Raw genomic sequence first — 56,567 nt, forward strand, 5'->3', positions numbered from 1 at the left:
GTGCGGCGGCGGGGCCGGTGCGGCGGCGGGGCCGGTGCGGCGGCGGGGCCGGTGCGGCGGCGGGGCGGGACCGGTGCGGCGCCGGGGCGGCTCAGCGCGCGGCGTAGCGGACCTCCCCGAGCGGCCAGTCCTCGGCGAGCCAGGCGGAGACGGTCCGGTGGAGCACGGCGTCCAGCTCGGCCCGGTCGGCGCGGACCCAGGAGCTGACCCTCGCGACGGCGGGGTCCTCCCGGTCCGGGTGGATGTAGACGCAGCCGACGACGGCGTCCCCGGGGGTCTCCAGGACGGTGTAGGTGAAGCCGGAGCGCCGCTCGAAGTCGGCGGCGTGCCGGCGCAGGTCGGCGAGGTTCTGCTCCGGCGTCATGCCCTCGGCGGGCGGCCAGCTGCCGGTCCAGCCCGGGGTGGCGTGGATGTGCTCGATGCTCGACGACCAGGCCGCGAGATCGGAGGCGTTGTGCTGCTCCCCGAGGGGCTCCAGGCGGAACCCCTCGGCGGTGAGCGTGCGGGGGACGGCGAAGTCGGCGGGTACGAGGTCGGTCATGGGGATCAATCTAGGGTCCGTCTTCAAACTCCCGTCGTCCGCCCGGCAGGCAGGCGGGAGTTTGAAGACGGACCTTGGGGGGCGTGGCCCCGCCGCCTCACCCGGTGTCAGCCGGCCGGCCGGTCGGCGGCGGCGAGGTACACCGTCCGGCCGCGGACCACCGTGCGCAGGCAGACGGGGAGGGGGCGGCCCGGGGTGAGGTCGGGCAGGCCGGGGGTGCCGGAGCGCGGGTCGGTGGACCAGCCGGCCACCCGGGAGTCGGGAGCCTGGACGACCAGGTCGTCGGCGGCCCAGACCGCGTAGCTGGCGATCGCGCCGGGGACGAGGACGCCGTCCTGGTCGCGGCCGAGCGCGCGCCAGCCGCCGCGGGTGTGGGCGGTGAAGGCGGCCCGGACGGAGATCCGGTGGTCCGGCGTCCGGTGGAAGGCGGCGGCCCGGACGGTGCCCCAGGGGTCGAGCGGGGTGACCGGGGCGTCCGAGCCGAAGGCGAGCGGCACGCCGGCCCGCAGCAGGGCGGCGAAGGGGTTGAGGGCGGCGGCCCGCTCGGCGCCCAGGCGCTGGACGTACATGCCGTCCGGGCCGCCCCAGGCGGCGTCGAACGCGGGCTGGACGGAGGCCGTGAGGCCCAGCTCGGCGAAGGCGGCGATCGACTTGTCGTCCAGCGCCTCGGCGTGCTCCACCCGGTGGCGCAGCGCCCGGACCCGGTCGGCGCCGACCCGCTCCCCCGCCGCCCGGACGCCGTCCAGCACCGCGGCGATCGCGGCGTCGCCGATGGCGTGGAAGCCGGCCTGGAGCCCGGCCTCGGTGCAGGCGGCCACGTGGTCGGCGACCTGCCCGGCGCTCAGGTAGGAGGTGCCGGTGTGGTCGGCGTCGGCGTAGGAGGCGTGCAGGCAGGCGGTGTGCGAGCCGAGCGCGCCGTCGACGAAGAGGTCTCCGCCGGCGCCCGCCGCGCCCAGCCGCCGGGCGGTCTCGACTCCTCCCAACTCGCCCCAGTAACCGAAGACTTCGGGGCCCTCACCCTCGGCGGCGAGGGCGAGCAGGGCGGTCAGGTCGGCCTCGGAGGAGATCTCCGGGCCGGCGCACTCGTGCAGCGAGCCGATGCCGAGCTCGGCGGCCCGGGCCAGGGTGGCGCGCTGGGCGCGGCGGCGCTGCCCGGGGGTGAGACGGGCCAGTGCGGTCTGCCGGACGGCGTGGTGGGCGTCCCGGGTGAGCGGGCCGTCGGCGTCGTGGCCGGGTCGCCCGGCGAGGCCGGGGGTGAGGGCGCGCAGCGCGGAGGTGGCGAGCGCGGAGTGCACGTCGGTGCGGGACAGGTAGACGGCGGCGCCCCCGGCCGCCGCGTCCAGCTCGGCGAGGGTCGGCGGGCGGCCCTCGGGCCAGCCGGTCTCGTCCCAGCCGTGACCGAGGAGCACGCCGCCGGGCTCGTCGGCGGCCTCCGTGGCGGAGGCGACGAAGGCCGCGACGGCAGCCAGGGCGGCGGCGAGCGAGGGGCTGCCGGTGAGGTCGAGTCCGGTGAGCGCCAGCCCGGTGGAGGTGGCGTGCACGTGCGCGTCGACGAACGCGGGGGTGACCAGCGCGCCGTCCAGCTCGACGATCTCGTCGGCGATGTCGGCGTACGCCCCGGCGGCGCCGTCGCTGCCGACCCAGGCGACGTGTTCGCCCTCGACGAGCATCGCGGTCGCGAAGGGGTCGGCAGGGCTGTAGACGGCGCCGCCGCGCAGCAGGACGGTCCGTGGGCCCCTCCTGCCCGAGGGCGGGCAAGGAGGGCAGGTGCGTTCGGTCATGGGCTTTAGTCTGCACCCCTCCGGGCCTGCTCAGAGCTTCGGGGGCCGCGCCTCGTACGGGGTGGAGAGCACGACGGTGGTGCGGGTGGAGACGCCGGCCGCGCTGCGGATCCGGGCCAGCAGGTCCTCCAGGTCGCCGGGGGCTCCGACGCGGACCTTGAGGATGTAGTTCTCGTCCCCGGCGACGCTGTGGCAGGCCTCGATCTCGGGCAGCCCGGCGAGCCGCTCGGGGGTGTCGTCCGGGGCGCTCGGGTCGAAGGGCTTGACCGAGATGAACGCGGTCAGCGCCAGGTCGACGGAGTCCGGGTCGATGATCGCGGTGTAGCCGCGGATCACCCCGCGCTGCTCCAGGCGCCGCACCCGCTGGTGCACCGCCGAGGTGGACAGGCCGGTCGCCTTGCCCAGGTCCGTGTAGCTCATCCGGCCGTCCTCCAGGAGCAGCTGAACGATGCGTTGGTCGAGATCCTCCACAAGGCGCAAACCTACCCCTTCGGGGGCGCGGGCAGGTGCCACGGCGGGAGCGCGGGGTGGCACGGGCGGTGGTGCGGGGTGCCGGGCGGGCACATGCCGGGCGAATGTGGCGAAGGACACACCCGGTGCATCACAGTGCGCCGACCCGCAGGGTTATGAGTCCGCGTCGCAGGGAAGTGCTGGTTGTGGCCCCGGGCGACCACGCCGGGCCCGATCCGAGGGGGATCACCATGCGTGCAACCGACCCGCGTTCGCCGGGCGCCGACGACACCCACGATATGACCGACCGCGACGGTCTCGCGGTCCCGAACGGCCTCGCGCCGGGGGTGGACCCGGGAGAGGCCGACACCTGGGAGATCTTCCGGGTGCACTGCCCCGAGTGCCGCCGCCCGATCGCCCTCGTGGGCGACGAGGAGCGGCTGCCGCAGCACGCGGTGCTGCCGACCGCGTGGCACCCCTTCTCCCCCGCGCTCTGCCCGGGCTCGGGCGCGCCGACGGACGACCTGGCCGAGGTGGAGCCCTCCGAGGACGCCGAGGCGGACGGCCTGGAGGCGCTGCTGGCGCTGCCGGCCGAACTCGACTGGCGCACCCAGCCGTTCTCGCACGCGGTGGCGCACCGCCCGGTCCGGGTGACGGCCGTCGCCCCGCTGATCCCGCAGCAGCGCCGCCGGCTCGCCCGGCACTGACGGCGCGCGGCTCCCCCGGCCCGCAGGGTTCCCACCACTCCCGCAAACCGTGGCGCCCGACGGGTGCCTGACCGCCCGTCAGACGGCGGTCGGTCCCGGCGGGACATGCCTCCGGGCGTCACTCCGCACCCTGGAGTGACGCCCGGAGGCGGTTCGGGGGGCCGCCGAGGAGCGGCCCGGGAGGCGTCAGCCCTGGGTCAGGTGGCGGCCGATCACCAGTCGCTGGATCTGGTTGGTGCCCTCGACGATCTGCAGCACCTTGGCCTCGCGCATGTAGCGCTCGGCCGGGAAGTCCTGGGTGTAGCCGTAGCCGCCGAGCACCTGCACCGCGTCGGTGGTCACCCGCATCACCGTGTCGGTGCAGAACAGCTTGGCCATCGCCGCCTCCTTGGAGAACGGCAGGCCGGCGTCGCGCAGCCGCGCGGCGGACAGGTAGAGCGCGCGCCCGGCCTCGATCTGGGTGGCCATGTCGGCGAGCATGAAGGACAGGCCCTGGAACTCGGCGATCGGCCGGCCGAACTGGCGGCGGGTGCGCGCGTAGTCGACCGCGAGGTCGAGCGCGGCCTGGGCGACGCCGACGGCGCAGGCGGCGATGCCGAGGCGGCCGGAGTCCAGCGCGGCGAGCGCGATCTGGAAGCCCTGGCCCTCGGCGCCGATCAGCCGCTCACGGGCCACCCGCGCGCCGTCGAAGTGCAGCTGGGCCGTCGGCGAGGACTTCATGCCCATCTTCTGCTCCGGCGGGGCCGCCGAGAGACCGGGAACGGTGCCGGGGACCAGCAGGCAGCTGATGCCGCGCGGGCCCGGCTCGCCGGTGCGCACCAGGGCGCTGTAGAAGTCGGCCTGCCCGCCGTGGGTGATCCACGCCTTGGTGCCGCTGACCACGTAGTCCTCGCCGTCCAGGTCGGCGCGGGTGCGCAGCGCGGCGGCGTCGGAGCCGGACTGCGGCTCGGAGAGGCAGTAGGCGCCGAGCTGCTCGCCGGAGAGCATTCCGGGCAGCCAGGCGGCGCGCTGCTCCTCGGTGCCGAAGGTCGCCAGGGCGTGGCAGGAGAGCGTGTGCACGCTGACGCCGAGGCCGACGGCCAGCCAGCCGGACGCCAGCTCCTCCAGGACCTGGAGGTACACCTCGTAGGGCTGGTCGCCGCCGCCGTACTTCTCGTCGTACGGGAGGGAGAGCAGGCCGGCCTCACCGAGGGTGCGGAACACGTCACGCGGGAAGTGCCCGGCGGCCTCGTCCTCCGCCGCGCGCGGCTGGAGCTCGCGCTGGACCAGGTCCCGGGTGAGGCTCAGCAGCTCACGGGCCTCCTCGGTGGGCAGCTGGCGGTCCACGGCTTTCGCAGGGGAGGGGGTCATGGCGGCTGGTCGCCTCCTCGTTCGGGCGACGGGCTCTGCTGTGGCGGGCCCGACGCGGGTGTGGCAGGTCGGCCCGACCGGTACCGGATTACGGTGAACGGCCGTTCACATGCGTGGCGAAGTGAGTATGCCCGATCCCGGCGCCGCCGTCACGACCAGCGGAACATCACTGTCCGTATCGGCGCACGGGCCGCCGTAGGGTGGCCGATGTGGCTGCTTCCGAATCCTTCGAAACCCGTCCCGGCACCCGGCCGGGAACGCCCGCGGCAGGCCTGAACGCCCCGGCGGCGGACCTGGGCGCGCTCGCGGCCGAGCTGCGCGGGCTGGCGCCGTCCTGCGGGCCGGTGCGGCTGGTCGCGGTGGACGGGCACGCGGGCTCCGGCAAGACCACCTTCGCGGGCCGGCTCGCCACCGCACTCGGGGGCGCGCCGGTGGTGCACCTGGACGACCTCGCCACCCACGCCGAGCCGTTCGGCTGGGCGGGACGACTGCGCACGCAGGTACTGGAGCCGCTGGCGGCCGGGCGGGACGCCGCGTACGAGGTGTACGACTGGACGCTGCGCCGGTTCGCCTCGACGGCGGCGGTGCCGCTCGCGCCGGTGGTCCTGGTGGAGGGGGTCGGCGCCGGGCGGCGTGCGGTGCGGCCGTGGCTGGCCCGGCTGGTGTGGATGGAGCTGTCGGCCGAGGACGCCCGGCGGCGCGGCGAGGAGCGGGACGGGCCGGCACTGGCGGAGTTCTGGGAGGGCTGGGCGCAGGCCGAATCGGCACATTTCGCCGACGACCCGAGCCGCCCGCACGCCGGGACGACGGTCGACGGGGTGACCGGGCGGATCTCGCCCGGTCACCCTCGGTGAACCTTCAACAGGCCCTTGACCTGCGGTATCGCCAGAACATAGGTTCTCCTCAGTTGCCGCGGTCACCGAGCGTGCAACTCCCAGACGCGGCACTCCCGACTTGTTCCCCCGTGAGCCGGGGGTGCCGCCCCCCTTCCGGCCCGGACCCCGCTCCGAGCCTCCCCGGCCTCCGGGCCGACCCCGCACCGGGCGCCGGCCCGACACCGTCCCGACCGCAGGTCCGAACACCGTCCCGGCTGCCGGTTCGAGCCCGTCCGACCCGTGCGGGCGCCCAACGGCCGCGCCCCCGGTCGCATTTGACTGCGCGCGGCACCCTTCCGGATCAGCGCCACGCCGGTACGATTCCAGGCAGGCGCATATGCGCCCCGGGGCATCGACCACCGGCCGGCACTCCGCACACGACCCGCCGGCCGAGCCCCGAGGCACACCGCGGGGGGCGTGAGTGACGACGGTGGACAGTTCCGACGGCAACAACGCGGGCGGCCCGGCTCCGAACCGGCTCGCCGACCGTGCCTGGCTGCGCGCAATGGACGCCTACACGGCGGGTGCGTACGCCCGCGCGGAGGAGGAGTTCCGTGCGGCCGTCCGGCTCGACCCGGGGATGGCCGACGCCTGGCTCGGCCTGCACGCCCTGCGCAGCGACACCTCCGGGGCGCTGCTCGCGATGTACCGCCACCAGAAACGGTTCGGCGAACAGCGCCGGCTCCACCGCCGCCCGCTCAGCTCCTGGTACTGGCTGGGCTGGTGGGTCCAGCCCGTGCTGGAGGACGCCCGGGACCTGGCCCTGGCCCACGCCTCGCACTGGCTGGACGGCCGCCATCTCGCCGAGCTGGACCAGGCGTTGGCGCACTGCCCGACCCCCGCCGAAGACCCGTCCGCGCGGTTCCTGCACGCCTGCCGCTCCTACCTGCTCAAGGACTGGGAGCAGTTGATCCGGGACACCGACCGGCTGCTGGACGACCCGCTGCTGGGCATCGAGGCCGGCCTCTTCGCCGGCATGGCACGGGTCCGGCTGGACATGTGCGCGCAGGCCCAGGCACCGCTGGCCGCCTCGCTCGCCCGCTGCCGCTCCGAGCAGCCGCAGCGCAAGGAACTGCGGTACTGGCTGGCCCGGGCGTACGAGGGGGCCGGGCGCAGCGCCGCCGCGCTCCCGCTCTACCGCGCGGTCCACCGGGCCGACCCGGCGTTCATGGACACCGCGGCCCGGCTGGCGGCGATCGCGGCCGAGGACGAACTGGTCGACGGGCTGCTCGACGCCGTCGGCGGGGCCGGCGGCCACGGCCCGGGAGCGGCCGTGCTCGATGAAGAGGACTTCGACGCGGCGGAGTTCGAATCGGCGGAGTTCGAGTCGGCGGAGCTGCCATCGGCGGGGTTCGAGTCGGCGGAGCTGGACGGGCCCGGGGCGGACGCGGCGGGGGCGGACGCGGCGGGGTTCGCCGCCCCCGGGTACGGCCCGGGGACGTTCGACGCGGAGGCCTTCCCCGGGGAGGCCTTCCCCGCCGAGGAGCTCCCGGGCGGGGCCGTGCCCCCCGCCGCCCCCTCCCCTGCCGACGCGCCGGCCGGGGCCGCGGGGGCCGGGGCCCCGCCGGCGGCCGCGGGAGAGCGCACCGGCTCGGCCGTCCCGCCCGTCGTCCCCGCCCCCGCCCCGACCGCCGGGGCCGCTCCGGCGCCCGCCCTGGGCGAGGCGCTCCCCCGGCTCGCGAGCCCCTCGGCGCCCGCCGAACCGGTGGGCAGTGAAAGGGAGCTGGACGAGGCTCTGGCCGAACTCGCCAGGATGGTCGGCCTGGAGCCGGTGAAGCGGCAGGTCCGGGCGCTCTCCGCGCAGCTGCGGATGTCCCGGCTGCGGGCGGCGCAGGGCCTGCCGGTCCAGCCGCCCAAACGGCACTTCGTCTTCTCCGGCCCCTCCGGCACCGGCAAGACCACCGTGGCACGCATCCTCGGCCGGGTCTTCCACGCCCTCGGCCTGCTCTCCGGCGACCACCTGGTCGAGGCCCAGAGAGCCGACCTGGTGGGCGAGTTCCTCGGCCAGACGGCGGTCAAGGCGAACGAGCTGATCGACTCCGCGCTGGACGGCGTGCTCTTCATCGACGAGGCGTACAGCCTCTCCAACTCCGGCTACAGCAAGGGTGACGCGTACGGGGACGAGGCGCTCCAGGTGCTGCTGAAGCGGGCCGAGGACAACCGGGACCGGCTGGTGGTGATCCTGGCCGGCTACCCGGAGGGGATGAACCGGCTGCTCGCCACCAACCCCGGTCTCAACTCCCGCTTCACCACCCGGGTCGACTTCCCCAGCTACCGCCCCGGCGAGCTGACCGCGATCGGCGCGGCGCTCGCCGACCGGGACGGCGACGGCTGGGACGAGGACGCCGCCGAGGAACTGGCCAGCATCTGCACCCACGTGGTGCGCGAGGGCTGGATCGACGACCTCGGCAACGGCCGGTTCATCCGCACCCTGTACGAGAAGTCCTGCGCCTACCGGGACCTGCGGCTCTCGCTGCTGCGCGAGCCGCCGGGCCGCGAGGACCTGGCGACGCTGCGGCTGCCGGACCTCGTACAGGCCTACGGCGAGCTGATCGACGGCCGGGGCTGACCGGGCGCCGGGGGCGGCCGGGCCGCACCGGCCCTTTCCGGCCGGTCCCGGCCCCTGGCCCCTGGCCCCCGGCCGCCGGTCCGGCCCGGGTCAACCCCGTCAGCCCGGTCAGCCGGTCCGGCCCCGGAGGAACACGTCCTCCCGCTCCCGGTCCAGGCCGACCACCGGACGGTCCGGGCGCTGCGGGGCCGTGCCGCCGATGGACTGCAGCCAGGCCCAGGTGTCCGCCACCGTCTCCGCCACCGGCCGGCAGCGCAGCCCGGCGGCCACCGCCTTGGACACGTCGGAGCCGTGCATGGTGTCGTGCAGCTCGCCCGGCGGGATCCAGACCGGCAGGTCGCTCCACGGTTCGATGCCGGCCGCCAGGATCGGGCCCGCCTCGGTCCAGCGCAGCTCGGCGTCCGAGCCGGTGGCCCGGACGCAGGCCTCCAGCAGCCCGCCCATGGTGGCGTGCCCGGACGGGCTGACCAGGTCGTACGCGCCGCCGAGCCCGGCCGCCAGGGCGTCGAGCGTCCAGACCGCGAGGTCGCGGCCGTCGATGTACTGCAGCGCGAGGTCGCGCGGGCCGGGGGCGAGCACCGGGCCGCCGCGGGCGATCCGGCCCAGCCACCAGGGCAGCCGGCCGATGTTCTCGTACGGGCCGAGGATCAGCCCGGCGCGGACGAGCAGGGCCCGGTCGCCGAGGGCGTCCAGCAGGGCCAGCTCGGCCCCGCGCTTGGCCTGCGCGTACGGCACCTCCCCGGCGTCCGGCGAGCCCTCGACGACGGCCGCGCCCTCGTCCGCCCCGGCCGGACTCGGGTACGCGTACACCGACCGGCTGGACACGTACGCGTAGCGGCCGGTCCGGCCGGCCAGCAGGCGGGCGCTGTCACGCACCGCCGAGGGTGCGCCGGACCACGTGTCCACGACCGCGTCCCACTCCCCCTCGGCCAGCGCGGCCAGGCCGCCCTCGGCCCTGCGGTCCCCGTGCAGGGCGCGCACGCCCTCCGGCGGCGCGTGCGTCCCCCGGTGGAAGACCGTCACCTCCCAGCCCCGGGCCAGCGCCTCCTCGGCGACGGCGCGGCCGACGAACTCCGTTCCACCCAGCAGTAGAAGCCTCATGCCGACCACCCTGCACGAGGACGGCCGGCAGGGGAACGGACGCACGCCCAGAGCGGAATCGCCCGTAGCGCAACGGAATCGGGAACCGTCAGGCGGCGGAGCGGTGGTCCGGGTCGTGCACCTCGCCGACCAGCTCCTCCACCACGTCCTCCAGCGTCACCACGCCGAGCGTGCGGCCGTCCTGGTCGAGCACGGCGGCCAGGTGGCAGGTGGCCCTGCGCATCGCGCCGAGCGCGTCGTCCAGCGGGAGCGTGCCGCGCAGCACGGTGATCGGCCGCCAGAGGCGGGCCGGGACCGGCGCCGACTGGTCGTCGACGTCCAGGATGTCCTTGAGGTGCAGGTAGCCGAGGTAGCCGTGGTCGGCCGGGTCGCCGTCGGTGACCGGGAAGCGCGAGAAGCCGGTGCGCAGCGCCAGCTCCTCGACCTGCGCGGCGGTGACCTTGGTGTCCACGGTGACCAGCTGTTCGGGCTTGAGCAGGACGTCGGTGACCGGCCGGCGCCCCATCTCCAGGGCGTCCTCCAGGCGCTCCTGACGGCCCTCGTCGATCAGGCCGGCGTCCCGGGAGTCGACCAGCAGGTACATCAGCTGCTCGGTGGTGAAGACCGACTCCACCTCGTCCCTGGCCTCGACCTTGAACAGCTTCAGCACGCCGTTGGCGAAGGCGTTCAGGAAGCGGATCACCGGCGCGAGCCAGCGCGCGAGCCGGTCCAGCGGCGGGCCCAGCCAGAGCGCGGCCTTCTCCGGGCCGGCCAGCGCCATGTTCTTCGGCACCATCTCGCCCATCACCATGTGCAGGAAGACCACGACGGCCAGCGAGATGCCGTAGGACAGCGGGTGCATCAGGCCGGACGGGATGCCCATCGCGTGGAACGGGCCCTCCAGCAGGTGGGCGATGGTCGGCTCGGCGAGGGCGCCGAGGCCCAGCGAGCAGACCGTGATGCCGAGCTGGGCGGCGGCGAGCATCGCGGAGACGTTGGAGAGCGCGTGCAGCACGGTGCGGGCGCGCCGGTTGCCGGCCTCGGCCAGCGGTTCGATCTGGCTGCGGCGGACCGAGATGACGGCGAACTCGGCGCCGACGAAGAACGCGTTTCCGAACAGCAGCAGGAGGGCGACGGCCAGTTGGAGCGCGGTCATCGGGTCCCGTCCTCGTCGTCGCCGAAGCGGTGGTCGCCGGCGGTGCGTTCGACCCGCACCCGGCTCGTGCGGTGGCGGTCCACGGCCTCGACGGTGAACCGCCAGCCGGGCAGCTCGGCCTGCTCGCCCGGGGCGGGCAGCCGGCCGAGCAGGCCGGAGACCAGGCCGGCCAGCGTCTCGTACGGGCCGTCCGGCGCGTGCAGGCCGATGGCCTCCAGCTGGTCGGTCCGGGCCCGGCCGTCGGCGGCCCAGACGGGGAGCCCGTCGACCGGCGGCAGCGGGACCAGCTCGGGGGTGTCGGCCGGGTCGTGCTCGTCCTGCACCTCGCCGACGATCTCCTCGACGATGTCCTCGACGGTGACCACGCCGGCGGTGCCGCCGTACTCGTCCACCACGATGGCCATCGGCTGGAGCCGGCGCAGCTGGTCGAGCAGCCGCTCGGCCGGGAGCGTCTCGGGCACCAGCAGCGGCGGCACGGCCAGCTCGCCGACCCGCACCAGGCCGCGCCTGGCGGGCGGGACGGCGAGGGCGTCCTTGAGCGTGACGGTGCCGGTGACCTCGTCGAGGCTGCCGGTGTAGACCGGGAAGCGGGAGAGGCCGGTGGCCCGGGTGAGGTTGAGCACGTCGGCGGCGCTGGCGTCGCGCTGGAGGGCCGCGACGTCCACCCGCGGGGTCATCACGGACTCGGCGGTCAGCTCGCCCAGGCCGAGGGTGCGCACGAAGAGGGTCGCCGACTCCTCGTCTATCGCACCGGCCTTGGCCGAGTGCCGGGCCAGCGAGACCAGCTCGGCCGGGGTGCGGGCGTGGCCCAGCTCCTCCTGCGGTTCGATCCCGAAGGCGCGGACGGTGCGGTCCGCGGAGCCGTTCAGGAAGCTGATCAGCGGGCGGCAGACCCGGGAGAAGGCCATGTGCGGGGCGGCCACGGCGCGGGCCACCTGGAGCGGCCGGGAGATCGCCCAGTTCTTCGGGACCAGCTCGCCGATCACCATCTGCACCACGGTGGCCAGCCCCATGCCGATCACCACGGCGGCGGCGCGGGCCGCCCCGTCGGACAGACCGATGCCGGTGAACACGGGCTTCAGCAGGACGGAGAGCGCCGGCTCGGCGAGCATGCCGACCACCAGCGAAGTGACGGTGATGCCCAGCTGGGCGCCGGAGAGCTGGAAGGAGAGGTGGCGCTGGGCCTTGGCGATCCGGGCGGCCTGCGCGTCGCCGGCCTCGGCGGCGCGCTCGACGGCCCCGCGCTCGACGGTCACGAAGGCGAACTCGGCGGCCACGAAGAGGCCGTTGGCGAGGATGAGCAGGAGTGCCGCGAACAACAGCAGCCAGGCGGTGATCACAGTGCCGCCTGCCTTCCGGGGGTCGGAAGTGGGGCGGCGCAGGTACTACCGGACGGATCGTCCATGGACGGGGGGAGTCACTCCTCTGGTCGTTGCGAGCAGGGCCAGGGGACCGTCGGCGGTGCGCTTTGCCCTGCTTTTACCAGCGTAGACGATACCCGTACGGCTGCCGGATACGCGTTCGAAGCGGCCGCCCCGGCCCCTGGACCCCTGTGACTCCGGTGACCTCTGTGGCTCCGGTGGCTCTGGTGTCCCCTGTGGCTCCGGTGTCCCGGTTCCGTGGCGGGCCGGCTCGGGCGCCGGTGGCCTGCGCCGGTCAGCGGCCGTGGTGCTCGACCAGGTCGCGCAGCGCGCGGGCGTCCGCGATCGCCTGCGCCTTGCCCATACCGGACTGGATGCCGACCGCCGCGAGCGAGGTGCCGTCGGCGAGGTCGAGCGTCGCCCAGGGGTCGCCCTGGCGGAAGTTGACCCGGACGATCTCGGCCCAGGCCAGCCGGCGGCGGCGGACGAAGTTCACCACGGTGATGCCCTCCGCGTCGGCGCTCACCCGGGGGCGGGCCAGCATCAGGCCCGCGCCGGCGAAGAAGACGCCGCTGAGCACCATCATGATCCGGTCGTTGAGCTGCCAGTTCGCCGGGAGCGCGACCGCGATCACGGCGAACAGGACGACCAGCAGCGTGCAGACCGGCAGCAGCACGGCGCGGGTGCGGCGCGGCGCCCAGGTGACGGGGAACTCGGCGGGGGTGGACACGTGCGGTCTCCGGGGGGGCGTTCTGGGGAAGTCCAGCGGACGGGGCGGGGTCGCCGGCCGGCGTCCCCGCCCCATTGAACCGGTGCTTAACTCCGCGCCGGCGACCGCCTCCGGGGCCGGAGGCGGCGGACGGTCAGAGGCGGCAGGCGTGGATGTTGGTGACCAGGATGGCGCGGGCGCCGATGCCCCACAGGTCGTCCATGATCCGCTGGGCCTCCTTGCGGAGCACCATCGAACGGACCGCCACCCAGCCCTCGGTGTGCAGCGGCGAGACGGTCGGCGACTCCAGGCCCGGGGTCAGCGCGACGGCCGCGCTGACGTTCTCGGCGCGGATGTCGTAGTCCATCAGCACGTAGCGGCGGGCGACCAGCACGCCCTGCAGGCGGCGCAGGAACTGGTCGACGGCCGGGTCCTCGCCCGCGCCCTTGGGGCGGATCACCACGGCGTCGGAGACCAGGATCGGCTCGCCGAACACCTCCAGGCCGGCGTTGCGCAGGCTGGTGCCGGTCTCCACCACGTCGGCGATCACGTCGGCGACGCCCAGCTGCACCGCGGTCTCCACCGCGCCGTCCAGCTTGGTCACGGTGGCCTTCACCCCGTGGTCGGCGAGGTGCTGCTCGACCAGGCCGGTGTAGGAGGTGGCGATCCGCAGACCCTCCAGGCCCTGCACGTCCTTGACGTCCACGCCCTCCGGGCGGGCGAAACGGAAGGTGGAGCCGCCGAAGCCGAGCGCCAGCACCTCCTCCGCGTTGGAGTGCGAGTCCAGCAGCAGGTCGCGGCCGGTGATGCCGACGTCCAGGCGGCCGGAGCCGACGTACACCGCGATGTCGCGCGGACGCAGGAAGAAGAACTCGACCTGGTTGTCCGGGTCGACGAGGACGAGCTCCTTGGGGTCCTTGCGCTGGCGGTAACCGGCCTCATGGAGCATCTCCGCCGCGGGACCCGAGAGCGAACCCTTGTTGGGGAGGGCGATGCGCAGCATGGAGGTCGGTTCCTTACCTGTTTTGGTGGGGTGGTGCGGGTTCTCTGGACCGGTGACTGGAGGTACGTGCAGACGTCTGACTAGAGGTACTTGTAGACGTCGTCGAGCGTCAGCCCGCGGGCGACCATCATCACCTGAAGGTGGTAGAGGAGCTGGGAGATCTCCTCCGCGGTCTGCTCGTCCGACTGGAACTCGGCGGCCATCCAGACCTCGGCGGCCTCCTCGACGACCTTCTTGCCGATCGCATGGACGCCCTGCTGGACGAGCTGCGCGGTACGGGAGGACGAGGGGTCGCCGGTGGCGGCCTTCTGCTGGAGCTCGGTGAAGAGCTCCTCGAATGTCTTCGAAGCCATGATGGACTCACCTTACGGCGTGCGGGCTTACGGGCGGTAAACGATCCCGGACCGTGGACAGTCCGGTGGACGTCCACGGTCCGGGAGCCGCACGCGGGTTCGGCGGCGGAGCGTACGGGCCGGGTCAGAGGGCGCGCAGGGCGGCGGCGGTGGCCACCGCCGCGGTGACGGCCTCGTGCCCCTTGTCCTCCGCCGAGCCCGGCAGGCCCGCACGGTCCAGCGCCTGCTGCTCGTTGTCGCAGGTCAGGACGCCGAAGCCGACCGGCACCCCGGTGTCCACGCTGACCTGGGTGAGGCCGGCGGTGGCGGCCTGGCAGACGTAGTCGAAGTGCGGGGTGCCACCGCGGATGACCACGCCGAGGGCGACCACGGCGTCGTAGCCGCGGTCGGCGAGCCGCTTGGCGGCGACCGGCAGCTCGAAGGTGCCGGGGACGCGCAGCACCGTCGGCTCGGCGATGCCGAGCTCCTTGAGCGCGCGGTGCGCGCCGTCCAGGAGGCCGTTCATCACCTGGTCGTGCCACTGGGCGGCGATCACGGCGACCTTGAGGTCGGCGGCGTTGTCGATGGTCAGCTCGGGGGCGCCGTGGCCGCTCATGTGCTGGTCCTCTTTCGGTGTCTGCGGATCCGCGGGAATCCGCGGGGGTCTGCCGGGTCGGTCGGGAGGTCGTGCTGGTCGTGCGGGTGGTGCTGGTCGTGCGGGTGGTGCTGGTCGTGCTGGTGGTGCGGTTGGTACGGGATCCGGTTCAGGAGCCGAGGCCGGGCAGGTCGTGGCCCATCCGGTCGCGCTTGGTGCGCAGGTAGCGCAGGTTGTGCTCGCCCGCCGGGGTCTCGACCGGCTCGCGGCCCTTGACCTTGAGGCCGTGCTCGGTAAGCGCGGCCAGCTTCTCCGGGTTGTTGGTGAGCAGGGTGAGCGAGCGCACCCCGAGGTCGCAGAGCATCTGCGCGCCGATGCTGTAGTCGCGGGCGTCGGCGGGCAGGCCGAGGTCCAGGTTGGCGTCGACGGTGTCGCGGCCCTGCTCCTGGAGCTCGTAGGCGCGCAGCTTGTGGGCCAGGCCGATGCCCCGGCCCTCGTGGCCGCGCAGGTAGAGGACGACGCCGCGGCCCGCCGCGGCGACCTTCTGGAGCGACGCCTGGAGCTGCGGGCCGCAGTCGCAGCGCAGCGAGCCGAACACGTCGCCGGTCAGGCACTCGGAGTGGACGCGCACCAGCACGTCCTCGCCGTCCGGCAGCCGGCCTTCGGCGTCCAGGCCGCCCGCGACGAGCGCGAGGTGCTCGACGCCGTCGATCGTGCCCTGGTAGCCGACCGCAGTGAACTCCCCGTACGCGGTGGGCAGCGCGGTGACGGCGGCCCGGTCCACGTGAAGCTCGGTGCGGCGGCGGTAGGCGATCAGGTCCTCGATCGAGATGATCGCCAGGCCGTGCTCACGGGCGAAGGCGACCAGCTCGGGCAGCCGGGCCATGGTGCCGTCGTCGTTGACCACCTCGGCGATCGCGCCGGCCGGCGGCAGCCCGGCCAGGCGGGCCAGGTCGACGGCGGCCTCGGTGTGGCCGGGGCGGACCAGCACGCCGCCCTCGACGGCCCGCAGCGGGAAGACGTGCCCGGGGCGGGTGAGGTCGGCCGGCTCGGTGCCGGGAGAGGAGAGCAGCCTGACGGTGCGGGCGCGGTCGGCGGCCGAGATTCCGGTGTCCACCCCTTCGCGGGCGTCGACTGAGACGGCGTAGGCGGTGCCCTTGCGGTCCTCGTTGACCTGGGTCATCGGGGGCAGCTTGAGCCGGTCCAGCTCGTCGCCGGTCATCGGCGCGCAGATCACGCCGGAGCTGTAGCGGATGGTGAACGCCATCAGTTCGGGGGTGGCCGCGGAGGCGGCGAAGACGATGTCGCCCTCGTTCTCGCGGTCCTCGTCGTCGACCACGATCACGGCGCGGCCGAGCGCGATGTCGGCGACCGCCCGCTCGACGGGGTCGAGCACGAGGTCGTCGGTGCCGGGGTCGGTGCTCATGCGGAGGCTCCCTGAAGGACGGTGGCGGAGGTGGGGCGGGGCGCACGGGTGCTCAGCCACCAGGAACGCAGGCCGAGCAGCACCAGGACGAAGTAGATCGAGTAGGTCAGGCCGGAGAACGAGTAGCCGCTGTTGAAGGCCAGCGGGACGCCGACGACGTCGACGGCGATCCAGGCGAACCAGAACTCCACCCAGCCGCGGGCCTGGGCGACCATCGCCGCCAGCGTGCCCACGAAGATGTAGGCGTCCGACCAGGGGCTCCAGGAGAGGCTGGGGTTGGCCAGGAAGAGCCAGGCCAGTGCCCCCGTGCCGACGGCGGTGCTGGCCACCAGCGCGGCTCGCTCCGGCCAGGTCGCGAACCGGACGGCGATCTCACCGGTGCCGCGGCGGCCGCGCTGCCACTGCGTCCAGCCCCAGGCGGCCGTGGCGACGACGATCAGCTGCTTGCCGATCAGGCCGGGCACGTGGCCGTTCAGGTAGGCCGTGATCAGCACGACGCCGGAGAGCAGCTGGACCGGCCAGCTCCACACCGAGCGGCGCCAGCCCAGCGCGAGGGCGGACAGTCCGAGCAGGTTGCCGAACATGTCGGCCCACTTCACGTGCTCACCGAAGACGGTGAACGCTTCTCCGCTCAGCCAGTTCACTTGGACTCTCCGGTCGTCTCTGCCGCGGTGATCGGGGGGAGGGTGATCGGGGGGAGGGTGCGGGCTTCGAGCAGGCGCTCCACGTACTTGGCGAGGACGTCGACCTCCAGGTTGACGCTCTCACCGACGGCCTTGGCACCGAGCGTGGTCAGCGCGAGGGTGGCGGGGATGAGGCTCACGGTGAAGCTGTCCCGGGCCGCCTCCACCACGGTCAGGCTGACGCCGTCCACGGTGATCGAGCCCTTCTCCACCAGGTAGCGGGAGATGGTGCCGGGCAGCGAGAAGCGCAGCACCTCCCAGCGGAGGTTGCCGTCCGCGTCGAGCTCGCCGGGCTCGCGGCCCAACAGGGAGCCGGTCGCGTCGACATGCCCCTGCACGAGGTGTCCGCCCAGTCGGGCACCGAGCGCCATCGCCCGCTCCAGGTTGACCCGGGACCCGGGCTTCAACTCGCCCAGGCTGGAACGGTGCAGCGTCTCGGCCATCACGTCGGCACTGAACTCGCCCGTCTCGGCGGCCAGTTGCTCGGGGGTGTCGACAACGGTCAGGCAGACGCCGTTGACCGCGATGGAGTCGCCGTGATGCGCGCCCTGACAGACCACCGGGCCGCGCAGGCGGATTCGCGAGGAGTCGCCGATCTCCTCGATCGACACGACCTCGCCGAGCTCTTCGATGATGCCGGTGAACACCCGGGTTCTCCTCGCGCTTGGGGCGCGGACTCCGGGGCGGCATGGGAGGGGACACGGACGGGCACGGGTGCACGGACCCCGGGGCACGACCCGTCGCCGGGGTGCCGCAGAACCGCCGGGAGAGAGCTCTCCCGTCGTACACCTACCCGAGGCCCACCAGGGGACCACGGGCACTGCTCTTCATCCGTCGCGCACGCCTCCCATCCGGACTTTAACCGTCGGTCCAGGAATTTCACCTGGTCAACCGGCCGCTGGCTGCGGACGGGTCGCGGACTGTAACCGCCGGTTCGGATTTTCACCGACCCCGGAGTGCGCTGAACGTCACTGCTACTACTGACGTCATTGTGCCATGATCCCCGCGAAGCGAGGGAGAGGCCTCCGCTGTGTCCTGTTTCACGTGCGGGGCGGGAATGCGCCGGGGTGCGCGGATCACGTGATCCGGCCTCCCGGCGCGGGGCTTCACGGGCCGGCGGGCGCACTCCACGGGTGTCGCCGCTCCCTGGAGGGCACGCTCGATGGGTGCCACGGTCGATGGGTGTCACGCTCCATGGATGCCAGGGTCCATGGATGCCACGGTCGATGGGTACCAACGCTCCACCGGCGTCAACGCTCCAGCAGTGTCACCTCCGCCCGGTGGCGGCGCTGCTGTTCGGCGTCCCAGTCCCCGGTGCAGTAGACGGAGAGCCGGCCGATCGCGCCGTCCCGGACGTCGGCGCGCAGCAACTCGCGGCAGTACCAGCGCTCGCCGTCCTGCTCCCAGCTCTCCTCGACCTCCAGCACGAACCCGGCGGCGGTCCGGTCGAGACGATGGCGCGGGACGGTGCCGGGCACCGGATGGCCGCCCTTGCGCAGGGCGACCAGGCCGTCCACGCCGCGCGACTGGAGCCGCCAGCACGGGAGGGTGAGGTCGCAGAACACCTCGGGGTGGAAGAGGCCCGCGGGCGGGGTGCCGGTCTCCAGGAAGGTGATCAGGAGGGCGGAAAGGCGGTCGCTGACGGCGGGTGCGGGCGCCGTCGTCGTGATGGTCATGGTGCTGCCCTCCCGGTCAGGCGCCGACGGGGGCGCTGCCGGCCTCGGCCGCCTTGACGGCTTCCAGGTTGTGGCCCACCACGGCCATCGTGCGCTCCAACGCCTCGGTCGGGCTGAACTCGATCAGCTCCGTCCCGGCGAAGATCAGCGGCAGGTGGCCGGGCGCACCGTAGTAGGCGTCGCCGGCCTGGTAGACCTCGTCGTGGTCGGCGTAGCGGAAGACCACCTTCCCGGCCACCACGACGCCCCAGTGCGGGCTCTGGCAGCGGTCCTGCGGGAGTCCGGCGAAGAGCGGGCCCGGGTCCATGTCGGCTTTGTGGGTCTCGAACCCCACGGTGTATCCGCCGAGTTCGGCGTAGCGGCCCTCGATGACCGGCTCGTCCAGTTCGAGCGCGGCCTCGGCCTTGGAGATGCGGGGCATGACGTCCTCCTCGGGTGCGTTCCCGGCTGTCTGCCGTGTCCGGTGAGAAGGGCGTGAGGAACGGCCGCACGATGTGAGGCCTGCCGGGGCACGGACCCGCGGGGCGCGGCGGCGCGGGCGCGGCGGGGGACGGTCAGCGGATCGCTAGGGCCGCCTGTCGTCGAGCTTCCAGTGGACGGGCTGCTCCGGCTCGTACACGCAGAGTGTGCCGGTGCGCACGGCGTTGGCGAGGTGGCGGCCGAGGGCGGGGTGGGCGTGCGAGATGCGGTCGATGGCCGTGCGGATCCGGGCGGTGACGGCGGTCCGGGCCCGTTCGGCGGCCGAGCCCGTCCGGCGCACCCGCCCGCCCAGGCCGTAGGCGGCGGAGAGCTGGCCGACCAGCGCGTCCCGCTCGACGGCGATCCGGGCGGAGCGCTCGGCGTCACCGGCGGCGTCGGCCTCGGTGGACTCCTCGTCCAGCTCGACCAGCCGCCGGCGGTAGGCGGCGCGGGCGGTGGCGTCGATCAACTCGCCTGTGTCGGACGGTTGGTGGAGCCCTTCCGGATCGGACGGCCGCGCCACGCCGCCGGCCGGGGCCGAGGTCGCCAGGTCGAGGGCGGGGACGGGCCTGCCCGGCCGGGCCAGCAGCGCGGCCAGGTCGCGCAGGCCCTTGCTGTCGGGGAGCCGGACCTCCTCCCCCGCATATCTGAGCCGCCAGAACTCTCCCTGGAAGATGAACAGTTGACCGTCCTCCGCGGGCCGCCCGGTACCGTCGGCCTCCTGGGCGATCCGGTCGGCCAGTCCGGGTGCGCCGAGCGCCCGGGCGGTGGTGAGCGCCCGGGCGAAGTGCTCGCGGGCGGCGGCGGACTCGCCGAGAACGGTGGCGAGCAGACCGAGGTGGCGGTGCACCGGGCCGCGGACGGCGGCCGCGATCCCCTCGACCGCGAGCAGCTCGCGGTAGGGGTACAGGGAGTCGTAGAGCCCGCGGGCGAGGAGTCTCAGTTCCGCGTCGGCGGCCGTCACACCGACGAGTGCGAGCGCCTCCGCGACCTGGGCCATCATCGGCAGCCACTCGCTGTCCACCGGTGCGGACGCCAACAGTGGTGCCACGGAGGCGAGTCGACGTCTCGCGTCGGTGCGGTCGCCGAGCTGGGCGGCGATCAGCGCCCGGGTGACCCGGGGCCAGACGCCCGGCAGGCTGTCCAGCGGGGGCGGTCCGGCGAGCAGCCGGTTCAGTTCGTCGGTCTCGCCCGACTCCGCGCAGAGGCACCAGCGTTGGGTGGCGGCGAGGAGGGCGGCATTGGCGCTGCCGGCCCGCTCGCCGAGCTCCGCCACCTCCGCGAGGGCGGCGCGACAGTCCGCGTGCCGGCCCTCCAACAGGGCCCGCATGCCCCGCCAGAGCGGCACGTACCAGGCGTAGAGCGGTCGGTGCAGCGCCCGGGCACCCGCCTCGTACGCCTGGATCTCGGCGTACGCCTCGGCCGACTCGCCGCGCTCCAGCAACGCCACCAGGCGCAGCCGCCGGCCGAGCAGTTCCAACTCCCGGTCCGGCTCCGGCAACCCCCGCGCGAGCGTCACGATCTCCCCCGCCCAGGCGCGCCGCTCGCCGCAGTACGCGGGGCCGGAGCGTGCGTCGCAGAGCGCGGACAGCGCGTACGCCAGCACGGCGTCGTCCCCGCTCCCCCGCGCCGTCCGGACCGCCTCCTCGGCCAGGGCGAGGCGGTCCGTTTCCGGTTCGACCAGCGCCCCGGCGACCGACAGCCGCGCGGTCACGGCGGCGAGGAGGGCGAGGTGCGGGGTCGGGGGTGGGGGTTGGGGTGGGGGTGGGGGTGGGGGTGAGGTCGGGCTTGGAGCCGGAGGCGAACTCGGGGTCGGAGGTGGGGCGCCGGGCCGGGTGGGCGGCGCGGCGAGGAGGCGGGTGCGGGCCTCGGCGAGCAGGTCGATCTGCGGACGGTCGAGGAGGTCCACCTCGAAGCCCGCCGGACCGGAGCCCAGGCCGAGGGCCGCACGGGCCAGGAGGTCGGGGCGGCCTGCACGGCGGGCGGGACCGGCGGCGGCGAGGAAGGCCTCCCGGCTCTGCTCCCGGTGGCCCGCGCCGAGGCGCGCGGTGCCCAGGCCGAGCAGGAGGGCGGCACGGCGGGCGTCGTCCGCGACGGCTGCCGTGCCGAGCGCCGTCAGCGCCCGTTCGTACCACTGGGCCGCGTCCTCGAACGCCAGCAGACCGGCCGCACGGTCCGCCGCCCGACCCGCGAACTCGGCGGCGGCGGCGGCCTGTTCCGGCCCGGCCAGGATGAGGTGGCGCGCCGCCTCGGCCGGCCCGGTGTCCCGGCCGCGGTCGACGAGGGCGGCCAGTACCGAGCCCGCGCGGCCGTGCAGGGCGGCGCGTTCGGCCGGGTCGAGGGCGTCGAGGACGGCCTCGCGCATCAGCTCGTGCCGGAACTCGCCCGCGCCCGGTTCGACCAGCGCCAGCAGCCCCTCCCCGGTCGCGGCGGCGAGCACCGAGCGGAGCGAGTCCAGTGGTACGGCGGCGAGTTCGGCCAGCACGTCCAGGCCGAAGCGGGTGCCGAGCACCGAGGCCGCGCCGAGCACCCGGGCGCACTCCCCCGGCAGCCCGTCCAGCCGCGCCGCGACCGCCGCGCGGACCGTGGCGGGCAGCGGCCCCGGCCGGCCGGACCCGTCGTGGCGCAGCAGTTCGGTGACGAAGAAGGCGTCACCGCCGGTCCGCTCCAGCAGCGCGCGGACGGCCGCCGGGTCGCTGCGCCCGCCGGCCGCGGCGGCGAGCAGCGCCCGGAGGTCGGGCTCGGCGAGCGGACCGACCGGCAGTGTCCGGCCCGCCCTCAGCAGCGCGGCCCGGGCGGCGGTGCGCCCGTGCCAGGCGGCGCCGTCGTCCCGGGCGGTGGCGAGCAGCAGGGCGGGTGTGGTGCGCAGGGCGGCGGCGAGTTCGGTCAGCAGGCGGAGGGTGGAGGCGTCGGCCTCGTGCACGTCGTCCAGGACGAGCAGCAGCGGGCGGCGCGCGGCGCCGGTGCGGAGCAGTTCGGCGAGGTCGCCGCCGAGCCGCTGCCGGGCCGCCGCCGGGTCGGCGGTGCGTGGCGGGTCGGCGGCACGTGGCAGGTCGGCGGTGCGCGGCAGGTGGGCGGTGCGTGGTCCGCCGCGCACCGGCGCACCCGTGGCGTCGGGCCCACCCGGGACGCCCGGGGCGGGCGCCGCGGCGGGGGCGGGTTCGCCGGCGACCAGGGCGCGCAGCCCGGGCGAGGCCGCGACCAGCCGGCCACAGGCGGTGACGGCGGCGGCGAGTTCGCGCACGGCCTGCGACCAGGGGCCGAGCGCGCCGGAGCCCGCGCGGACGCCGGCTCCGGGCGGGCACCAGAGCCAGAGCACCCGGCACCCCTCGGCCCGGCGCACGGCCTCCTCGGCCGCCCGGGTCTTGCCCGCACCGGCCGCGCCGGTGAGCACGGTCAGGCCGCCCCGCCCGGCGCGCGCCTCGGCGACCGCCGCCGCCAGCTCGGCCAGCAGGTCGGCGCGGCCGACGAAGGGAAGCACGGGCATCGGGCCGTCCTCTCACCCGGGGCCGGGACCGTGCGCCCGGTGGGTAGTCGGCCGGTCTCTGCCGGTCTCTGCCGGTCTCGGCCGGTCGCTCCTCGGCTTCTCCCGGCCCGGGCGGTTCTCATCCGAGCGTAGGACGCCGGGTGGCGCGGGTGCCCGGTGGCGGCCCGAGGTGCGACGGGCGCACGCTGGTGGTAGGCGGTCGGCACCGGTCGGCCGCGACCCCTGGAGGTGCGACAGCGATGGCCAAGTTCATGGACGTCCACCACGGTATGGCGGGCATCACCGAGGAACAGCTGCGGATGGCCCACCGGGCCGACCTCGCGATCGAGGGCGACGAGGGCGTCCACTTCGAGCAGGCGTGGGCCGACCCGGAGTCGGGCACCGTGTACTGCCTCTCCGAGGCGCCGTCCAAGGAGGCCGTGCAGCGCATCCACGAGCGCTCCGGGCACCCGGCGGACGAGATCCATCCGGTGCCGTTGATGGTCTGAACCCGGCGGACGCCTGAACCCCGGCGGACGTCTGCACCCCGGCGGACGTCCGAACCCGGTGGGCGTGCCGACCTCCGCGGGTCGCGCCCGGTGGTCGGCACGCACGGACCGGGCGCCGCCGGGGAGGCCGGACCCCGGCCGCGGGTCACGCCGGCCGCACGGCCGGGATCGGCGTGAAGTGGGTGACCTCGGGCGGGTGCGCCAGGTAGCGCAGCTCGCCCTCCGACCAGACCGGCCGGATCCGCCACATCGGCCCCGCGTACCCGCGCAGGGCCTCCTCGTCGCGCCACCGGCTCACCACCAGCACCCGGTGGCCGTCCTCGGTCACCGACCGCAACAGCTCGCCGCCCAGGCAGCCGTCCGTCCGCCCGAGCTGCGGGATCACCTGTGACGTCAGCATGGCGCAGAACTCTTCGACGTGCCCGGCCACGACCTGCCCGGCCCAGATCCTGACGATCACGGCCACCACCTCCCTGAGGCACTCCGCACCAGGCTGCGGGCCGATGGAACACCCACAATTATCCGCCGCGGCACCGTTCCGTCACCTGCCCCGTTCCGTCGGCACCGGACACCCCGGGCCGGTACCGGACGCCCCGGCGCAGGCGGCCGTGCCGCCCTGGGCCGGGTCCGGGCAGCCGGGTAGGGCAGCCGGGTACGGGCACCAGCCGTGAGCGGCGGCGCAGCCCCCGTTCACACCGGTCTGAGGCTTGGCCACGACGGGGCGCGGCGTACGGAGTGCGAGGCCGGCCGGATCGGCTTCCCACTCCGCGAGGCCTGCCCGAGCCCCGCCGTCCGTGCCGCCACGATGGCCTCTCCGCGGTTGCCCGCCCCCAGTTTGGTCAGCACGGCCGAGACGTAGTTGCGCACGGTCTTGTCCGAGAGGATCAGCTCCCTGGCGATCCGCCGGTTGTCGAAACCGCAGGCGATGAGACCGAGCACATCGTGCTCACGGGCGGTCAGGGCGGCCAGGGCGCAGCCGCTCGGTACATCGGCCGCCGAGGCGAGGAGCGACGGGAGCATGCCGCCGACGCCGGGGCTGAGCACCACCCCGCCGCCCCGGACGAGCCTTACGGCGTCGAGGATCATGGCGGGCTCCAGGTCCTTCAGCAGGAATCCCCGGGCGCCGGCCGACAGGGCCGCCAGCGCCAGCCCGTTCTCCTCGTTCCGGGCCGACCCGGTCGCCACCACGCCGACCGCGGGGAAGCGGCGCACCAGGGACCGGACCGCGGCGAGTCCCGATCCCCTCGGCCTGTCGAGGTCCAGGAGCACGACGTGCGGGCCCGTCTCCCCGATCTGCTCCAGGCACGCCTCGGCGTCCGCGGCCTCGCCCACGAGGTCGACCGTGCCGTCCGACAGCACCGCGCCGATGCCGATCCGGATGAGCGGGTTCGCCTCGACGAGGAACACCCGGACTGGCTCGGTCGGCGTGGGCGTCACTGGTTGTCCCCTTAGGCTCGGACGATGTCTTGACCTAGCATGACCGCGATGCGCTAGCGCGCGACTAGCGCAGGCAGCGGCGGGGGCCGGCTGGTGCCGTGGGGGGAGGACCGTTGGAGTTCCGGCTGCTCGGACCGGAGGAAGTGCTGTGCGGGGAGCAGGTCGTCCCGATATCGGCGGCCAAGCACCGGGCCGTGCTGAGCATGCTCCTCCTGCGGTCCGACCGGGTCGTCTCGACCGAGGACCTGATCGACGGACTGTGGGGGGCGGACCCCCCGAGGACCGCCAGGACCACGCTGCACAACTACATCCGCCGGCTGCGGGGGATCCTCGGGGACCGCGGAGCGGACATCCTGCACACCAGACCCGGCGGGTACTCGCTGCAGTTGGAGTCGCACCGGCTCGACGTCCACGTCTTCGAGGACCTGGTGAAGCGGGCCGAGGGCGCGCAGGCGGCGGGGGACCTGAACGGTGCCTCGGAGCTGCTGCGCCGGGCCCTGCGACTCTGGCGCGGCAGGGCGCTGGAGGGGACGGCCTCCCGCTATCTCGCGGAGGTGGAGGCACCGCGGCTCGACGAGGGGCGGCGTTCGGCGTTCGAGGGGTTGATGGATGTCGACCTCCGACTCGGCCGTCACGCGGCCCTGTTGGGCGAGATGCGGCGGGAGCTCGAACGCGAGCCGCTCAGGGAGCGGCTGCGGGCGCAGTACATGCTGGCGCTCTACCGCGCCAACCGACGAGCCGACGCGCTCGACGTCTACCGGGAGGGGCGCCGCGTCCTCGTCCGGGAGCTCGGTCTGGAACCGGGGCCGGAGCTCCGGGAGATGGACCGCGCGATCCTCGCCGACAGTCCGGACCTCGGGATGCCGGCGGTGGCCCCGTCACAGGACGGCGCCTCCGCGGAGGGCGCCGACCTCGCCCCGGTCCCCCGCCAGCTCCCGGCCGACGCACTGCACTTCACAGGCCGTCGTGACCACCTGCGGGCGCTGGAGGAGTGGGCCGACGACCAGGGCGGCGGCGCCCCGATGATCATCACGGCGATCGACGGGCGCGGGGGCGTGGGCAAGACCGCGCTTGCGGTGCGCTGGGGACACGCCGCCCGGGCGAGGTTTCCGGACGGTCAGCTCTACATGGATCTGCGGGGGTACTCGACCTGTCAGCCGGTCGCCCCCGTCGAGGCCCTCGCGACCTTCCTCTACGCCCTGGGCGTCCCCTGCGACCGTGTCCCGGGCGACCTCGACCGCGCCATGGGCCTCTACCGCACGCTGGTGGCCGGGAAGCGCATCCTCATCGTGCTCGACAACGCGCGGAGCGTGGCCCAGGTGCGCTCGCTGCTCCCCGGGACACCCGGCTCGTACGTCGTGGTGACCAGCCGGGACACGCTCGCGGGTCTGGTCGTCCGGGACAACGCCCGCCACCTCAGGGTGGATGCCCTTCCCCCGGCGGAGGCCGGGGAACTGCTGGAACGGCTCATGGGGGCGGCGCTCGTCGAGGCCGAACCGGAGGCCGCCGCGGAGCTGGCCCGGCTGTGCGGCCACCTGCCCCTGGCCCTGGGGGTCGCCGCCGTCAACGTGCGCGAAGCCGGTGGGGACCGCCCGGTGGCCCGCTACGTGGCACGGCTGCGGGCGGAGGACCGGCGGCTGTGCGCGCTCAGCGTCCCGGAGGACGAGGCCAGCGATCTGCAGGCGGTCTTCTCCGTGTCCTACGCGTCCCTGTCGCCCGACGAGCGGAAGCTGTTCCGGCGCCTCGGCCTCGTGCCCGGACCCACGACCACCACCGGTGGTGCGTCCGCCCTGCTCGGCCTGGCACCCGCCCGGACCTCGCAGTTGCTCAAGCGGCTGGTCGCCGCGCACCTGGTCGGCCAGACGGACTACGACGTGTTCCACCTCCACGACCTGCTCCGGCTCCACGCCGAGGAGTGCGTGGCGGCGGAGGAGAGCGCCGAGGAGCGGGCCGCCGCGCTCCGGCGGCTCTACGACTACTACCTGGCGGGTGTGCACGCGGGGGCCCGGCTGCTCTATCCGGAGAAGATGCGGGTGTTCACCCCCGAACACGCCGTCGACGAAGCGGTCGTGATGCACGGCCAGACCGCCGCCCGGGACTGGTTCCGGCAGGAGCACACCAACCTCGTCCTCGCCGTGCAGCAGGCCGCGGCGCTGGGCCTGCGCTCCGCCGCCTGGGAGCTCTGCGACGGCCTGCGGGGCTACTTCTGGCTGGTCCGCGCCGCCCCGGACTGGATCGCGGTCTCGGAGGCGGCGGACGCGGCGGCCCGGGCAGCCGGTGAGGTGCTCGGTTCCGCGGCCGCGCGGTTGAGCCTCGGCGACGCCCACCGCAGCCTCGGCAGGTACGAGAGCGCGGCCGGGCACTACGGTGCGGTGCTGGCGGACGCGGAGACCATCGGGTGGCGGGAGGGGAAGGCCCAGGCGCTCATCAACCTGGGCCTCGTCGACATCCTCACCGGTGCCCTGCGGGACGCCGTGGAGCGCTACAAGGAGGCACTGGCGGTCCTGCCGGCCGGTCCGGAGTGGACCATGCTCCGGCTGAGCGCGGAGGGCAACACGGGCCTGCTCTGCCAGGAGCTCGGCGACCTCCGGACGGCGGAGCGGCACCTCCGCGCCACCGTCGAGTTGAGCCGGCGCATCGACTCGCGCGGTGCCGAAGGGGTCTCCCGGGGCAATCTGGGCCAGGTCCTCGGCCTTCTGGGGCGTTCGGACGAGGCGCTCGACCGGCTCACGGACGCCCTGGCGATCCACCGGGAGGTCGGCAACCGGGGCAGCGAGGCGGAGACGCTGCGGGCGCTGGCCGACTGGCACCGGGACCGGAACGACCTTGCGGGGGCCCTGGACCTCGCCACGGCCGCCGTCTCCCTGGCAGACGAGATCGGCGAGAGCCGTCTGGCTGCGGCAGCCCTCCAGACGCTGGCCTCCGTCCGCACGCACCGCGGGGAGCCGGCCGAGGCCGCGCGGACCTACGACCGCGCACACGCGCTCGCCGAGCGGGCCGGGGCCAGGCACACGGAGGCGGCGATCCTGGTCGGCCGGGCCGAGCTGTCCCTGCTGGGTGGGCACCTCGCCGACGCCGGGACCCACGGCCGCTCCGCACTGGCCCGGGCACGCGCCGAGGGCTACCGGATCATCGAGGGCCAGGCGCTGACCGTCCTCGGCCGGGTAGACCTCGCGGAGGGGCGCCCGGACGAGGCGGCCGGGCTCGCCGCCGAGGCCGCTGCCGTCCTGGCGGAGACCGGCCACCGGCTCGGCCTGGCCGACGCGCAGGGAGTGCTCTCCCGTGCGCGTCGGCAGGCGTCCGGCGGCCGGGACCGGGGGGTCGGCGACGCCGAGCCTCCCGGACGATCTCCCGTGCCCGGATCCGGCGAGCGAGGTCGGAGGACCAGCGGGTGACCGGAGACCGGGGTCCGTCACCGGGTCCCGCCGAGGGCTCAGGGGCCGTCCACCCGGGACACCAGTCCCGCGGCGAGCAGCAGGTCGAGGGAGCGGCGGGTGGTCCTTCGGGCGGCGTCCTCGTCCAGCGGTCCTTGCACCGTGCGGCGGTAGCCCTCGGCGATCGAGGTCAGCGGCACCCCCTCGCACAGGGCGTAGACGGCCCAGGTGTGTGCGTCGAGCCAGTGGTAGCGGGCCCGGTCCGGCATCAGCACCACGAGCTGCCGCAGGGCGGGCAGCTCCCGGACCAGCGCGGGCTCGTTGCGGACGAAGACGCCGTCGGGGGACGGCGGTTCGCCGGCCCGGCCCGCTGCGGCGGCCGGTCCGGGCACCCGGACCAGTGAGCGCACCCGGGGCTCGCAGTGCTCGACGGCGTCGAGCAGCCAGTGGACGAAGCGGCGGCCCTCCGGGGTCACCTGCCCGTGGTCGGCGCAGAGGGCCTGCTCCGCGAGGTAGGTCAGGCGCTCCAGGACGGTGCCGTGGCTGCCGAGGGCGGCGGCCGGGCTCCCCGGCGTCGGCTCGTCGACGACCTCGTCGGCGGGCGGCGGTCCGAACCGGGCGACGAGCTCAGGAGCCGCCTCGCGGGCCACGGTCTGGAAGACCAACATGTGCGCGTAGAAGTGCAGCGCCACCAGCACCCTGATGAAGGTCCAGGAGGACTGCCTCCACGGGATGGGCACCTTGGCCGTGCCGTCCTCCACCAGCGCGCAGGAGCGCAGCACGTCGAACAGCTTCAGGTGCGCGCCCTCGTGCAGCAGCGTCTCGGCCGTCGTCCAGGGATCGCGGAGCCGGCCGGGGGACATCAGGATCGAGGACGGCAGCGGGTCACCGCCCGACAGCGACTGCAGCGGGCCGTCGGCGGACTCCCCGTCGCTGAACCCGACCAGCGACGCGTGTCGCAGCACGCTCGGACCGATCTGTGGGAGGAGTGACGTGAGCAGCTCGCCGCCCTGCCGCAGCGCATCGACCATCTCCGGGGTCGCGTCGAAGGGCTCGCTCTGGCTGCCCGGCTCGAAGCTGTTGCGGCACAGCTCACGGAGCCGTTCGGCGATGGCCTGCCGGGAGGCCGGGGCCCGGAGTCCGGTCCACACCCAGCCGACCCCGATCTCCGGCCAGGGACGGGCCCGGGTCAGCATGAGGCTCTCGCAGGGGCCGGCGCCGTCGGCAGGCAGCGGCCACGCCCCCTCCGCAAGATGACCGCCGAGGGCGCTTGCGGCGAACACCCCGTTCTCCAGGCAGGCCACGTCGTCCTCGAAGGCATTGCGCAGCACGGGGTCGGCCAGGGCGGGGAGCAGCCGGTCGTCCGACTCCAGCGAGAGCGCGTGCAGGACGTCGGCGTGCCGGGGGTCGCGGGTGCCCAGGAGCGACAGCCCGAGGCGGTACCTGGCGAGATTCCTGGCTTGGATGGCGGTGGAGTCTCCGAAGAGACCGTCCCGCGCGAGTACGTCCTCCGCCGTGCGAGGGGAGACCATGGCCACGGTGGTGCCTTTCTGTTCCGTTCCTGGGGTGCGGTGTGCGCCGTCGTCCGGAGCGGGGTACGGCGGTGGAGTGCGGTGTGCGCACCCGCAACAGGCGCTCGGCCGCCTCCACCGCCGTACAGCCGCTCAGGCGGACGGGGTCAGGCCGACGCGGTGACCAGCACGGGCCGGTCGACACTCGCGTACGTCGGCACCGCCGCGTACGCCGGGACCCAGGCGCGCTCTGCCGCCGAGTCGGTCATGACCCGCGGCGCCTCGTTCTCGTCGAGGGCGGGGAGCAGGAACTGCGGCAGCCGGATGGCCTGTGCTGACATGGTGCACTCCATTCTCCGCGGTGCTTCTTCTCCGCGGTGTTTCATGCGTCCCGGAGCGGTTCTCCGGAGTCCGTGGGGCGGGCGCCGACGGTGTCCGGCGGCCCGCAGGTGGGAAAAGCCGGGCGCAACGGGCCGCCCGGGCCCGGTTGTTCCGGACTCGAAGCATCGTCAGGCGCGACGTGTCCTGGTCACCAGAGGTGACTGTCCCGACGGTGTCCCGGGACAGTGGTGGTGGAGGAGGAGGACGTCGACGGGCTTGTCCGGCGCGCACCCTGGCTCTCGGCCGCATGTTCGTGAGGACGGCCAGTCCGCGTTCAAGCGCCGGGTTTCCGGCCGGATGGCCGGGAGCCTGTCCCGGACCGGGAGGCGGCGGTCACCGGCGCGATCCCCGCCCGGAGCTTCGCGGGCCGCTGGGCGGGCGGCTGGGCGGGCCGCTGGGCGGGCGGCTGAGCGAGCCGCTGGGCGGGCGGCTGAGCGAGCCGCTGAGCGGGCCTTCCGCGATGCGTCGGGAGCGCTAGATTTCCGGTATGACCACCACACCGGAGACTGTCATTCCGTCAACCGCCGGGCCGGGCCCGCAGGGCGCTCGAACCCCGGAGGGCGCGCACGGCGCCCCGGGGAGCCTGTTCGCGGCGCTCAGTACGGGCGCCGTGAAGGACGCGGCGGACCTGCGGGAGATCTACGAGCAGCCGGGCGACCACGCGCGGCGCAAGCAGGTCGACCGGATCCACGAGGTGGCGCGGCAGCTGATCGCCTGCTCGTCGCTGGTCTTCGTGGCCAGCGCGGATGCGGCCGGGCGGTGCGACGTGTCACCGCGCGGCGGGCCGGCCGGGCTGGTCTCGGTGCTGGACGATCACACGCTGGCGATTCCGGACGCCACCGGCAACAAGCGGCTGGACACCCTGCACAACATCGTCGAGACCGGGCAGGTCGGGCTGCTCTTCGTGGTGCCCGGCCGGGACACCACGCTACGGGTCAACGGACGGGCCTGCGTCTCCACCGACCCGCGGCTGCTGGAGCAGCTGACGGCGGTCGGCAAGCCGCCGCGCAGCGCGATCGTGGTGGCGGTCGAGGAGGTGTACGGGCACTGCCCGAAGGCGTTCCTGCGCGGCTCGGCCTGGAAGCCGGAGAACTGGCTCGCCAAGGACGCGCAGCCCACCTCGGCCGCCGTCACCCTCTCCCACCTGCGGGACCCGTCGCTCACCATCGAGATGATCGAGCAGAACGAGCGGGAGGCGCTGCTCTACCGCTACGAGTAACCGCGGGGCGGGCGGACGGGCGGGCGGTCCCCGGTGCTCCGCCGGGGACCGGCCTCGGTGCGTCCGCGCACGGCGGACGCCGGGTGTTGGGCGTCGGGCGTTGGGCACCGGGTGTTGGGCGTCCGCCGTCGGGCACCGGATCGGCCGGACGCTCGGGATCGTCCAGGGCGGGCCGCCGGTCGGGGTGCCGGCGTCCCCGCCTACGCGGGAGTCCTCGCCTCGGTGGCCGGGTGGCGTGCCGTCACGCCGTGCCGTCACGCCGTTCCGGACTCGCCGTCCCCCGCGATGAGCAGGCGGTAGCCGTAGTCCACGGACTCCTGGTCCAGCAGGTCCGCGTGGCGTCGCCGCCAGGCCCCCGAGGCCAGGTCCGCGCGCAGTCGCGCGATCGCCGGTTCGAGCACGGACGGCGGCAGCTGGGCGAACGTCGAGCTCGCCTGCCGGATGACGGGGTCGAGGTAGGACTCCGGGCGCCGCCAGTACGCGATCTGGAAGCCGTCGGTGAAGTCGTGCGGGACGGCGAAGGGCACCACGGTGTGCGCGCCCAGCGCCTCCACCACGGTGGACAGGGGCGTGAAGCGGGCGTGTTCGAGCTGCCGGATCTCGGGCAGGTACTCCTCGACCAGCCACAGCCCGGGCAGGTGCCCGGGATCCCAGGTGAAGACGACCTGCCGACGCGAGACGCGCCGGAGTTCGCCGAGACCACGGTGGAGGTCGGGCCAGTGGTGCACCGTCATCACCGCCATGGCGGCATCGAACGCGCCGTCCTCGAAGGGCAGTTCCTCCGCGCCGGCCAGGACCTTCCGTCGGCCGGGGTGCTGCTCCAGCATCACCCGCGAAGGGTCCACCGCGGTCACCTCCGCGCCGGCCGGCTCGTAGGACCCGGTACCCGCACCGACGTTGACGACCGTGCGCGCTCCGGCCAGGGCCTGGTGGATCAGCGCCGCCAGGCGAGGGTCGGGCCGCCGGACGTGCCGGTAGCCGATGCCGATGCGGTCGTACGTCGCCGTCTCCGTCGCCGTCGCCGGGGTCCCCCCGGGAGCAGAAGCAGTCATGCGCCGGATTCCACCAGGCCGTTCACTGGCGGGGCGAGAGATTTAGCATGGGCCGAATGTTGCTGCTCCGGCTCGATGTGGACGCCCTGGCCTCGGTCCGGTTCGCATGCTCACCCCTCCAGGAGACCGTCCAGAGCCTGCGGGCCTGGCGCAGTCCCACCCGCTACGCCCTGCACCAACCGTTCCTACGGCAATCCGCCCCGCTGCTCCGTCACCTCGACTGGCCGCTGTTGCAGGCACTCGTCGGCCCGACCCGGCTGGTCGCCGACTTCCTCACGCCGCACCCGCCGACGCCGAGCACGGACATCGACGACGAGTTCGCCGTCCTGCGCTCGACACCGGCCCGGCGCGTGACGCAGGAACTGCTCCGGGCCGCCGACGGCCGCCCCCTGCACCCGCTCCTGCAGGAGGCCCGCACCGACCCGCTCGGCCTGCTGGGGCGTGTCGCCGACGCCCTGCACACCTACTGGCTCCTGGTGATCGCGCCGCACTGGCCGCGCATGCACGCCGTGCTGCGCGCCGACGTCCTGTACCGCGCCCGCCGCCTCGCCGACGGCGGAGCGGCCTCCCTGTTCGCCGACATCGACCCGGGCCTGGCTTGGCGGCCCGGTTCCGGGACCCTGGCCGTCGACGCCTTCCCCGCCGAACACCACGACCTGCCCGCCGACGGACACGGCGTGACGTTCACGCCCTCCCTGTTCTGCGACCACGCCGTCACCGTCGTCGACCTCGCTCTGCCGCCCCGGATCTGGTACCCGGCCCGCGGCCTCGCCACGGTCTGGCACGCCGGCTCGACCGCCCCGCCGAGGGCCCTGGCCGACCTCCTCGGCCGCACCCGCGCCCGCATCCTCGACCTGCTCGCGGAACCGGCGAGTACCACCGGGCTGGCCCACCGGCTGGGCGTCAGCCCCGGCACGGTGAGCCAGCACCTCGGCGTCCTGCACCGCGCCGGGCTGGTCACCCGGGCCCGGCACGGGCACCTCGTCCTGTACCTGCGCAGCCCGCTCGGCGACCAACTGCTGACGTGAGGCCGACGGTGACGCACGGATGCCCCACCGCCCGGGCAGCCGGCCGGCGCCCGGATCCCGTGGCGGGCCGGGCGGTACCGGGGAGGCCGGTACCGGGGAGGCCGGATCACGGACAGGTCGGTCCCGGGTGGTCCGCCCTCCCCGGACCGGCCTGCCCGCGTCCGCACCCGTCGGCCCGCCGCACGCGACCGGCGGTGGGCAGTGCTCTGGCCGCATGGGTTCGCCCGGTCCTGTCGCGGCATCCGTGATCAATTTCCTGTCGGTGCCGGGCGGTAGCGTCTGTCCGCGAGTGATCGACCGAGGAGAGGGGCTGCGGGATGAGCGAGCTGGACGGAGTGCACTTGGTGGTCTACCCGGCAAGGGATCTGGGGGCGGGTATCGAAGCCTGGACCGCCGTGCTGGGCCGGGGGCCGGTGTTCCAGAACGCCGATTACGCCACCTTCGCCGATGGCGGGGTCGAGATCGGATTGTCGCGGCTGCCGTGGGTCGACCACCCGCTGGTGTTCTTCAAGGTCGACGACGTCGAGAAGGCCCACGGAGCGCTGGTTGCGTCCGGTGCGACGGCTTTGGTGCAGGACGCCGAGGGCGTGCTGCACTCCGGCGAGGGGACTCCGGCGTCCGGGATCGTCGACGTTCCCGGACGCCGGTTGGCGGTGCTTAAAGCAGCAGACGGGAACCTGGTCGGGATCGCCCAGGATGTTCCCGTGTCCTGGTGAACGCGACGCTGGGGCGGGTCAGGCTGCGACGTCAAGCGGCCGTCCGCCCCAGCGGATGCCTCCCTCGCGGCGGATGCGGGAGCGTTCGCGACGTTGGGCGGCCAGGACGTCGGGGTGGCGGGCGTTGGCGTTGCGCCGGCGCAGGTAGGCGTGCAGGACGGAGGTCTGAACGGAGTCCTCGTCATCGGGACCGAGCAGGCGGGGACGGCCCGCCCGCCCACCCACCGAGGGTCCAGACAGGCCGGGCCGAGCTCGTTGAACCGGTGGAGCACGTCGCGCACGGTGTCCTCGTCGGCCTGCACCAACTTCGCGATCACCGGGACCAGGTTCCCGCCGGCCGAGGCCGGCAGCGTCATCGCCCACCGGTACCGCACCGACCTGGTGCTGCCCCGCCGCACGATCTGCTGCAGCTTCTGCCCCTCCTGGTCGGTCGACCTGCGCACACGGACAGGCTCAGCCACCACACCCCAGCAGTCGGATCGGACGTCACCGCACATCCAACGGCTACAGCCCCTCAATCCGGCGAACCCATGTGGTCAGAGCAGTAGCCAGCGGCCGGCGATGAGCGGCCGGACGGGTGAAGCCGGGCCGGGGAGGGTTGGTGGGCGTGCCGGAGCGGCGGACGGTCGCTTGAATGGACGGATGGACTGCGTCTTCTGTGCGGTGGTGGCGGGCGAGGAACCCGCGCACCGGGTGCTGGACGACGAGGTGGCGGTGGCGTTCCTGGACCGGCGGCCGCTCTTCCCCGGCCACGTCCTGGTCGTGCCCCGCGCCCACCACCGCACGCTGGCGGACCTGCCGACGGCGGAGGTGGGGCCGTTCTTCCTCCGGGTGCAGCGGGTCGCGGCCGCAGTGGAGCGCGGGCTCGGTGCGGCGGGCAGCTTCGTCGCGGCGAACAACCGGATCAGCCAGTCGGTGCCGCACCTGCACGTCCACGTGGTGCCGCGCAATCCGAAGGACGGGCTGCGCGGCTTCTTCTGGCCGCGCGGGAAGTACCCGGACGAGGCGGGCGCAGCCGAGGTCGCCGAGCGGCTGCGGGCGGCCCTCACCCCGCCCTGAGGGCCACCTGAGCCCGAGGCGGCCCGGGCCGGCCTCGGGCTCAGACGCTCGGGCTCAGGCCGGCTCAGGGCTCAGGCCGGCCCTGGGCGCAGGCCGCCCGGCTCAGCCGACCCGGACGTTGTCGAGCACCCAGTACCAGTTGTTGCTCCCGGTGTACCGGAACCGCAGCCGCAGCCGGCTCGCACCGGCCGGCACGGCGAGCGCCAGCGTCTGCCGGCCGTTGGTCTCGGCGCTGTAGCTCTTGACGACGACCGGCGCGCCGCCGTCCCAGACCGCCAGCACCTGGGCGGTCTGGCCGCCCTCCTGCTGGTAATAGGTGGTGAACGAGACCGGGACGGTGCTCAGCCCGGCCACCGGGTACTCGGGGCTGACCAGGGTGGAGTCGTAACCACCCGTGAAGCTCTTGTCCGACCACTCGTCGGAGTCGGCGACGGCGAAGACGTTGCGGGAGCGGACGTTGAGCTCGCGGTACTGGTCGCGCTGGGTCCTGGTCCAGAACTCGTCGGTGGTGAAGGCCCAGCCGCGCCACTCGGTGACGCCGCCCGTGCCCATCGCCGAGTTGTCGACCGACCAGCCGCTCGGCGGGGTGTGGGTGAAGCCGATGGTGCCCGCGGCGATGCCGGTCTCGTCCACCGGCCCGGTGAGCTGCGGGCGCAGCGCGTCGAACGCGTCCGGGACGAGGCTGCCGATCGGGGATCCGTCGAGGTTCCAGGCCGGGTCGATCGCGAGGCCCAGGTGTGCGATGGCGGTGGGCGCGAGGTCGACCATCCGGACGTCGTGGCGGACCGAACCCGCCGGAAGCCCACCGCCGTTGGCGATCACGAAGGTCTGCCGCTCGCTCCAGGTGGAGCCGCCGTGGCCGCCCGCGTCGGTGTGGCCGTGGTCGGCGGTGACCATGATCAGCCAGTCCTCCTGCCCGTACGTGGCGCGGCCCCGGACGGCGGCGACGATCTGGCCCACCTGGGCGTCCACCCCGCGGATCGCGTCCAGGTACGCCTGGCTGGCGGCGCCACTGGCGTGGCCGGCGTGGTCCACGTTGTCGAGCTGGACGAAGACGGCGTCCGGGTTACCGTCGCGGAGCTTCGCGACCGCGCGGGAGGTGGTGCCGGTGTCGTACTCGGCGGACGGGGTGGCGACACGGGTGTCGACCTTGCCGGAGTAGACGGTGTCGGCGATCGGTGCCCAGGAGGCGACCACGTAGGTGGAGAGCGCGGGGGCCGCGGTCTCGATCCGGGTCAGGAAGTCGGGATAGGCGGCGAACGCGGGGGCGGTGAAGTTGTTGTCCTTGACGTTGTGCTTGTCGGGCCAGACGCCGGTGGCGATGGTGGACCAGCCCGGACCGGAGGCGGTGGCCGCCATCGGGTTGGCGTAGAGGCTGCTGGCGGCGGTGAGACCGCCGGCCATCAGGGCGTTGAGGTTGACGGCCCCGGCGTCCTTGATGCGGTTGAGCATGGCACCGTCCAGGCCGATGACCAGGACCTTCGGGGTGCGGGCGGCGGTTGCGGCCCCGGTGGTGGCGGCTGCGGCCACGGCCGTGCGGGCGAGCGGGCCGGCCACGAGGGCGCCGGCGGCGGCGGCGAGGAGCAGGCCGCGGCGGGGGATTCCGGTGGTCACGTCGTCTCCTGATGCTGCGTCACGAACGCGGAAAGGGGCGATGGGGAGCAGGGGGAACCGAAGGGAGCGGTGACAACGGTCGGAGCGGCGGGTGGACGGCGGTCGCCGGGGCTTCGTCCCGGGCGTGAACAGCGCCCGAATTCGGTCCAGACCCGTTATGTTTCTGTGATCGCGGGTCGCCTGCCGGTCCCGTCCGGGAGGGTGAGGGCCGGGTGACCCAGTGACCGAGGATCCGGGGAGGCGGCAGCGGGAGCGGTACCCAGCGGCGCCCGGAGGCGGTGCCGGACGCGATACCCGGAGGCGGTGCCGGACGCGTTGCCCGGAGGCGGTGCCGGAGGCGATGCCGGAAGGGCGGGTCAGTCCGCTTCGAGACGGGTGGTGAAGCTGAACCGGTCGCCGCGGTACAGCGAGCGCACCCGCTCCAGCGGCACACCGGCCGCATCCCTGGTGAGCCGGTGCAGCAGCAGCATCGGCAGGGCGGGCGGCGTTCCGATCAGCAGCGCCTCGCGCGGGGAGGCGAGCACCGTCTCGATGCGCTCGTCGGCCCCGCCGAGCTCGACGCCCGCCCTCTCCTTCAGGAAGGCGTAGAACGACGAGCCGGGGTCGAACTCCCGGTCCAGCTCCGGCACCCGGGCCACCGCCAGATAGGTGCTCTCCAGGCCGACCCGCTCGCCGTCCGCGAGCAACACCCGTTCCAGGTGCCAGACCTGCTCCCCCACCCCGATGTCCAGCTGCCCGGCCAGCAGCGGGTCGGCGGCGAACCTCTCCAGCCCGATCAGGTTGCGTCCCGGGACGCGCCCCTGACGGCGGACACCCTCGGTGTAGCTGGCCAGCGACAGCGGCTGCTCCAGCTTGGGCCCGGCCACCACCGTGCTGCGGCCGCGCCGCCGGACCCGCCCCTGGATCAGCAGGTCGCGCAGCGCCTGCCGGAGGGTCTCCCGGGCCACTTCGAAGCGGGCTGCCAGGTCGCGCTCGGTCGGCAGCACGCCGCCCTCGCCGAGCTCGTCGAGCAGCGCCTCCAACTGGCCCTTGACGGCGTAGTACTTGGGCACCCTGCCGTGCTCGGGGATGCCTGCCCGGATGGGCGCGCCGAGGCCGGGCAGAGGGGTCGCGGGCCCGGGGGTTTCGTCCATCCGGCCATCCTCGCAGACTCCGGCGGGCACCCGGTTCAGGGCCGATCCGCTGCCCCCTCGCGTCGGGCCGGGCCCCTGGCGGCACGCCCCGGACGGGACTCCCCACGGATGACCCGCGCGGTCGGCTCGCGCGGTCGGCTCGCGTGGTCGGCCCACCCGGTCGGCCCCCCGCTGTGGCGGCATCCGCCCTGGAGCCGGTCGATCGGGCCCGGTGGCGGCGCAGCCGGCCGGATCGTCCCAGCCGGTGAACGGTGCCTTCAACGGGCTGGACGATGTGGGCGGCGTGGGCAGTGTGGGCGGCATGGGCGAAACAGGTGCTGGACCTCGTTGCCGGCGGGCGGCGTGAGGGGGTGTCCGCTGCGGGCGGCGCCCACGCCGTGACCTGCGGCCACCGCTTGATCGTTCGTCGCCTTCACGGACCACAATGATCACCGGTGGCCGAACCCGCACCCCGTCGGACTGGCCGTCTTCCACAGTTCCCGTGCCCGGCCATGGAGTTGAAGCGACAGATGGACATGTCCTCCCGAGAGGTCCGCATTCCCCTCAGCGAGGTCGTCGCGGTCCTGCAGGACCTGAACGAGTTCGTGGTCTCCCTGGATCGCCTCGGATCCCGTCAGGCTTGCGGAACCGCCGACGATGGCACCGTCGGCAAGTTCGTCGCCGACTGGGATGTTGCCCGACGCCTGGCCCGCGCCCGGCACGTCATCGGGGTCGCACTCGACGCGCAACTGAACGCGGAGGAGAACGCCGAGATCGATGCGCTCTGCGAGCAGGGGCGATTCTTCGGCACGACGACCGCCGGCAGCACGCCCACGGATCCGCCCACCTCGGACGTCATCCCCAGGGTCCTCCCGCAACCGCCGGCCGAGCCGCGCCATCGAGGCTCCGGCTCCGGACAGCGGAGGTCCCGGTCGAATACAGGCGCGACGCCGAACGGACAGCCGTGGCAGCCTGCGGGCATGCCAGAACTGCGCGAACGTGCGGGCCGCCACTACGCCATCCGGTTCCACTACGCCCTGCCCGACGACGCCTGGGCCGTGGAACTGAGCGAAGCCGTACCCGCGCCGGCCGCGCCGGCCGCGTCGACCGGGATCCCGAACTCCTTGACCCACCGCCCCGGACCGGCCTTCCTGGTGGGCTTCGTCCCCGACGAGGATCCGGCACTGGAACCGACCGTCCACATCCACAGCCATGACGAGCACGTCGTTCCCTACGACATCATGCGCTGGTTCATGGAACAGGTCACCGCGCAGGTGGAACGCTGCCGGGCCGCCTACGCGCGGGAGAATCCCGGAACAGTGGAATGAGCTCGGGGCGTCGGCGTCCACTCCGAGATGACGCGGCGCCACCGGCGCACGGAGCCGGTCGGCTTCACGAGATCCGTGCCTGAACCGCCAAAACAGGACTGTTCCCGGCCCAATCCGTGGCCGCCCCTTGACAGGTATAGACCATTCCGCTTGAGTCTCGGTCAGCCCCGCACCGGCCCGTACCCCGGTCGGCGTGTCCCCCCACGACGCGCCCGCGCGGGGTCGGAGCCCCCTGGCACCACAGTCCTGTCCCACCGATGTGCGGCCCCCACCGCACAAGGGGTGATCACGTGTCAACGAAACGCCTGCTCGCGCTGCTCTCCGCCATGGTCACGGCGCTCGCGCTCGCGCTGCTGCTGCCCGCCGCCAGCGCCAGCGCCGCCGCCTGCTCCGCGCCCTGGAACACGGCCACCGCCTACACCGGCGGCGCCTCCGTCTCCTACAACGGCCACAACTGGTCCGCCAAGTGGTGGACCCAGAACGAGGCTCCCAGCACCGGCGGTACCGGTGTCTGGGCCGACCAGGGTGCCTGCGGCGGCGGCCCGACCGACCCGACGCCCACCCAGACCCCGGGCGGCTGCGTCTACCCGGACTGGACCGCCGGGCGCACGTACACCACCGGGAGCATCGTCCGCTACACCAACGGCGGGCTCTACCGGGCCACTCACGACAACCCGGGGTACGACCCGGTGATCAGCACCTGGTACTGGGAGCCGTACAGCTGCGGCCCGACGCCGACGCCGACCGGCACCCCCACCTCGACCCCGAACCCCGGCGGGTTCCCGGTCAGCCAGGCGCAGTTCAACCAGATGTTCCCGAACCGGAACTCCTTCTACACCTACCAGGGCCTGCTCGACGCGCTCGGCGCCTACCCCGGCTTCGCCAACACCGGCAGCGACACCGTCCGCCGGCAGGAGGCCGCCGCCTTCCTCGCCAACGTCAACCACGAGACCGGCGGCCTGGTCTACGTGGTCGAGCAGAACACCGCCAACTACCCGCACTACTGCGACACCTCGCAGCCCTACGGCTGCCCGGCCGGGCAGAGCGCGTACTACGGGCGCGGTCCGATCCAGCTGAGCTGGAACTTCAACTACAAGGCGGCCGGCGACGCGCTCGGCATCGACCTGCTGCACAACCCCAACCTGGTGCAGACCGACCCGGCCGTGGCCTGGAAGACCGCCCTCTGGTACTGGAACACCCAGACCGGCCCCGGCACCATGACCCCGCACAACGCCATGGTCAACGGGTACGGCTTCGGCGAGACGATCCGCAGCATCAACGGCTCCCTGGAGTGCAACGGCGGCAACCCCGCGCAGGTGCAGAGCCGGATCAACGCCTACCAGAGCTTCACCCAGATCCTCGGCACCGTCCCGGGCTCGAACCTGAGCTGCTGACGGTCCGACAGACCCCGCCCCCGCCCGACAGGGCCCCCGCCGCCCCCGCCACTCCCCCGCTACTCCCCGCCCGTTCCCGGTACTTCACGAGGAGCAGCGGGACCGTACCTCGGCCGGAGGAGCGGCGGGGGTGCAGAATCATCGTCACGGCGGACGACCGGGCAGGGGGCGGGGCCTAGGCTCGCAACCATGAACGACCTTGGCAGCCTTGTCCAGCAGACCGCCGACCGGCTCGCCGGCCAGCAGGTCGGCGCCGTGGTCGCCGGCCTGGCCGGCGGCGCGGTGGAGATCCGCGGTGCCGGGAGCACCTCCACGGGCCCGGGCGGCGGCGTGCCCGGAGCGCACACCCTGTTCGAAATCGGCTCGGCCACCAAGGTGTTCACCTCGCTCGCCCTGGCCCGTCTGGTGCTCGCCGGCTCGACCGCACTCGACGAACCACTGGCCGAGGTCCTGAAGGACGCGCTGCCGCCCGGCGTCACCGTCCCCACCCGGGGCGGCACGCCGATCACCCTGCAACACCTGGCCACCCACACCGCCGGACTGCCGCGGCTCCCCGCCGGGATGCTGCTGCCCGCCCTGCTCTCCCCGAACAAGCCGGACCCGTACCGCAACTGCACCTCCGACGCCCTGTTGTCCGGTCTCGCCCGCACCCGACTGCGCGCGGTGCCCGGCCGCAGCTTCCGCTACTCCAACCTCGGCGCCGGCCTGCTCGGCCTGGCCCTCGCCCACCAGGCCGGCACCGGGTACGAGGAACTGGTCACGCGGGAGGTCTGCGAGCCGCTCGGGCTCGCGGACACGGTGATCACCGTCGACGGCGAGCGTTCCGATCGGCTCGCCCACGGCCACACCCCGGGCCGTCGCCCCGTCCCCGGCTGGCACCTCGCCGACCTCGCGGGCGCCGGCGGGCTCCGCTCGACCGCCGCCGACCTGGCGATACTCCTCCAGGCCCAGCTGGCCTGCACCGGGGCCTCGGCCACGACCCCCGTCGAGGCGTCGGCGACGACCACGGCGCCGGGCGGGTCGCCGCTGGCGCCCGCGATAGCCCTCACCCGGGAGGTCAACCACCGCGTCAACCCCTTCGCCTGGATGCACCTCGGCTGGCTCGCCCACCGCCTCCACCCCCAGCAGGGCGGCCACCTCCAGATCTGGCACAACGGCGGGACGGGCGGGTTCCGCTCCTTCGTCGCCTTCGACCCCGAGAAGCAGGTCGGCGTCATAACCCTGGCCAACACCCGCCGGTCGGTCGACCCGGCGGGGGTCGCACTGCTGCGCACCCTGCAGAACGGCGGAGCAACGGGCAAGGGCCGCGCGTCGGGCGGGGCGGCGTAGCGGGCGGGGCGGCGTAGCGGGCGGGGCACGGAGAGCGTGCACGGAGAGCGGGGCGCAGCGAGCGGGGCAGCCGCGCGGAGAGCGGCCCGGACCACAACCTCATAACGTTGGAATTCCAAACTCACTAGATCTCTAGTAGGTTTGATTTCCCAACCCACGCGAGAGGAAGGCGGCCGCCATGCGTGACGCCGTAATCGTCGAAGCCGTCCGCACCCCCATCGGCAAGGGCAAGCCCGGAGGCGCACTCTCGGGCGTCCACCCCGTGGAGCTGCTTGCGCACACCCTCCAGGCCCTGATCGGCCGCAGCGGCGTCGACCCGGAGTTGGTCGACGACGTGATCGGCGGCTGCGTCGACCAGGTCGGCGAGCAGGCCATGAACACCACCCGGTACGCCTGGCTGGCGGCCGGCCTGCCGGAGTCCGTCCCGGCGACGACGGTCGACCGGCAGTGCGGCTCCTCCCAGCAGGCCGTCCACTTCGCCGCGCAGGGCGTGATCGCGGGCGCGTACGACGTGGTGGTGGCGTGCGGGATCGAGTCGATGAGCCGGGTCCCGATGTGGTCCAACGTGCCGCCCGGCGCGGACCCGTTCGGCGCCGCGATCGCCGCTCGCTACCCCGGCGGGCTGATCCCGCAGGGCGTCAGCGCCGAGCTGATCGCCGCCAAGTGGTCGGTCACGCGCGAGGCGATGGACGCGTTCGCCGGCGGCTCGCACGCCAAGGCCGCGCAGGCGCACTCCGCCGGCCTGTTCGAGGCGGAGCTCGTGCCGGTCGCCACGCCGACCGGGCTCGTCACCCTGGACGAGTCGGTGCGCCCGAACACCACGCCGGAGATCCTGGCCGGCCTCCGCCCGTCCTTCGCCGACCCCGGCTTCGCCGAGCGGTACCCGCAGATCGACTGGTCGGTGACGGCCGGCAACAGCAGCCCGATCAACGACGGTGCCTCCGCCGTCCTGATCACCAGCAGCGAGACGGCGGCGCGCCTGGGCCTGCGCCCGCTGGCCCGGCTGCACTCCTTCGCGGTGACCGGCTCGGACCCGCTGCTGATGCTGACCGGCGTCATACCCGCCACCGAGAAGGTGCTCCGGCGGGCCGGGCTGTCACTGCCGGACATCGACCTGTTCGAGGTCAACGAGGCGTTCGCCAGCGTCGTCCTGGCATGGCTCCAGGAGACCGGCGCCGACCCTGCGAAGGTCAACGTCAACGGCGGCGCGATCGCACTCGGCCACCCGCTCGGCGCGAGCGGCACGCGGCTGATGACGACCCTCGTGCACGCGATGCGCGAGCGCGGGGCGCGGTTCGCGCTGCAGACCATGTGCGAGGCGGGCGGCCTGGCCAACGCCACCGTCCTGGAGGCCCTGGACTGAGGCCCGGGAGGCCCGGGAGGCCCGGGAAGCCCGGGAGGCCTGGCGTCCCGACACCCGCCCGACCGCGTCGGCCCGACCGTGCCTCCCCGCCCGTGCCGCCCCCATCGTGCCTCCCCGACCGCGTCGGCCCACCCCTACTGCGACTGCGCCTCCGCGGCCGTTCCGACCGGCGCGAGCAGACGGTGGGGGCGGGCCAGCGCGCGGGAGACCGGATCCGGGTGGACGTCGGACGACGCCCCCGGCCCCGGGCGCATCGTCACCTCGCCCGGCCGCACGGCCGGGCCCCCGCAGTGCGGGCAGGAGCCGGCCAGGTCGAGGTCGGTGCCGCAGGTCGCGTGCGAGAAGATGCGCCTTGGTCCCCCGGCCGAGGCATGGCGGCCGCCCCAACGGGCCAGCGTGTAGACCGGCATCCAGAGCTCGAGGCCCACATCGGTGAGCAGGTAGCCGTGGCGCAGCGGCGCCTGCTGGTAGGGCTCCTTGCGCAACACCCCGGCCGCCACCAGGGCGTTCAGCCGCGAGGTGAGGACGGCGCGCGGGATGCCGAGGTGGACGAGGAAGTCGTTGAAGCGCTGCACCCCGTAGAAGGCGTCGCGGACGATCAGCAGGCTCCATCGTTCGCCGACCACCTCCAGGGCGCGGGCCAGTGAGCAGTCCTGCTGTTCGTAGTCGGTTCCGAGCGCCATGCGGCTCAGCGTAGTCCAGGCGGATTGAGGGTTCATTGAACAGACTTAGGGTGGTAGCGTGCTGCGCGGCTTGAAGGTTCATTCACCAGACTCATGGTCCGCTCGCCTCATGGTCTGCGATTCGGAGGGAACGCCATGTCCCGCGCGTCATCGGGCTCCGCACCGTCAGGCTCTGGGCCATCGGGCTCGGCACCGTCGGGCTCGGCGCCGTCGGCCGCCGTGCCGGCCGACTCCGTACCGGCCGCCTCCGGGCGGGCCGTCGGCACCTGTGCCGCGCTCCCGGTCCGCACCGGTGCCACCCTCCTCACCACCTGCCTGGCGACCGCGCTGGTCACCATCGCCTACACCGCCCCGACCTCCTCGCTCGCCGCCACCGCCGACGCCCTCCACCTCGGCGCCGGCGGGCGGACGTGGATCCTCACCAGCACCCTGATCGGCCTCGCCGCCCTGCTGCTCACCGCCGGGAGCGTCGCCGACGACCGCGGCCGCAAGCGGGTCTTCACCGCCGGTGTGCTGCTCTTCGCCGTCGCCGCCGCGCTCGGCGCACTCGCACCCGGTGGCGGCGTCTACCTCGCCTCCCGGGTCCTCCTGGGCGCCGCCTCCGCGGCGATCCTGGCACCCGCGCTCGGGCTGGTCAGCCAGGCCCACCCACCGGGCCCCGGCCGGATCCGGGCCCTCGGCACCTGGGGCGCGGCGGTCGGCCTCGGCATCGCACTCGGGCCGGTGTACGGAGCGCTGGTCCAGCAGACAGCCGGCTGGCGCGCGGTGAACGGTGGGATCGCGGTGGCCGCCGCCGCAGTGGCCGCGGCGGCAACCGTCGTCCTGACCGAGTCGCGCGCCGAGCGCCCGCGCGCGCTCGACCCGTACGGCGTACTGACCCTGGCCGCCGGGACGTCCTGCCTGATCGCCGGCCTCGCACAGGGGCGGACGGGCTGGGGCCGGACGCCGGTGCTGGTGCTGCTCGCCCTCGGGGCGCTGTTGCTGGCGCTGTTCTTCGTGGCGGAGTCACTGGTCGCGGAGCCGATGCTGGACCTCGCGCTGTTCCGCAACCCCGGATTCGTGGCCGCCACCGGCGGAGCGCTGTTCACGGGGCTCGCGGTGGTCGGGTTCATGAGCTATCTGCCGACCCTCCTCCGGAGCGTGCTCGGCCTCTCCGGCCTCGCGGCGGCCGGGGTGCTGGCCCTCTGGTCCGGTCTGTCCGTGGTCGCCGCCCTCCAGGCCCGCCGACTCGCCGACCGGATGTCCGCCACCACCCAGGTCGCGACCGGCCTCCTGCTCTCCGGTCTCGGCCAGGCCGGTCTGTACGGGCTCACCCCGGGCACGCCATGGGAACGGCTCGCGCCGGGCCTGGTCGTCGCAGGCGTCGGCAGCGGCATCCTCAACGCCGCGCTGGCCCGCCTCGCGGTCAGCAGCGTCCCGCCCCACCGTGCGGCCATGGGCTCCGGCGCCAACAACACCGCCCGCTACCTCGGCTCCGCCCTGGGCGTCGCCGTCACCGTGGCCGTCGCGTCCTCCACCCCCTCGCTCCCCGCAGGTGCCGACCGCGCCACCCTCGTGGCGTCCGCCCTCTGTCTCCTCGGCGCCGCCCTCACCCTCACCACCCGCACCCGGCGGCCGGTCGTCCCCACCGCGTAGGAAGTCGACCCGGCCGACTTCCTACGCAACCGCCCGCACGCACCCTGGACCGGCCCGGCCCGGTGACCACGACAAGCCATCCGTCGGCTGTGCCATACACCGGAAGCCGCCCCAGCCGACCTCCAGCCCGGAGCCCGCCCAGCCGACCGAAGACAGCCTCACCACACAGGAAGTCAGCCCAGCCGACCTCCAGCGCAGAAGCCCGTCCGTCCACCAGCCCAGCTGCCAGAAGCCCGGCACTCACGCGCCAGAAGTCGACCCGGCCGACCTCTGGGCCGACCTCTGGCGCCGGCACCCCCATCCGGCTGTTGGGTGGGACGTCGAATCGGGAGAGGCAGACGGCCAGACGGAGCAGGAAGTCGACCCGGCCGACCTCCTGTGCAGGGCGCACGCGCGGGAGAGGGCTCGGGCCGCAGAGGGCGGAGAAAGCGGGGGAGGGCTCGGAGGACTCCCCTTGCGTGGCGGGATGGCGGAGCAGGACGTCGGATCCGCCGACTTCCCGTGCGGGCGATGAGGCCCGCCGGCCGGGCCTGCGGCAGGGGCGGTCGGGTCCACCCGCGTCGGGGCTGGTGGGCGGGTGGCGGCGGTTCCGGGTGGGGCGGGTGGAACGAGCGGGGCTGCGGGGCTGCATGGGAAGATGGCAGGGCTGGTGGAAACGATCTCCGGGCGGTTCTCTGGCTATGGTGAACGAGCAGCGTGATGCCGGTGAGCCCAGGCGGCCGCGTCAGGACGCCCTGCTGATGGTGCCGATCGCGACCGCGCTGATCGAGGCCGACGGGCGCATCCTGCACTGGAGCAACGACGCCGAGGCACTGCTCGGCTACACGGCCGAGGAGGCGATCGGCGCGCGGGCCGCGCAGTTGCTGGCCACGGACGAGCAGCGGCCGGAGGTGCTGGGGCTGTTCCAGGAGATCCTGGACGGCCGTGGCTGGTCGGGCGTGTTCCCGGTCCGGCACCGGGACGGGCACCTCGTCAACCTGGAGTTCCGCACCCACCCGATCTCGGGGCCGGGCGGCAGCCCGCTGGTGCTCGCGGTGGCGTCCGACGTGTCGACGCTGCGCCGGATCCAGGCGGATCTCGCCGTCCTCGACGGGTTCTTCACGCAGTCCCCGGTCGGGATGGGCGTGTTCGACACCCGGCTCGCCTTCGTCCGGCTGAACGACGCGCTGGCCAGGGTGAACGGCCTGCCGGCCGGCGCGCACCTGGGACACCGCCTCACCGAACTGTTGCCCGGGATCAACGGGGAGGAGACCGAGGCGGTGATGCGGCGGGTGCTGGAGAGCGGCGAACCCGTACTGGACGCGCGCTCGCGCGGCCGAACCCCGGGCGATCCCGAGCACGACCACGCCTGGTCGGCCTCCTACTTCCGACTGGAGGACCCGGCCGGGGAGATCCTCGGGGTGAGTTCGACCGTCATCGACATCACCGAGCGGTCCCGCGCGGACGCCCGGGCGGCCCGGGCGCAGGAGCGGCTGGCACTGCTGGTCGACGCCACCGCCTCGATCGGCACCACGCTTGACCTGCGGCAGACCGCCCGCGAGCTGGCCGACGCCATGGTGCCCAGGGTCGCGGACATCAGCGGCGTGTTCGCGCTGGAGGCGCTGGTCGCCGGGCGCAACGTGGAGCCGCTGGACCCCAGCGCCCCGCAGCTGGTGCGCCGGCTGGCGCTCGCCACCACCGACCCGCTCTACCCGGCCGAGGCACTGCCGGTGGACACGGTGTACGAGGTGGCCCCGGACTCCCCGTACGCGCGGGCGCTGGCCACCGGCCGCACGGTGGTGGTGCCGTCCTGGGAGCTGCCGATGCTCAGCCAGGGGATCTCCGAGAGCCGCCGCCAGGCGTATCTCGGCGACCGGCCGCGTTCGGTGCGGATCACCCCGTTGGTGGCGCGCGGCACCACGCTGGGCATGGTGGTGTACTCGCGGCGCGGCGAGCGGGAGTCCTTCGCCGAGGCGGACATCACGCTCGGTGACGAGCTCGCGTCGCGGGCCGCCGTGGCGATCGACAACGCCCGGCTCTACCTGCGCCAGCACCAGACCGTGCTCGCCCGGCAGCAGGCGCTGCGCGAGGCGAAGGCCGCGCAGGAGCGGCTGGCGCTGGTCAACTCGGCATCGGCACGGATCGGCACCACGCTCGATCTCACCCAGACCGCCAAGGAGTTGGCCGAGGTGGCGACGCCCAGGCTGGCCGACACCGTGGTGGTGGAGGTGCTGGACGACCTGGTGCGCGGCGAGCGCGAGGCCCGCACGCTGGCGGACGGCTCGGCGGTGCTGCGCCGGATGGCGTTCCACTCGGCGCACGGTTCGACGCTGGAGCCGATCGACCGCACCGGAGGGGTGCAGCGGTTCCGGCCGAGTTCGCCGTACGCGTGGAGCCTGGCGAACCGCAAGCCGGTGCTGGTGCCGCGGATGGACGCGGCGGGCATGGCCTGGTTCGCCGACGACCCGGTCCGCAGGGCCGCGGTCCGCACGCAGAACGTCCGGTCGTTCATGGTGGTGCCGCTGATCGCCCGGGGTTCGCCGGTCGGCGTGGCCGGCTTCTACCGGACGGTGGTGGAGCGCCCGTACGAGGACGACGACCTGGCGCTGGCCGGGGAGTTGGCGGTCCGGGCCGCGGTGTCGATCGACAACGCGCTGCTGTTCACCCGGGAGCGCGACGCGGCGGCGGCCCGCCAGCGCGCCCTGGACGAGGCCTGGGCGGCGCAGCAGCGGCTTTCACTGCTCAACGAGGCCAGCACCCGGATCGGCACCACGCTCGATCTGCACCGCACCGCCGAGGAGTTGGTGGAGGTGGTGATCCCGCGCTTCGCCGACTTCGTCACCGTCGACCTGCGCGAGGCGGTCCTGAGCGGCGACGAGCCGAGCCCCGTCCCGGACGACGGCACGGTGCTGCTGCGGGCGGTCGCCGTCGGCGAGGCCAACGCGAACGGGGTGCTGGCGGGGGCCGCCGACCAGGTGGGCTCGAACTCGCAGTCCGCGAAGGTGTACGCGGAGAGCCTGCGGACTGGGCGCTCGATCCTGGTGTCGGAGGTCGACGAGGCGGCGCTGCGGCGGATCGTCGCGTCGCCGGACCGGGTCCAGCCAGGTCTCGACGCCGGGATCCACTCCTACCTGATGGTGCCGCTGCTGGCACGCGGACTGGTGCTGGGCGGCGCCGAGTTCATCCGGATCCGCAACCCGGTGCCGTTCGGCCAGGCGGACCGGGCGCTGGCCGAGGAGCTGGCCGCGCGGACGGCCCTGGCGATGGACAACGGCCGGCTCTACCGTCGCGAGCGGGACACCGCGCTCACGCTGCAGCGCAGCCTGCTGCCGCAGGAGATCCACCGCACGCTGGGGCTGGAGATCGCCTACCGGTACCTGCCGAGCAGCGTGGTCAGCGAGGTCGGCGGCGACTGGTTCGACGTCGTGCCGCTCTCGTCGGGGCGGGTCGCGCTGGTGGTCGGCGACGTGATGGGCCACGGCATCCGGGCCGCCGCCACGATGGGGCAACTCCGCACGGTGGCACGCACGTTGATCACGCTGGAGCTGGATCCCGCACGGGTGCTGCACCGGCTGGACGAGGCCACCACGGCACTCGGCGAGGGCCAGTTCGCGACCTGCGTCTGCGTGGTGTACGACCCGGTGGAACGTCTCTGCACCGCCGCCTGCGCGGGCCACCTGCCGCCGGTGGTGGCCGACAGCGAGGGCGGGGCCCGGCTGGTCGACCTGCCGCCCGGCGCACCGCTCGGGGTCGGCGGAGTCCCCTTCGAGAGCGTCGAGTTCACGCTCCCGGAGGAGGGCATCCTGGCGCTGTACACGGACGGTCTGGTCGAGCGCCGCGGCCGTGACATCGACGAGGGCCTGGACCTGCTCTGCCGGACCATCGCCGACCGGCACCGCTCGCTGGAGCAGACCTGCGACGCCGTCCTGGCCGAACTCACCGGCCGCACCAGCGAGGACGACATCGCGATCATCCTGGCGCAGGTCCGGCCCGCCGGCGCCGACCGGATCGCCACCCTGCCGCTCACCGACGACCACGCGATGGTCGCGCACTCACGCCGCTTCACCCGCGACACGCTCATCGGCTGGGGTCTCGCCCCGCTCGCCGACTGGGCGGAGCTGCTCACCAGCGAGCTGATCACCAACGCCCTCGTGCACGCCGGATCCCCCACCCAGCTCAGGCTGTTCTACAACCGGCTGCTCACCGTGGAGGTCGCCGACCGGGACGCCGAGTCACCCCGGATGCGGCGCGCCCGCTCGGAGGACGAGGGCGGACGCGGCATGCACCTGGTCAACGAGCTCGCCCACCGCTGGGGCAGCCGCCGCACCCGGGACGGCAAGGTGGTCTGGTTCGAACTGGAGCTGCCACCGGGTACATCGGCCCGCTGACCACCCACGACAACCGTCGTTTGTCGCCGTTCCCGTGCGGTTGTTCGCCCGCGTGGCCCCCGGGGGGCTTGGCTTGGTCCCGGCAGAAGGAACCGGCCCGGAACACCGAGGAGCACATCGTGGACCAGCTCGACCCCCGTACCGTCGTGGAGCGTTACGTCACCGCCATCGCCACCGGCGACCTCCCCACCGCGGTGGCCTCGTTCGCCGAGAACGCCACCTGGTCCTACCCCGGCGACCTGCCGCTGTCGCGGGTCTGGGACGGACGGGACGCCATCGTCGAGGACTTCCTCGGCTCGGTGCGCACCCTGTTCGCCCCCGGCGGCTCCCCGCAGGTGACGCTCACCGGCCTGCTGGCGGACGGCCCGCAGGTGGTCGCCGAGTGGACCGCCCGTGGCACGGCGGCCAACGGCTCCGCGTACCACAACCAGTGCCTCGGCATCTTCACCGTCGAGAACGGCCTGATCACCGCGGTGCGCGAGTACCTGGACACCCACCACGCGGCGCGCACGCTGTTCGCGGACCAGGCGTCCTGACCGGCGGCCTGCGGTGGGCCGACGGTGGGCCACCGGTCCCCCGGCAGGCGGCCCACCGTCGGCCGGAGTCCGTCGGCACCGCCGCCGCGCCTTCACGGCGCCTGCCCCGGCGGCGCACCAGCGATGACGCGCAGGCCTGCGGGCGCGGACGCGCAGGCGTGCGGGCGAGGACGCACAGGCGTGCGGGCGAGGACGCGCATGCGTGAGGGCGCAGGCTGCCGGGCCCGGGCGAGACCCTAGTCGGGGAGCAGCAGATTGACGTCGCCGAACTCGTGCCACAGGTAACGGTGGTGGACCGCTTCCGCGTAGCAGCGTGCCAGGAGTGGTCGCCCGGCGACAGCGGCGAGCATCAGCAGGTGGGAGGCGCGGGGCTCGTGCCAGCCGGTGAGGAGGCCGTCCACGGCCAGGACGCCGCGTTCGGGGGTGATCACCAACTCGGTCCAGCCGCCCGCCTCGTGGACGGCCCCGTCCGGGGCGGCCGCCGATTCCAGGGCGCGGACGACGGTCGTACCGACCGCGATCACCCGGCCGCCGCCGGCCCGGACGTGGCCCACCAGACGGGCGGTGGCGGCCGGGACCTGGAACCGCTCGGCGTACGGGGCCTCGTGCGCCTCCGGGGAGGCGACGCCGGTGTGCAGGGTGATCGGCGCGACCAGCACCCCCCGCCCGGCCAGCCGGGCCACCACCTCTGTGCTGAACGGGCGCCCTGCGCTGGGCATTTCGCTACTGCCGGGGACGGTCGCGAAGACCGTCTGGTAGGCCTCGATCGGCCAGTCGTCGTCCACGTAGCCGTACCGGATGGCCCTGCCGTGACGGGCCAGGTACTCCAACAAGGGTGCGGGCAGGTCGAGTCGGGCGTGCCAGAGGCGGGCCGTGAACGGCTCGACGAGCTCGGCCGAGGCGCCGCCCGGCAGGTCCACCCGCAGCCCGGGGCGGGCCGGGGACTCCGCCGGCGGGTAGTAGGCGGGGGCCCCGCCGGACACCGTACGGCGCAACTCCACCAGGAAGGAGCCGCGTTGGTCGGGCTGCGCGGAGGACAGGTGCAGCGCGACGGCGGTGCCGTCCGGCAGCCGCCCGGCCAGGGCGGCGGGCAGGGTGGCCGAGTTGTTGACCACCAGCAGGTCCCCGGGGCGCAGCACCTCGGGCAGGTCGGTGAAGCGACGGTGCTCGACGGTTCCCGCGTCGCGGCGGCCGACCAGCATCCGCACGCCGTCGCGGGCCGTGCCGCGGGCCTCCGCCGGTGCGCGGGCCGAGAGTTCGGGCGGGACGGTGACGTCGATCCCGGTGTCGGTGAGTGCGGTCATCGCTCGCCCTGGGCGGCGGTGGCGGCGAGCAGGTCGGCGGCCCGGTAGCGGCCGGAGGCGGGACGGTCGCGGAGCAGGCCGAGGAGGGCGGGGACGACGGTCTCGGGGAGCGGCTCGGCGGAGATGTCCTCGCCCGCGTACGCCTCCTGGAGCATCCTGGTCCGCATGCTGCCCGGGTCGACCGCCCAGACCTTCAACTCCGGTTCCTCCCGGGCCAGCACGGCGGAGGCGTGGTCCAGCGCGGCCTTGGCGGCGCCGTAACCGCCCCAGCCCCGGTAGGCCTCGACAGCCGCGTCGGAGCTGATGTTGAGCAGGACACCGGAGTGCGCGCGCAGCTGCGGCAGCAGGAGCTGGGTCAGGGCGATCGGCGCGAGGGCGTTGACCTCGAACATCTCCAGCAGATCGGGCAACGGGACGTCGGCGAGCCGGGGCAGCGGCTCGCTGCCCGCGTCCGAACCGTTCAGCGTGCCCGCGTTGTTGACCAGGAGCGTCGCACCGCCGAGCCCGGCGGCGGCCTCGGCCAGGCGGGCGCGGTGGTCGTCGTCGACGACCGAGCCGGCCAGGGCGGTGACCTTGGTGAGGGCGGCCAGCCCGGCCTCGGCGGCGGAGAGTTCGGCCTGGTTGCGGGCGGTGATCACGAGCTGCCAGCCGTCGGCGGCCAGTGCCCGGGCGAGGGCCAGGCCGAGGCCACGCGAGGCGCCGGTGACCAGGGCGACGGGCGGGGTGGCCGGCTGGGCGGACCGGACGGTGTGCTGCGGTGCGTTGTTCATGGCACCACGATCGTCCCGGCCCCGCCCCGCACGGATCGGCCACCGGGACCGGGACCGGGTCGTACCTTGGACCTAGACCAGGAGGCCGATGCGGGCCCCTCCCGCTCCGCCGGCCCGGCCCACCCGGGCCGGGTGGACCGCTGTTCGGACCGCCGCGGGGCCCGGAGCTACCAGGAGGCGGGATCCGACCAGGCGGCGAGCGTGCGGCAGCTCTCGAAGCGGCGCGGGCGGCCGGTCAGCGGATCGGTGAACTCGACGCAGGAGGCGAGTAGTTGCAGTGGACGGCGGAAGTCGTCCGGCGCGGGGTCCGGCAGCAGCACCGGGTACACCGGGTCGCCGAGGATCGGCAGTCCCAGGCCGCTCATGTGCAGCCGCAGCTGGTGGGTGCGCCCGCTGAACGGCAGCAGCCGGTAGTGGCCGAGGCCGTCGCGGTGCTCGACCAGCTCGATCCGGCTCTCGCTGTTCGGCGGGGCGTCCAGCTCCTGGGCGGCGATCACGCCGCGTTCCTTCACGATGTGGCTGCGGACGGTGCGGGGCAGGGCGAGCGCCGGGTCGTACGGCGCGATCGCCCGGTACTCCTTGCGGACCAGCCGGTCGCGGAAGAGCGTCTGGTAGGCGCCGCGCTCCTCGGGTCGGACCACGAACATCGCCAGCCCGGCCGTCAGCCGGTCCAGCCGGTGCGCCGGGCTGAGGGCGGGGAGGTCCAGCGAGTGCCGCAGCCGGGAGAGGGCCGTCTCGACGACGTGGCGGCCGCGCGGGGTGGTGGCCAGGAAGTGCGGCTTGTCGACCACGACCAGGTGCTCGTCCCGGTACAGCACGGCCAGCTCGAACGGGACCGGGACCTCGTCCGGCAGCTCACGGTAGAGCCAGAGGTGCGCGCCGGGGCGGAACGGCTCGTCCGGCCCGATCGGACCGCCCTCGCCGACGATCTCCCGGCCGTGCAGCAGCGCGTCGATCCGCTCCGGCGCCACGGTGGGCAGGCGGTCGGCCAGGTACGCGCGCACCGTCGGCCACGGTCCCTCGACGGGGAGCCGCAGGTGCACCGGGTCCACCCCGAGTCGCTGCGGGAGGGGGGCGGGCGGCTTGCTCTTGCGTCTCATCTCGCCGCCAGCCTAGCCGGGACCGACCGGCCGCCCGCCCGCCACCCGTCCCGCGGCCACCCGCCTCCCCGCCCCGGGAAGGCCCGCCCGGGACGCCCGCCCGGGACGCCCACCCTGAGGCGCCCGCCCGGGAATCCCCGCACCGGCCGCACCGCACCGGACGCCCCGCACCGGCCGAGGCTCCCGTCCGACATGCCGGTGCCCCCGGCTGCGGTGGAGAGTGGACAGTGAGGCCCCCGCCCACGCCCACTGGAGGCGCCCGCGTGACCACCGCCGGACCGCAGGACGCGGTGCCGCCGCTGCATCTGCCGCGGCGGACCAGGCTGCTGCTGGTCTGCGCCTACCTCCTGCTGGTCGTCGCCGTGGTGGCCGACCTGGTGTCCGGGCCCGGGACGACCCTGTCCCCCGTGCTCGCGGTGGCGCCGGTCCTGGCCGGGGCGACCACCCGGCGCGCCCGGGTGGTGCTGATCACGGGAGCCGTCGCCGTCCTCGCGGCCGGTCTGCTGGAGCTCAGCAACCGCGGACTGCCCGGCTCGGTCCACGTCAGCGCGCTGGTCACCGTGCTCGCCGCGACGCTGGCCAGTGCCGGGAGCGTCGTCCTGGTGTCGGCCCGGGAGCACGAGCTGTTCCAGGTCCGGACGGTGGCCGAGGCGGCGCAGCGGGCGCTGCTGCGGCCGCCGCCGGAGCGGCTCGGGCCGTTGCGGGTGGCGGTGCGCTACGTCGCGGCGGCGGCCGAGGCCCGGATCGGCGGGGACCTGTACGAGGTCGCGGAGGGTCCGCACGGGATCCGGATCCTGCTGGGGGACGTGCAGGGGCACGGGCTGCCGGCGGTGGAGACGGCGGCGGACGTGCTGGGGGTCTTCCGGGAGGCGGCCCGCACCGAACCGGAGCTGGCCCGGGTGGCGGAGCGGCTGGACTCGGCACTGGCGGGCCGCCCGGTGAACGAGCGGTTCGTCACGGCGGTGCTGCTGGGCGTGGACGGGACCGGCGGCGCGGCACGGCTGGTCAACTGCGGCCATCCGCACCCGCTGCTGCGCCGGGCCGGCCGGGTGGACGAGCTGGAGCCGCCGCAGCACGCCCCGCCGCTGGGGCTGCTCGGGCTGTTGGGCGGGCACTACCGGGCGGGCGGCTTCGAACCGCGCACCGGCGACCTGCTGCTGCTCTACACCGACGGCGTGTCCGAGGCCCGGAACGCGGCGGGCCGGTTCTTCCCGCTCGAGGAACGGCTGGCCGGGCTCTCCGCCGGGAACCCGGAGGACGTGCTGGACGAGCTGCTGGCGGAGGTCCGCACCTGGGTGGGTGACGCCGGTCTGGCCGACGACGCGGCCCTGCTGGCGCTTCGCTGGGATCGCTGAGCGCCGCACCCGCTGAGCCCTGGCCCGAGCACGGCATCCGCCCCGCCGCACCCGCCGGCGCGCTGCGTCCGCCGGCGCGCCGCATCCACCGGGCGGTGGTAGGCCCGGCCCGGCACCACCGTCGGCGGTTCGGGTCGATTGTCGGTGGCGTGTGCAAGGGTGTGAGCGCGGTCGGCGGGGTGCCGTCCGCAAGGGTGGCCGAGGGGAACGGTGGCATGGGGATCAAGACGAGCGGGGCGTTCGAGGTGACCGCCTTCGAGCCCGAGGAGACCGACGAGCAGCCCGGGGCGACGCTCGGCCGGGTGCGGCTGACGAAGGAGTTCACGGGCGGCCTGACCGGCAGCAGCGTGGTCCGGATGCTCTCCGTGCTGGACGGCGCGGGCGGACCGGCGGCGTACGTCGCGGTGGAGCGCTTCACCGGGGAGCTGGACGGCCGGAAGGGCTCGTTCGTGCTCCAGCACTCGGCGCCGGGCAGCCAGGGCGAGCGGCTGGCCGTCCGGGTGGTGGCGGGCACCGGCGCGGGCGAGCTGGCGGGGATCACCGGAACCTTCGAGCTGACCGTGGACGACGGCGGCCACACCTACGTCCTGGAGTACGAGCTGGGCTGAGCCGACCGGACCGTCCGCGCGGCGCCGGCACCGCGCCGGCCCGGCACTGTCACGATGATGCGATCAGCGCACGGTCGATCGCGGAGGGTGATGAATGGCGCGGGACACGGCACGTGCGGTGGACGAGGTGATCCGCCGGCTGCGGGAGATCGGCGCCGGTCTTCCGGCCAGCGACGGCGTCGCGGTGTTCAACCGCATGTACCTCACCGTGACGGAGGCGGTGCGCCGCCGTCTGGCGGGCCCGTACTTCGCCGACCCGGCCGCGATGGCCGAGTTGGACGCGGTGTTCGCCGGGCGGTACCTGCTGGCCGTGGACGCCGTCGCGGCGGGGCGCCGGCCGCCGGCCTGCTGGCGGCCGTTGTTCGAGCTGCGCGGGCACCCCGGGGTGCACCCGTTGCAGTTCGCGCTGGCCGGGATGAACGCCCACATCCAGCACGACCTGCCGCTCGCCGTGATCGACACCTGCCGCCGGCTCGGCCGGTCCCCCGAGGACCTCTGCGCCGACTACCACCGGATCAACGGACTGCTCGCCGCCGTGGAGACGGCCGTCCGGGAACAGCTGATGCCCGGGCCGGACGTGCTGGAGCGCGCCGAGCCGCTGACGCACCGGGTGGGCGCCTGGTCGGTGGACTCGGCCCGTGACGCGGCGTGGGCGAGCGTCGCCGCGCTCTGGGAGCTGCGCGAGCTTCCGCACGCGGCGGCGGCGCTCGCCTCCGCGCTGGACGTCGCGGTCGGCCTGCTGGGCCGCGCCCTGCTCACCCCGCTCGGCTTCCACGGCGCCGCCGGCACCCATGACATCCACCGGGCCCACGAGGGCCACGCAGCACACGATGCCCGCAGCACCCACAGCACCCACAGCGGAACGGCCGGCCGGCTCCCCGTGGCGAGGAACCGGCCGGCCGTCCGCTGAGCGGGATCAGGCCCAGCTGGAGTGCAGCGGCTTGCCCTCGGCGTAGCCGGCCGCGCTCTGGATGCCGACCACGGCCTTCTCGTGGAACTCCTCCAGGCTGGACGCGCCCGCGTAGGTGCAGGAGCTGCGCACGCCGGCGACGATCGAGTCGATCAGGTCCTCGACGCCGGGGCGGGCCGGGTCGACGAACATCCGGGAGTGCGAGATGCCCTCCTCGAACAGCGCCTTGCGGGCCCGGTCGTACGAGGAGTCCTGGGCCGTGCGGTTGCTCACCGCGCGGGCCGAGGCCATGCCGAAGCTCTCCTTGTACTGGCGGCCGTCGGCGGTGGTCTGGAGGTCGCCGGGCGACTCGTAGGTGCCGGCGAACCAGGAGCCGATCATCACGTTGGACGCACCGGCGGCCAGCGCCATCGCCACGTCGCGCGGGTGGCGGACACCGCCGTCGGCCCAGACGTGCTTGCCGAGCCTGCGCGCCTCGGCGGCGCACTCCAGGACGGCGGAGAACTGCGGGCGGCCGACGCCGGTCATCATCCGGGTGGTGCACATGGCGCCGGGACCGACACCGACCTTGAGGATGTCGGCGCCCGCCTCGACGAGGTCGCGGACACCGGCGGCGGAGACCACGTTGCCGGCCACGATCGGGATCTGCGGGTC

48 protein-coding genes, 1 pseudogene and 1 riboswitch (1 of these 50 running past the window's edge) are annotated in these 56,567 nt (G+C 74.4%); of the genes and pseudogenes, 19 read left to right on the top strand and 30 right to left on the bottom strand.

What is annotated here, in order from left to right; all coding sequences use genetic code 11:
* Positions 1–91: 91 nt before the first annotated feature.
* From ACFC1F_RS14075 to ACFC1F_RS14085, 3 genes are all read right to left on the bottom strand, one after another.
* Positions 92–541: a GNAT family N-acetyltransferase gene (locus ACFC1F_RS14075; RefSeq protein WP_376158135.1), complete on the bottom strand. Its 450-nt coding sequence runs from the start codon at positions 539–541 to the stop codon at positions 92–94.
* A gap of 107 nt (positions 542–648) precedes the next feature.
* On the bottom strand, positions 649–2,322 hold the full coding sequence (locus ACFC1F_RS14080) for an amidohydrolase (RefSeq protein ID WP_376158138.1): 1,674 nt from the start codon (positions 2,320–2,322) through the stop codon (positions 649–651).
* A 30-nt stretch (positions 2,323–2,352) separates the two neighbouring features.
* On the bottom strand, positions 2,353–2,793 hold the full coding sequence (locus tag ACFC1F_RS14085) for an Lrp/AsnC family transcriptional regulator (RefSeq protein WP_030243361.1): 441 nt from the start codon (positions 2,791–2,793) through the stop codon (positions 2,353–2,355).
* 230 nt (positions 2,794–3,023) lie between these two features.
* Here ACFC1F_RS14085 and ACFC1F_RS14090 point away from each other — a divergent pair, with 230 nt between their 5' ends.
* Positions 3,024–3,479 (top strand): hypothetical protein, encoded by a 456-nt coding sequence (locus tag ACFC1F_RS14090; protein ID WP_376158142.1) that lies wholly within the window; start codon positions 3,024–3,026, stop codon positions 3,477–3,479.
* Between the two features lie 186 nt (positions 3,480–3,665).
* On the opposite strand, the gene ACFC1F_RS14095 is transcribed toward ACFC1F_RS14090, so the two are convergent.
* On the bottom strand, positions 3,666–4,829 hold the full coding sequence (locus tag ACFC1F_RS14095) for an acyl-CoA dehydrogenase family protein (RefSeq protein ID WP_209410497.1): 1,164 nt from the start codon (positions 4,827–4,829) through the stop codon (positions 3,666–3,668).
* Positions 4,830–5,101: 272 nt separating this feature from the next.
* Here ACFC1F_RS14095 and ACFC1F_RS14100 point away from each other — a divergent pair, with 272 nt between their 5' ends.
* Together ACFC1F_RS14100 and ACFC1F_RS14105 are read left to right on the top strand one after the other, a co-directional pair.
* Positions 5,102–5,683, top strand: a complete 582-nt coding sequence (locus ACFC1F_RS14100) for a uridine kinase (RefSeq protein ID WP_376158262.1) — start codon at positions 5,102–5,104, stop codon at positions 5,681–5,683.
* A 451-nt stretch (positions 5,684–6,134) separates the two neighbouring features.
* Positions 6,135–8,273, top strand: a complete 2,139-nt coding sequence (locus ACFC1F_RS14105; protein ID WP_376158145.1) for an AAA family ATPase — start codon at positions 6,135–6,137, stop codon at positions 8,271–8,273.
* A gap of 108 nt (positions 8,274–8,381) precedes the next feature.
* Here ACFC1F_RS14105 and ACFC1F_RS14110 read toward each other — a convergent pair whose 3' ends face one another.
* The 13 genes from ACFC1F_RS14110 to ACFC1F_RS14170 all read right to left on the bottom strand — a co-directional run bounded on the left by ACFC1F_RS14110 (position 8,382) and on the right by ACFC1F_RS14170 (position 22,240).
* Complete coding sequence (locus ACFC1F_RS14110) at positions 8,382–9,374, bottom strand: NAD-dependent epimerase/dehydratase family protein (RefSeq protein WP_209410496.1); 993 nt, start codon at positions 9,372–9,374, stop codon at positions 8,382–8,384.
* 88 nt (positions 9,375–9,462) lie between these two features.
* Complete coding sequence (locus tag ACFC1F_RS14115; protein ID WP_376158148.1) at positions 9,463–10,509, bottom strand: hemolysin family protein; 1,047 nt, start codon at positions 10,507–10,509, stop codon at positions 9,463–9,465.
* Positions 10,506–11,849 (bottom strand): hemolysin family protein, encoded by a 1,344-nt coding sequence (locus tag ACFC1F_RS14120; protein WP_376158150.1) that lies wholly within the window; start codon positions 11,847–11,849, stop codon positions 10,506–10,508. Before ACFC1F_RS14120 ends, ACFC1F_RS14115 begins: the two co-directional genes overlap by 4 nt.
* Positions 11,850–12,165: 316 nt before the next feature.
* Positions 12,166–12,600 carry a PH domain-containing protein gene (locus ACFC1F_RS14125; RefSeq protein ID WP_376158152.1) on the bottom strand — a complete coding sequence of 145 codons (435 nt, stop codon included), beginning with the start codon at positions 12,598–12,600 and terminating at the stop codon, positions 12,166–12,168.
* 133 nt (positions 12,601–12,733) lie between these two features.
* Positions 12,734–13,582 (bottom strand): ATP phosphoribosyltransferase, encoded by an 849-nt coding sequence (gene hisG / locus ACFC1F_RS14130; protein WP_209410492.1) that lies wholly within the window; start codon positions 13,580–13,582, stop codon positions 12,734–12,736.
* Positions 13,583–13,662: 80 nt separating this feature from the next.
* A complete protein-coding gene (locus ACFC1F_RS14135; protein WP_030306151.1) occupies positions 13,663–13,935 on the bottom strand; it encodes a phosphoribosyl-ATP diphosphatase in 273 nt (90 codons plus the stop codon).
* 124 nt (positions 13,936–14,059) lie between these two features.
* Entirely contained in the window at positions 14,060–14,530 is a 471-nt protein-coding gene (gene ribH, locus ACFC1F_RS14140; RefSeq protein ID WP_209410491.1) for a 6,7-dimethyl-8-ribityllumazine synthase, read from the bottom strand.
* A 148-nt stretch (positions 14,531–14,678) separates the two neighbouring features.
* Positions 14,679–15,935, bottom strand: a complete 1,257-nt coding sequence (locus ACFC1F_RS14145; protein ID WP_376158156.1) for a bifunctional 3,4-dihydroxy-2-butanone-4-phosphate synthase/GTP cyclohydrolase II — start codon at positions 15,933–15,935, stop codon at positions 14,679–14,681.
* A complete protein-coding gene (locus ACFC1F_RS14150) occupies positions 15,932–16,519 on the bottom strand; it encodes a nicotinamide riboside transporter PnuC (RefSeq protein WP_376158265.1) in 588 nt (195 codons plus the stop codon). Before ACFC1F_RS14150 ends, ACFC1F_RS14145 begins: the two co-directional genes overlap by 4 nt.
* 56 nt (positions 16,520–16,575) lie before the next feature.
* Positions 16,576–17,265, bottom strand: a complete 690-nt coding sequence (locus ACFC1F_RS14155; RefSeq protein ID WP_376158159.1) for a riboflavin synthase — start codon at positions 17,263–17,265, stop codon at positions 16,576–16,578.
* Positions 17,266–17,453: 188 nt separating this feature from the next.
* Positions 17,454–17,581: riboswitch (FMN riboswitch) on the bottom strand.
* A gap of 287 nt (positions 17,582–17,868) precedes the next feature.
* Positions 17,869–18,294, bottom strand: a complete 426-nt coding sequence (locus ACFC1F_RS14160) for a hypothetical protein (RefSeq protein WP_376158161.1) — start codon at positions 18,292–18,294, stop codon at positions 17,869–17,871.
* 16 nt (positions 18,295–18,310) lie between these two features.
* Complete coding sequence (locus ACFC1F_RS14165; protein WP_376158163.1) at positions 18,311–18,715, bottom strand: hypothetical protein; 405 nt, start codon at positions 18,713–18,715, stop codon at positions 18,311–18,313.
* A 144-nt stretch (positions 18,716–18,859) separates the two neighbouring features.
* A complete protein-coding gene (locus ACFC1F_RS14170; protein ID WP_376158166.1) occupies positions 18,860–22,240 on the bottom strand; it encodes an AAA family ATPase in 3,381 nt (1,126 codons plus the stop codon).
* Positions 22,241–22,479: 239 nt separating this feature from the next.
* Between ACFC1F_RS14170 and ACFC1F_RS14175 the strand changes: the two genes are divergently transcribed.
* The gene (locus tag ACFC1F_RS14175; RefSeq protein WP_209410486.1) at positions 22,480–22,728 is read left to right on the top strand and encodes an SCO4226 family nickel-binding protein; all 249 of its coding nucleotides are present in this window, start codon (positions 22,480–22,482) and stop codon (positions 22,726–22,728) included.
* Positions 22,729–22,873: 145 nt separating this feature from the next.
* Here ACFC1F_RS14175 and ACFC1F_RS14180 read toward each other — a convergent pair whose 3' ends face one another.
* Together ACFC1F_RS14180 and ACFC1F_RS14185 are read right to left on the bottom strand one after the other, a co-directional pair.
* Complete coding sequence (locus ACFC1F_RS14180; RefSeq protein ID WP_376158170.1) at positions 22,874–23,188, bottom strand: antibiotic biosynthesis monooxygenase family protein; 315 nt, start codon at positions 23,186–23,188, stop codon at positions 22,874–22,876.
* Positions 23,189–23,418: 230 nt separating this feature from the next.
* Positions 23,419–24,165, bottom strand: coding sequence for a LuxR C-terminal-related transcriptional regulator (locus ACFC1F_RS14185; protein ID WP_376158172.1), 747 nt, complete (start codon positions 24,163–24,165; stop codon positions 23,419–23,421).
* Between the two features lie 113 nt (positions 24,166–24,278).
* Between ACFC1F_RS14185 and ACFC1F_RS14190 the strand changes: the two genes are divergently transcribed.
* Positions 24,279–27,560 (top strand): BTAD domain-containing putative transcriptional regulator, encoded by a 3,282-nt coding sequence (locus ACFC1F_RS14190; protein WP_376158175.1) that lies wholly within the window; start codon positions 24,279–24,281, stop codon positions 27,558–27,560.
* Positions 27,561–27,598: 38 nt separating this feature from the next.
* Here ACFC1F_RS14190 and ACFC1F_RS14195 read toward each other — a convergent pair whose 3' ends face one another.
* Together ACFC1F_RS14195 and ACFC1F_RS14200 are read right to left on the bottom strand one after the other, a co-directional pair.
* On the bottom strand, positions 27,599–29,071 hold the full coding sequence (locus ACFC1F_RS14195; protein WP_376158178.1) for an HEXXH motif-containing putative peptide modification protein: 1,473 nt from the start codon (positions 29,069–29,071) through the stop codon (positions 27,599–27,601).
* 146 nt (positions 29,072–29,217) lie between these two features.
* Positions 29,218–29,391: a hypothetical protein gene (locus ACFC1F_RS14200; protein ID WP_209410481.1), complete on the bottom strand. Its 174-nt coding sequence runs from the start codon at positions 29,389–29,391 to the stop codon at positions 29,218–29,220.
* A 527-nt stretch (positions 29,392–29,918) separates the two neighbouring features.
* Between ACFC1F_RS14200 and ACFC1F_RS14205 the strand changes: the two genes are divergently transcribed.
* On the top strand, positions 29,919–30,650 hold the full coding sequence (locus tag ACFC1F_RS14205) for an MSMEG_1061 family FMN-dependent PPOX-type flavoprotein (protein WP_376158180.1): 732 nt from the start codon (positions 29,919–29,921) through the stop codon (positions 30,648–30,650).
* A gap of 254 nt (positions 30,651–30,904) precedes the next feature.
* Here ACFC1F_RS14205 and ACFC1F_RS14210 read toward each other — a convergent pair whose 3' ends face one another.
* Positions 30,905–31,702 carry a class I SAM-dependent methyltransferase gene (locus ACFC1F_RS14210; RefSeq protein ID WP_376158182.1) on the bottom strand — a complete coding sequence of 266 codons (798 nt, stop codon included), beginning with the start codon at positions 31,700–31,702 and terminating at the stop codon, positions 30,905–30,907.
* 56 nt (positions 31,703–31,758) lie between these two features.
* On the opposite strand from ACFC1F_RS14210, the gene ACFC1F_RS14215 reads away from it, so the two are divergent.
* Positions 31,759–32,730 carry an ArsR/SmtB family transcription factor gene (locus ACFC1F_RS14215; protein ID WP_376158184.1) on the top strand — a complete coding sequence of 324 codons (972 nt, stop codon included), beginning with the start codon at positions 31,759–31,761 and terminating at the stop codon, positions 32,728–32,730.
* Between the two features lie 317 nt (positions 32,731–33,047).
* Positions 33,048–33,446, top strand: coding sequence for a VOC family protein (locus ACFC1F_RS14220; protein WP_376158186.1), 399 nt, complete (start codon positions 33,048–33,050; stop codon positions 33,444–33,446).
* Positions 33,447–33,614: 168 nt separating this feature from the next.
* On the opposite strand, the pseudogene ACFC1F_RS14225 reads toward ACFC1F_RS14220, so the two are convergent.
* A pseudogene (locus ACFC1F_RS14225) lies at positions 33,615–33,907 on the bottom strand (helix-turn-helix domain-containing protein); the annotation flags it as partial.
* A gap of 181 nt (positions 33,908–34,088) precedes the next feature.
* On the opposite strand from ACFC1F_RS14225, the gene ACFC1F_RS14230 reads away from it, so the two are divergent.
* Positions 34,089–34,505 (top strand): HIT family protein, encoded by a 417-nt coding sequence (locus ACFC1F_RS14230; protein ID WP_209410477.1) that lies wholly within the window; start codon positions 34,089–34,091, stop codon positions 34,503–34,505.
* 102 nt (positions 34,506–34,607) lie between these two features.
* Here ACFC1F_RS14230 and ACFC1F_RS14235 read toward each other — a convergent pair whose 3' ends face one another.
* Entirely contained in the window at positions 34,608–36,119 is a 1,512-nt protein-coding gene (locus ACFC1F_RS14235) for an alkaline phosphatase family protein (RefSeq protein WP_376158188.1), read from the bottom strand.
* Between the two features lie 356 nt (positions 36,120–36,475).
* Entirely contained in the window at positions 36,476–37,252 is a 777-nt protein-coding gene (locus ACFC1F_RS14240; protein WP_376158190.1) for a GntR family transcriptional regulator, read from the bottom strand.
* Positions 37,253–37,743: 491 nt separating this feature from the next.
* Between ACFC1F_RS14240 and ACFC1F_RS14245 the strand changes: the two genes are divergently transcribed.
* The 4 genes from ACFC1F_RS14245 (at position 37,744) to ACFC1F_RS14260 (ending at position 42,645) form a co-directional block, all read left to right on the top strand.
* The gene (locus ACFC1F_RS14245) at positions 37,744–38,559 is read left to right on the top strand and encodes a hypothetical protein (protein WP_376158193.1); all 816 of its coding nucleotides are present in this window, start codon (positions 37,744–37,746) and stop codon (positions 38,557–38,559) included.
* A gap of 290 nt (positions 38,560–38,849) precedes the next feature.
* Complete coding sequence (locus tag ACFC1F_RS14250; protein ID WP_376158195.1) at positions 38,850–39,953, top strand: glycoside hydrolase family 19 protein; 1,104 nt, start codon at positions 38,850–38,852, stop codon at positions 39,951–39,953.
* A gap of 189 nt (positions 39,954–40,142) precedes the next feature.
* Positions 40,143–41,282 carry a serine hydrolase domain-containing protein gene (locus ACFC1F_RS14255; protein ID WP_376158198.1) on the top strand — a complete coding sequence of 380 codons (1,140 nt, stop codon included), beginning with the start codon at positions 40,143–40,145 and terminating at the stop codon, positions 41,280–41,282.
* 178 nt (positions 41,283–41,460) lie between these two features.
* Positions 41,461–42,645 (top strand): thiolase family protein, encoded by a 1,185-nt coding sequence (locus ACFC1F_RS14260; protein ID WP_376158201.1) that lies wholly within the window; start codon positions 41,461–41,463, stop codon positions 42,643–42,645.
* Positions 42,646–42,779: 134 nt separating this feature from the next.
* Here the strand turns inward: ACFC1F_RS14260 and ACFC1F_RS14265 are convergent, their stop codons facing one another.
* Complete coding sequence (locus tag ACFC1F_RS14265) at positions 42,780–43,328, bottom strand: winged helix-turn-helix transcriptional regulator (RefSeq protein ID WP_376158203.1); 549 nt, start codon at positions 43,326–43,328, stop codon at positions 42,780–42,782.
* A gap of 219 nt (positions 43,329–43,547) precedes the next feature.
* Between ACFC1F_RS14265 and ACFC1F_RS14270 the strand changes: the two genes are divergently transcribed.
* From ACFC1F_RS14270 to ACFC1F_RS14280, 3 genes are all read left to right on the top strand, one after another.
* Entirely contained in the window at positions 43,548–44,963 is a 1,416-nt protein-coding gene (locus ACFC1F_RS14270) for an MFS transporter (protein WP_376158206.1), read from the top strand.
* Between the two features lie 683 nt (positions 44,964–45,646).
* On the top strand, positions 45,647–49,330 hold the full coding sequence (locus tag ACFC1F_RS14275; RefSeq protein WP_376158209.1) for a SpoIIE family protein phosphatase: 3,684 nt from the start codon (positions 45,647–45,649) through the stop codon (positions 49,328–49,330).
* A 119-nt stretch (positions 49,331–49,449) separates the two neighbouring features.
* Complete coding sequence (locus tag ACFC1F_RS14280) at positions 49,450–49,866, top strand: nuclear transport factor 2 family protein (protein ID WP_376158211.1); 417 nt, start codon at positions 49,450–49,452, stop codon at positions 49,864–49,866.
* A gap of 236 nt (positions 49,867–50,102) precedes the next feature.
* Here the strand turns inward: ACFC1F_RS14280 and ACFC1F_RS14285 are convergent, their stop codons facing one another.
* The 3 genes from ACFC1F_RS14285 to ACFC1F_RS14295 form a co-directional block, all read right to left on the bottom strand.
* The gene (locus ACFC1F_RS14285) at positions 50,103–51,170 is read right to left on the bottom strand and encodes an S-adenosylmethionine:tRNA ribosyltransferase-isomerase (protein WP_376158214.1); all 1,068 of its coding nucleotides are present in this window, start codon (positions 51,168–51,170) and stop codon (positions 50,103–50,105) included.
* Positions 51,167–51,940 carry an SDR family oxidoreductase gene (locus tag ACFC1F_RS14290; protein ID WP_209410468.1) on the bottom strand — a complete coding sequence of 258 codons (774 nt, stop codon included), beginning with the start codon at positions 51,938–51,940 and terminating at the stop codon, positions 51,167–51,169. The genes ACFC1F_RS14285 and ACFC1F_RS14290 overlap by 4 nt, the downstream gene beginning before the upstream one ends.
* Positions 51,941–52,107: 167 nt before the next feature.
* Positions 52,108–53,040 carry a pseudouridine synthase gene (locus tag ACFC1F_RS14295; RefSeq protein WP_376158217.1) on the bottom strand — a complete coding sequence of 311 codons (933 nt, stop codon included), beginning with the start codon at positions 53,038–53,040 and terminating at the stop codon, positions 52,108–52,110.
* Between the two features lie 263 nt (positions 53,041–53,303).
* Between ACFC1F_RS14295 and ACFC1F_RS14300 the strand changes: the two genes are divergently transcribed.
* From ACFC1F_RS14300 to ACFC1F_RS14310, 3 genes are all read left to right on the top strand, one after another.
* Positions 53,304–54,395 carry a PP2C family protein-serine/threonine phosphatase gene (locus ACFC1F_RS14300; protein WP_376158220.1) on the top strand — a complete coding sequence of 364 codons (1,092 nt, stop codon included), beginning with the start codon at positions 53,304–53,306 and terminating at the stop codon, positions 54,393–54,395.
* 215 nt (positions 54,396–54,610) lie between these two features.
* Entirely contained in the window at positions 54,611–55,003 is a 393-nt protein-coding gene (locus tag ACFC1F_RS14305; RefSeq protein ID WP_209410465.1) for a DUF3224 domain-containing protein, read from the top strand.
* A 94-nt stretch (positions 55,004–55,097) separates the two neighbouring features.
* Positions 55,098–55,913: a DUF5995 family protein gene (locus ACFC1F_RS14310; RefSeq protein ID WP_376158223.1), complete on the top strand. Its 816-nt coding sequence runs from the start codon at positions 55,098–55,100 to the stop codon at positions 55,911–55,913.
* A 6-nt stretch (positions 55,914–55,919) separates the two neighbouring features.
* Here the strand turns inward: ACFC1F_RS14310 and ACFC1F_RS14315 are convergent, their stop codons facing one another.
* Positions 55,920–56,567, bottom strand: the end of a protein-coding gene (locus ACFC1F_RS14315; protein WP_209410464.1) for a GuaB1 family IMP dehydrogenase-related protein. Its footprint extends 792 nt past the window's final position; the window shows 648 of its 1,440 coding nt (coding positions 793–1,440); the start codon falls outside the window, past its right edge; its stop codon occupies positions 55,920–55,922.

The organism is Kitasatospora sp. NPDC056181 (genome assembly GCF_042266225.1).
Lineage (GTDB): Bacteria > Actinomycetota > Actinomycetes > Streptomycetales > Streptomycetaceae > Kitasatospora.

Coding starts and splice junctions, on each gene's coding strand:
- ACFC1F_RS14175 (WP_209410486.1), top strand. CDS start 22,480: ATGGCCAAGTTCATGGACGTCCACCACGGTATGGCGGGCATCACCGAG.
- ACFC1F_RS14230 (WP_209410477.1), top strand. CDS start 34,089: ATGGACTGCGTCTTCTGTGCGGTGGTGGCGGGCGAGGAACCCGCGCAC.
- ACFC1F_RS14115 (WP_376158148.1), bottom strand. CDS start 10,509: ATGACCGCGCTCCAACTGGCCGTCGCCCTCCTGCTGCTGTTCGGAAAC.
- hisG (WP_209410492.1), bottom strand. CDS start 13,582: ATGCTGCGCATCGCCCTCCCCAACAAGGGTTCGCTCTCGGGTCCCGCG.
- ACFC1F_RS14145 (WP_376158156.1), bottom strand. CDS start 15,935: ATGAGCACCGACCCCGGCACCGACGACCTCGTGCTCGACCCCGTCGAG.
- ACFC1F_RS14095 (WP_209410497.1), bottom strand. CDS start 4,829: ATGACCCCCTCCCCTGCGAAAGCCGTGGACCGCCAGCTGCCCACCGAG.
- ACFC1F_RS14205 (WP_376158180.1), top strand. CDS start 29,919: ATGACCACCACACCGGAGACTGTCATTCCGTCAACCGCCGGGCCGGGC.
- ACFC1F_RS14160 (WP_376158161.1), bottom strand. CDS start 18,294: ATGACCATCACGACGACGGCGCCCGCACCCGCCGTCAGCGACCGCCTT.
- ACFC1F_RS14245 (WP_376158193.1), top strand. CDS start 37,744: ATGGAGTTGAAGCGACAGATGGACATGTCCTCCCGAGAGGTCCGCATT.
- ACFC1F_RS14110 (WP_209410496.1), bottom strand. CDS start 9,374: ATGAGGCTTCTACTGCTGGGTGGAACGGAGTTCGTCGGCCGCGCCGTC.
- ACFC1F_RS14150 (WP_376158265.1), bottom strand. CDS start 16,519: ATGTTCGGCAACCTGCTCGGACTGTCCGCCCTCGCGCTGGGCTGGCGC.
- ACFC1F_RS14285 (WP_376158214.1), bottom strand. CDS start 51,170: ATGACCGCACTCACCGACACCGGGATCGACGTCACCGTCCCGCCCGAA.
- ACFC1F_RS14265 (WP_376158203.1), bottom strand. CDS start 43,328: ATGGCGCTCGGAACCGACTACGAACAGCAGGACTGCTCACTGGCCCGC.
- ACFC1F_RS14135 (WP_030306151.1), bottom strand. CDS start 13,935: ATGGCTTCGAAGACATTCGAGGAGCTCTTCACCGAGCTCCAGCAGAAG.
- ACFC1F_RS14260 (WP_376158201.1), top strand. CDS start 41,461: ATGCGTGACGCCGTAATCGTCGAAGCCGTCCGCACCCCCATCGGCAAG.
- ACFC1F_RS14295 (WP_376158217.1), bottom strand. CDS start 53,040: ATGAGACGCAAGAGCAAGCCGCCCGCCCCCCTCCCGCAGCGACTCGGG.
- ACFC1F_RS14305 (WP_209410465.1), top strand. CDS start 54,611: ATGGGGATCAAGACGAGCGGGGCGTTCGAGGTGACCGCCTTCGAGCCC.
- ACFC1F_RS14090 (WP_376158142.1), top strand. CDS start 3,024: ATGCGTGCAACCGACCCGCGTTCGCCGGGCGCCGACGACACCCACGAT.
- ribH (WP_209410491.1), bottom strand. CDS start 14,530: ATGAGCGGCCACGGCGCCCCCGAGCTGACCATCGACAACGCCGCCGAC.
- ACFC1F_RS14215 (WP_376158184.1), top strand. CDS start 31,759: ATGTTGCTGCTCCGGCTCGATGTGGACGCCCTGGCCTCGGTCCGGTTC.
- ACFC1F_RS14195 (WP_376158178.1), bottom strand. CDS start 29,071: ATGGTCTCCCCTCGCACGGCGGAGGACGTACTCGCGCGGGACGGTCTC.
- ACFC1F_RS14170 (WP_376158166.1), bottom strand. CDS start 22,240: ATGCCCGTGCTTCCCTTCGTCGGCCGCGCCGACCTGCTGGCCGAGCTG.
- ACFC1F_RS14200 (WP_209410481.1), bottom strand. CDS start 29,391: ATGTCAGCACAGGCCATCCGGCTGCCGCAGTTCCTGCTCCCCGCCCTC.
- ACFC1F_RS14210 (WP_376158182.1), bottom strand. CDS start 31,702: ATGACTGCTTCTGCTCCCGGGGGGACCCCGGCGACGGCGACGGAGACG.
- ACFC1F_RS14240 (WP_376158190.1), bottom strand. CDS start 37,252: ATGGACGAAACCCCCGGGCCCGCGACCCCTCTGCCCGGCCTCGGCGCG.
- ACFC1F_RS14290 (WP_209410468.1), bottom strand. CDS start 51,940: ATGAACAACGCACCGCAGCACACCGTCCGGTCCGCCCAGCCGGCCACC.
- ACFC1F_RS14075 (WP_376158135.1), bottom strand. CDS start 541: ATGACCGACCTCGTACCCGCCGACTTCGCCGTCCCCCGCACGCTCACC.
- ACFC1F_RS14310 (WP_376158223.1), top strand. CDS start 55,098: ATGGCGCGGGACACGGCACGTGCGGTGGACGAGGTGATCCGCCGGCTG.
- ACFC1F_RS14080 (WP_376158138.1), bottom strand. CDS start 2,322: ATGACCGAACGCACCTGCCCTCCTTGCCCGCCCTCGGGCAGGAGGGGC.
- ACFC1F_RS14255 (WP_376158198.1), top strand. CDS start 40,143: ATGAACGACCTTGGCAGCCTTGTCCAGCAGACCGCCGACCGGCTCGCC.
- ACFC1F_RS14220 (WP_376158186.1), top strand. CDS start 33,048: ATGAGCGAGCTGGACGGAGTGCACTTGGTGGTCTACCCGGCAAGGGAT.
- ACFC1F_RS14165 (WP_376158163.1), bottom strand. CDS start 18,715: ATGCCCCGCATCTCCAAGGCCGAGGCCGCGCTCGAACTGGACGAGCCG.